This window comes from Pedobacter sp. MC2016-05 (genome assembly GCF_026239735.1).
Taxonomy (GTDB): Bacteria; Bacteroidota; Bacteroidia; order Sphingobacteriales; family Sphingobacteriaceae; genus Pedobacter.
In genome coordinates, this window is the sequence record NZ_JAPIVT010000006.1 from 115,343 (window position 1) to 173,013 (window position 57,671).

Here is a 57,671-nt window from a genome sequence, read left to right on the forward strand (position 1 = left end):
GGTTTTCATCATTGGTAATGGCTAATGCAAGGAAATCTCGGTTGGCCCAATAAAAACCGAACGACATGCCCATAATCAATCCTGCAATACCAATTCCGGTATTATCCAAAGTGGTTAACGACATCATCACCATCATCGAAACTCCACTTAACATCATACCCAGGGAATACAACGTTTTAATAGAAAATTTGCTCAGCAAATAGCCATTCAAGAAAAACGTAATTGGAATACCGGTATAAATGGTCAGTTGATAAATCACAACTTTAACCGGATCGTTGGAACTTCGCATTACATAAGCCGCCACAAAAATATCGATTACGGGAAGTACAATACTGTAAATTAAGTTGGTTAAAGTAAGTACCCTGAAATTGTACGACTGATTTTTGAAGTGCGCAATTTCTGATTTTAGTTTAGTTAGCATGGTTATATTTTAATTGCGATAAAATATCTTGAATAGAAAACCTGGCGCCGCATACAAATTCATCGGCAGCGCCGTAATAAATAGTGAGTTCATCACCATTGATGGTATGGCCGTTTGTAAAAACCACCTGACCGAAAAAGCCACACATTTCATACTCGGCAGTTGGACGCATAATCGGTTCATCCGTTTGTGCCAATACTTTCGAAGGATCGTTCAAATCCATCAAAAAAGCGCCTAAACAATATTGATGTTCGGCATTTGCACCGTGGTAAATTTCCAACCAACCTTTATCAGTTTTAATTGGAGCCGCACCTGCACCAACCCGTTTACTATCCCAATTATTTTTGCGGGTTTTGATGATACATTTATGGTTTCCCCAGTGGATTCCATCAGGAGATTCGGCCAACCAGATGTAGTTACCCCCTAAGTCTACACTGCTAGGGCGATGAAGGGTATAAAATTTACCATTGATTTTTTCTTCGAAAACCGCACAATCCTTATTATGGGGAGGAATAATCATCCCATGTTTTTCAAAGGTTTTCCAATCTTTTGTGGTTCGCATCCCCACACCCACGCCATGTTCGGAAACGGCGGTGAAAGTTAAATAGTAAGTACCATCAATTAATGCTACGCGACAGTCCTCGATACCAAAAGCTTCATCAGGGCCTTCACCTTGTAACAAAGGGTAGCCTTCTGGCTGATAAAAATTAATGCCATCATCGCTACAAACCAAACGCAAATGTGACAGCGTGGTTAAATAATCGGCACCTTTATAATTGATTACCCGAGGATCATCAGCTACCAAATCGGGGTCATTTTCTTTTATTGCAATAATCTCAATACCATCTCCTTTTAAAACCGGAAATGATATAATTCCATTTTTTTGCTCGGGCCTTTCCGCTACGCGAATGAGTAACCAGGTTTTATTTTGGAACGTAAAAACTCCGGGATTAAGCAAACAAGCAATCTCTAATCCTGGTATACTTGGAACTAAATCCTTTGGAGATAAAATAGGGTTCTGCGGAAATCTTTTAGCACTATCTGTCATAATATTTAGGGAATAGTTATCCATTAGCCGATAAAAATCGACTTGAATAGCGTTTGAAAAAATTAATTATTGCCTGCCAAATCAATAACAAACAACAATTAATTAACGGTTAGTAACCTGGGTTTTGTTTTAGTGTACCTGCAGAAGCATCTACTTCAGCCTGTGGTAGCGGATATAGATAATGCTTATCCTGGAAATTTTTTCCTTTACCAGTCATTACCGTTTTAGCTAATTTCCAGCGTTTAAGATCCAACATTCTTTGCGATTCGAAACCCAATTCGACTCTGCGTTCAGAGACTATCCAGTTTTTGATAGTTGCCTTGTCGCTTGAAGCAGCACGATCTGGCAATGTACCTGCTGGAGGCATTACACCTAAAGCACTTACACTTGTTCTTGCTCTTGCCCTAATTTGATTAATAATGGTTACTGCATCAGCATATTGACCCAATTCGTTTTGAGCCTCAGCTTTCCATAGCAATACATCAGCATATCTGATGTAAATTTTGTTGTTGGCAGCATCATCGTTTCCTTTGTTCGATCCATTTGTACTACCTAATAATTTATTTACGTTTTGATTTGGCACATCAACCGTATAAAGTTTTCTTGGATCGTTGGCCTCAAAAGCATTTAGAAAATCGGTACTAGGAGCGAAGAAACCCCAACCTAAAGGCGCACAAATACCATTGCCTTTTAGTGGATTTTGATTTGACTGATGATCGTAAACAAATATATTTTCATTTTCGGCGAACTCTTTCGTTTGATTAAAGCTATCGAAATAATTTGCGTTTAAGCTATAAAAACCTAATCCTTGAAGTTCATTTACACTCGTTACTACATCGGCCCATTTTTCGGTATATAACGCTGATTTAGTCAACAGTGCAATAGCCGACCCTTTATTTGCTCTCCATTTTTCAGTTGCCGAGCTGTATTTTGCATTTGGCAATAAACCTTTTGCTAAATTTAAATCAGCTTTAATTCTATCCCAAACCAGGTTTTTATCTGCTCTAACAGCAACTTCAAATGCTTCCTGGTATGTACTTACTGGTTTCAAAATTAATGGCACATCGCCAAAGTTGGTAACCAATGAGAAGTAGTAATACGATCTTAAGAAATAAGCTTCTCCAAGGAGCTGGTTTTTACGAGCTGTGGTTATTCCCGTAATTGCTTCGATATCGGTTTTAGTTAATAATTCGATGGCGATATTTAATCTTTTTATCCCTTCATAATCATATTTCCATAAACCATTAGGTCCGCCGTTGGTAGATGTAAAGGTAAAATTGTTTACATCATCCATCCAAGGCTGATCACCATCTGGATTCCACTTCTTCTCCATATCATCTGAGGCAATATCCTGCATCACCAAATCGTTTTGAAAAACTAAGCCTCCTGCCCAATCCCATTGTGCCAAAATATTTAAGCGGTTAGATAATAACTGATAGGCAGAGTTAACGGAGTTTTCTACTGTTCCAAGTGTTGGGGTGGTATTTACCTGTTCTAAGGTAGTTAAACCTATCGCTTCGGTAGTAAGTTGCTTTTTGCAACCCGCAAATGTTAATACACTAAACACTGCGCTTATAAATAATATTCTTTTCATAATACTTGTGCAAAAAAGGTTTATAAACTAATTTTTAAACCAACAATAAATGCTTTCGATTGTGGGTAAGTGCCTTGATCAATTAATGAGGTCGACTCTGGGTCTAAACCTGTATAATCTGTTACTGTTAATAAATTCTGCCCTGATGCATACAAACGCACATTTCTAACGCCAATCTTCTTCACATCGAAGGTATAGCCTACTTCGATGTTTTTCAGTCTTAAGTACGATGCATCTTCTACAAATACGCTGGAAACGTTACCGCCACCATTGTTATTGAAGGTTACTCGAGGTAAAGTATTACTCGTACCAGGTCCGTTCCAGCTATCCAAAACCGATGTCATCGAATTAAACGGACGGCTGTCGAAGTTGATAATCTGTTTTAAATCGTTATAGCGATCTACACCTTGCACCCCTTGTAATAAGAATGAGAAATCGAACTTTTTAAATGATGATGAAAAAGCGAATCCGTAAGTTAATTTTGGAACCGGATTTCCGATAAATGTTCTGTCATCAGCATTGATCTGACCATCGCCATTCAAATCTTTAAATTTGATGTCGCCTGGCAAAGCACCATTCGCATTCGAATATAAATAGCTGCTTACTTCTGCTGGTGTTTGATAAATACCATCGAATACTAAACCAAAATATGAATTAATTGGCTGTCCAGTTTCTGTTCTGGTATGTGTTCTATCATCGTTGATGTTTTTTACAAACTCTTGCAGTTTATTAACTCGGTTTGTTAAAGTAGCAATGTTTGCATTCACGTTGTATTTAAAAGCATGTTCCTGGTTTCTAAAATTTAAACCAAACTCAAAACCTTTATTGGTCACTTCGCCTGCGTTCACGTAGGTACGATCGATAACACCTACAGATACCGCTGGCAAACCAACCGTTAATAAGATATCATCCGTTTTTTTTACGAAATAATCTGCAGTAAATGATAGTCTATTTTTAAGCACTCCAAAATCGATACCGAAGTTGGTTTGTGTAGTGGTTTCCCATTTAACATCCGGATTACCGTAACGTACTACATTCACGATGCCTCCAGATTCTGAAACCAAAGTTTGATAAGTGTTATTTGGAATTTCTTGGTTACCAGCCTGGCCCCAGCTTCCTCTCAGTTTTAATTCAGAAATCCATTGCGCATCTTTCATAAACTCCTCGTTGGAGATAATCCATCCGGCAGATGCCGATGGGAAATAGCCCCACTTGTTTGTTGGACCAAAACGGGATGAACCATCAGCCCTTAAAGTGGCCGTAGCAAAATATTTATTATCGAAATTGTAAGTTCCGCTACCGAAAAACGATACCAAATTAAACTCACTTGCTGAACCCGAATTGTAAATATTAGTTAAGCTTCCATAATCCAAATACTGAAAACCTGATGTACTTTTATCAAAATTCTGTCTGCTGCCACCAATTGCAGACGACTTGCTGGAAATATTTTCAGCACCTAGCAAGAAATTCACATTATGCTTTTGAGCAAAGGTTTTTACATAATTTAAGGTGTTTGTAAAAGTAAAGTTCATTACTTCACCTCTGTTTTCATCTAAATTATTAGGCTTATTGTTTCTGCCCTTACCAGGGTAAAGCTCATCAGGATTGTTGTCGTTATCATCTCCATAATTTTGAGCGAAGTTTTTATTATGCGTAAAACTGATATCTACACCTACACTTGACCTGAATGTTAAAGATTTATCGCTTAAGAACGCATATTCGGCATAGAGATTTCCAAAAGTTTGGAAGGTTTTACGCTTATCGTTGGTAAAATTCACGATAGCGATAGGATTTGAACTGAATTCGAAATTTTTATCCCAACCATTATTGTTGCCCGTATAAAAAGGTAAATCGGTGTAGGGATTCGCTGCCGAATAAGTAGGGTCAGTTACACGTTTATATACCCCCAAAACTGGGGGACGCAATAATGCATGGCGGATAACCCCCGGTACATCACCACTTGAAGACAATTTATCCTGCTTAGCAAAGCTTAATTGCAGGTTTGTGCCCACTTTAAAACGATCTGTGATATTGGCATTTACATTTGATCTGAAATTAAAACGTTCGTAACCATCATGATCCTGAACCACAATACCATCTTGTTTGTAATAGCCAGTCGAAATTAAATACTGAACCTGATCGGAGCCGCCATTTACAGAAGCCTGAAGATTTTTCGATTTTCCAGTTTCGAATAATTCCCCTAACCAATCTGTATCGGATAAATCATTCCTGCTTCTGGCAGCCTGATATGGACTTACGGCATTTGCTGCATTGCCTAAAGTATTATGCCATGCCCTGTCTTTTATTGTTAAGTATTGATCGGCGTCAAGCATTTTTGGCAAGTTTGTGGCTTGATGAAAGCCTGCAAAGTACTCTACATTGATGTTTGCCTTTCCTTTACTGCCACTAATAGTCGTAATTACAACCACACCATTAGCCGCACGAGATCCATAAATAGCACCTGCAGCAGCATCTTTTAAAACCGTCATCGATTTTACATCGCTCTGGTTTAGAAAAGAAATGTCGCGGGTAGGTACCCCATCAATTACATAAAGTACATCGTTGTTACCCAAAGTGCCCTCGCCCCTAATTCTAAGTTTTATACCATCACCTGGAGCACCTGTATTTGCAGCTACAAATACACCTGCAACCTGACCTTGAAGTGCCTGAGCAACATCAACAATTCTGGTTTTCTGCAAATCGTTCATATCAACCGTTGCAACTGAACCTGTAATTGCCGCTTTCTTTTGAGAGGTATAGCCAACTACCACTACATCGTTTAATGATTGTGATGAGGGCTTTAAAGAGATGTTCAAACTCCCGCCTGTCGGTGATAAAGTAGTGGCATTGTAGCCTATGTAAGTAAAAGTTAATGTTTGAGCTGAACCCGGCTGAAGGGTTAAAACATATACTCCATTTCCATCGGTAGAAGTTTTGTTTTGTGTGTTGGTTTGCATCACCACAACACCAGGCAAAGGCTGATTAGTTTCATCTGTAACCTTACCTGTTATTTTAGTTTGCGCATAACTTGTAAAACCCGTAACGGCTAAGAACAAGAAAACCAACGATGCATAGATACGTCTGTTTTTTTTCATAAAGATTTATATTTGATTGAGAGCAAATATAGCCTGGAAGCTGTGCAACAATAGTGTACTATAATAACATTTTAGTTCACTATTATTGCAAAAGAGCGTTTTGAAGGCGTTTTGCTTAAAAAATTTCTGTTGGGCTTGTTCCCTCGTGCTGTTTCTGACGGTATTCATTTGGGGCCAGATGATAAATCTTTTTAAACTCCCTAAAGAAGTAAGATTTATTGTTGAAGCCTGTTAAGTAGAAAATTTCGGATACATTTAATTTCGAATTTTGGAGTAAAACCGCAGCATGTTTCAACCTAATTCTTTTGATGAATTCAGAGGGAGTCATCCCGGCTAGAGTTTTTAATTTTCGATACAATTGCATTTTGCTAATGCATAAAATATCTTCCAGTTTCGAGGCATCTAAATCTGGTTCTGCTAAATTATCCTCCACCGCTTTTACCAACGCATTTAGAAATTCTTTATCACCCTGCTCCAAATCAACATCCACAAATTGGTTGTTTATATTTCGGTCTTTAATTAAATGATTCATGCGGTTTCGGTAGTCTAAGAGTTTCCGCACCCGCATTTGTAAATAGTTTACATGGAAAGGCTTTGAAATATAGGCATCAGCCCCTGTTTCATAACCTTCAATTTTGCTTTCTTCCGTACCTTTGGCCGATAACATAATAAAAGGGATGTGGCAGGTTGAAGGTGCTGTTTTAACGTGTTTGCAAAGTTCAAGTCCATCCATGTCCGTCATCATTACGTCGCTAATGATGATATCCGGCGTATTGTTTTTTAGAAATTCCAAGGCCGACCTACCGTTCTCGGCTTCGTAAACAATGTATAAATCTTTCAAGATGTTTCTAATCAAGAATCGCAAGGAAGCATCATCTTCAACAACTAAAATACTCGATGGGGCATAGCCTTTTAAATCATCAATTAGAGCAATTTTATTATTTTCTTCGGCAGTTTCTTCGTTGTAGGGCTTCAGTATCGATTCAAATAAATAAGATGGAGCCGAGGCTACAACCTCATTTTCTTTACCTTCTATAGTTTGCTGAAGTTTAAGTTTGAAGTTGAAATAGATCCAATCGTCTTCTAAATAGACCTGAATGTTCCCGTCCATAATCGAGATTAGTTCTTTTGTGAAGGCTAAGCCAATCCCTGTGCTTTGTTTTTCAAACTGATTGCCACCACCGATGTAGAATTCTTTAAAAATATGCTTTAAATCTGCCTCTTGAAGTTGGCAGCCAGAATTGCCTACAACGATTTCCAAATCCTGGGTTTCGGAATCAAAATTTGCTTTAAAAACAATTTCCTGCTCCTTACCTGAATGTTTAAATGCGTTCGAAAGCAAATTAAAAAGCACTTTTTCAAACTTATCTTTATCTATAAACCCAGCAATTCCTTGTTGAATATCGCGGGCAAATTTTTGTCGGTTTTTTTCTGCAGCAGGCACAAAAAGTTGAGTTAAGCTATTCAGTAACTTGCTAATATCGAAATAATCGTCGCTACGTGTTAAATAGCCAGCTTCAGCTTTTCTAAATTCTAATAATTGCTGCACCAAATAAGTTAAGCGGGCGGTGTGTTGATGCACAATCGAGAGAAAATAATTCTTATCAATTGATTTATCTAGCGTATTACGCTTTTGCATAAAATGCTCTACAGAGCCTAAAATGAGCGTTAAAGGCGTTTGAATTTCGTGTGCAATATTGGTAAAGAAATTAATTCGTTGCAAATGCACTTCTTCATCTTTTTGCCTGAACAGATACTCCCGCTCCAGCTTAAATTTCATTTCCAACCTGTTTTTTCGGTATACATGAAAGGCATATCCACCAATAATTAACAGGAACAGATAAAATGCATAAGCTGGATAGGTAAGCCAGAAATACTGTTTTACATCTAGCCTAAGCGCAACAACGTCCTTGGTCCAGATTCCTTCGCCATTACTCCAACGCACCAACAATTCATATTTACCCGGAGGGATATTGTAGTAGGCGATTTTCCCATCCGTACCGGTATAACGCCAGTTTTGATCAAGGCCTTGAAGTTTATAGGCGAACTCATTTTTGGATGCACTAAAATAGTTGAGCGCATTGAAAGAAAATTGGAAAAAATTGCTTCTACGCTCCAACTCGAATGTTGGAGCGCTTTTCTGTGTACCCTTAACAATAAGGTACTGATTATTCTGGAATTCCTTTCCACCAAGTTGCAAATCGGAAATCAACAAGTTGGGCTGTTTGGTATTTTCGACAATATTTTTAGGCAAGAAATAATTAAATCCATAAATCCCCCCAAAAAGCAGGTTATTATTTGCTGTTTTAAAAGCTGCGCCATCACTAAACTCATTGCTTTGTAAACCATCGCTTTCCTGATAGTTGGCTATGCTGTTGTTGGCTGGATTTATTTTTGCCAAACCTTTATTGGTACTTAGCCAAATATTTCCCATCACATCTTCCTGAATGGCATGTATCGTGTTATTTGGTAATCCTTTATCAGTTGTTATTTTTATAAATTTCGGTTTATCCTTTAAAGATTCTTCGTATGACAAGTAATTTAGACCATAACTGGTACCAATCCATAGCCGGTTTTTACTATCATAAAACAGTGATAAAACGTCACTATGCGATAAGCTACCTTCGTAGCCGAAAGCCTTATAAGTTTTAAACTTTCCGGTTTTTGTGTTTAATACGCTTAATCCCCCGTATCTACAAGCAATCCACAAACGATTATCCTTTCCTTGAGCCAAGGCATAAATAATATCATTTACGGGTCCATTTTTTTCCACTGATGAAGACGAGTATTGCTTAAAATGCTGAATGGAAATCGATTGATCCGGATTTCGAACAAGCTTGAGGTGAACCAAACCATAACCACTGGTTCCCATCCAAATAGAACCATCAGGATCTTGAATAATAGCATAAACCGACTTAAACTCAGGAAGCTTGTTAGTATTGCGAATATCTTTCCAATTGAATAGTTTATTCAACTTTAAATCAAACACAGAAAGTCCTTTACCATCGGTACCTATATAAATAAATTGGTTTGCGCCTTTTTGAATTGCAAAAACGGAGTTGTTTTCTAACCCGGAGCTCACATCAATTTTTTTCGGCTTGGTAGTTGCCCTATTCTCCGACCAAAAATTGTTAAAAATAAAAACACCGTTTCCTTTGGTCCCTACCCATAAATTTCCACCTTCTTCTGCAAAAGCTCTTATAGGTTTATTGATATTGGTGCCGTTTACTTTGGTTAATAAGCCGAAAAAATTTTCTTTTGGGTAAATCTGAACCAAACCGTTTCCGTCTGTACCTAACCATAATATCTGATCAGCACCTACATTTAAAGCAGTTATTTTAAGGTTTTCGACGGCAGCAACTTCATTTTTTAGAAAACTCGATGCTTTAAAGTCTGAATCAAAAACACTCAAGCCTTGGTTTTCCCATGCAACTATATAATGAGATTTATAAAACGAAACTGCTTTGATCTTTTTTTTTGGCCAGTCAATGGGCACTTCAGCAAAGTTTTGATCGACTAGAAATTGGCTTTCGGTAGTAGTTGTGAAAATAATTTTACCATTGATGACAAAGAAATTGCTTATTCCCTTAGGATCGGTGAACTTTTTTTCAATTTGTAAAGTCTTCTGCCCAACTTTGGCCAACTTAAGTTCTCCAGATTTATTAAGATAACAAAGTTGATTGCCCACAAAATTCATTTTAACAATGACTTCATGGCTCTTGAATTGTTGAAAGGCTATGAATTGGTCTTTTTCAAAATCGTATCTGCTTAAAACTCCATTTGCTGAAAAACAAAAAACCATCCCATCATTGCTTATAATAAGGTCGTATTCATTCTCCCGTATTTTTTGTGGTGAAGTATTTTTATAAAAATAACGGCTAAACTTCCCTGAAACTTTATTGTAGCGAGAAATACCACCGATGGTATTTATCCAGATATTATTTTTTTGATCTTCTTTAATGGATAAAATTACATTGCTCCCTATGCTGTTCTCTATTTTATCAATATTATGGTTGTATACAGTAAAATTAGCTCCGTCATACCGGTTTAAACCATCCCAGGTGCCAATCCATAAAAGCTGGTCTTTATCTTGAAATATTGAATTAATTGAGCTGTTTGATAATCCATTTCGATTATCGAGCTGGCGATAATAGAAAGAAACTTTCGGCTTCACATCTTCCGCATAAATATGCTCTAACGAGATAAATCCCATCAAAAACAAAAAGACAACAAACGCTTTACTCATAGTAGGCTTGCAATTAAAAACTTGTTGGTTGGCTATAAACTTGGGATGATTAAAACTACTTAAAAAAATTGAATTAGCCGGACAGAAATATGCTTAAACGAAAACAGGCGGTCAAATTTGACCGCCTGTTTTTCATCATCATAACAAATGATTATAAGGAATTAATCCACTTTACCAGTTCGTCTCTTCCTTTACCTGTTTTTTGCTGAAGTCTCCCTAATAACTCATCATCTTGCCCCTCATCGTGCTTCAGATCATCATCAGTTAAATCGGCATAAGCTTGTTTAACTTTTCCTTTTATTTCGTTCCACTTTCCTTTAATTTCTAACTTATCCATTTCGAGTTTTTTTTTAAGTAAATCAAATTTTAATCTATTTTATCAACAACCATCTCCAATTTTTGTTTCGAAATGCGCTTTTGAAACGATATTAAATGTTAAAACCAATCATTCTTAAATGTTTTAAATAAAAATTTTGTTACATTGATTTATCATTCCTCTAACTATAAACCATTATTAACTAAAACTAAAATTTGATGAAAAAACTACTATTAAGTATGATTTTATCTTTCGGTTTGATTTCGCTTGCTTTCGCACAAGATAAAGTCATAACCGGGAAAGTTACCTCTAACAGTTCAGGGCCTTTACCTGGTGTTAGTGTGTACGTAAAAGGAGCCGCTTCAAATGGTACTCAAACCGATGCAACTGGTTCATACAAACTAAGCGTACCGGCAAACGCAAAAACGTTGGTTTTCACTTTTATCGGATTTAAAACCAAGGAAATAGCTATAACAGGCAGTACAGTCAATGCCAGTTTAGACGAAGAAAATACCACCTTATCTGATGTAGTGGTAGTGGGTTACGGTACGCAGAATAAACGTGATGTGACGGGGTCGGTAGCTTCAGTTAAGTCAAAAGATTTGGAGAACCTTCCAGTTACCAGCTTCGAACAAGCACTACAAGGCAAAGCAGCTGGTGTACAGATATCAGCTCAAAATGGAAAGCTTGGACAAGGAATTACCGTTAGGGTTCGTGGAGCAGCATCGGTTACCGCTGGTAGTGAACCTCTTTATATTGTTGATGGAATCCCGATAACTTCGGGAGATTTCTCGAGCACAACGGCTCCGACAAGTGCATTGGCCGATTTAAACACGAATGATATCGAATCTATAGAGGTTTTGAAAGATGCATCAGCTTCTGCAATTTATGGAGCAAGAGCATCGAATGGCGTGGTAATAATCACAACCAAACAAGGTAAAGTAGGTAAAACACTTATTCAATTTAATGCTTTGGGTGGAATTAGTACACCATCTAATCATAGAGAATTTATGAATGCTGAACAATATGTTCAGATTTTAAGAAGAGCAGGCGCTGGTGCTGCAAATCAGGATTTTCTTAATGGAGATTATGCCACGCTACAAGAGGCGCTTGATGACTATACTTCAATTATTGAGGGAAGGCTAACCCGCTATTCAGCAGGAAATACCGACTACCAGACTTATAAGGTAAACACAAATTGGGAACGAGAATCATTCCAAAAGAATCCCGTTACACAACAGTATGATTTAAACTTAACTGGAGGTAACGAAAAAACTAAGTTTTATATAGGCGGCCAAGCATTAGATCAGCAAGGTATCATTGTTGGTAATAGCTACAAGCGCTATAGCGGAAGATTAAACCTAACCAATAAGGTTACAGATTTTTTAGAGGTTGGTGTGAATTTGAATTTTTCGAACAGTATAAATAATCGTTTATCAAATGATAATGCATTCTCTAGCCCTTTACAATCAGTAGCCCTATCGCCAATTACGCCTTTCATCGATCCAAGATCAGGGTTAATTAGCGGGACTTTACCAGGTGCTGCTTCGAACTACCCTGTTTATTACAACCCTTTTATCGGAATTGAAAATGCAGCCTATAAAGCAACTGTTTACCGCACAATTGGCAAAGCATTTGCAAATGTTAACATTGCGAAAGGCTTAAAATTCAGCACAGATTTCTCGATTGATAACTTGAACCAAAACGAAGAGAGCTACTATGGTTCCTTAACTTTTAGAAATACTGGAACAGCTAATGGGGATGGACAAAACATCTCAACATTCGTTATCAATGCTAATACAAACAACTTTTTTAGCTATAATACCACCTTCGGTAAAAGTGCATTTGATGCCATCTTAGGAACAAGCTATCAAAAATCTACTTCGAAATACAGCACACTAGAAGGTCAAGATTTTCCGAGTGATGCATACATCAAATTAGGATCAGCTGCTACTAAGGTAATAGCAACAAGTAATGAAAGTGCCTTTAGCTTTTTGTCTTATTTTTTTAGAGCAAATTACAAATACAACGATCGTTACTTGGTAGGTTTTAGTGTAAGAGCAGATGGTTCATCTAGGTTTGGAGAAAATCATAGGTATGGTTATTTCCCTGCAGGATCAGTTGCCTGGATTGCATCAGAAGAAGATTTCTTAAAAAGTAGCGAAACCATTAGCTTACTGAAACTAAGAGCGAGTTATGGTTTAACCGGTAATGCAGAAATTGGGAATTACTCTGCAAGAGGTTTATTTAGTGGTACAGGTGCTTATGGTGGTGTTGCAGGTCAAATTCCTTCTAGAATTGCCAATCCAGATTTAACATGGGAAAAAACCAAACAGCTTGATATAGGATTAGATTTTGGAATCTTAAAAAATAGAATAACGGGAACCTTTGATTTTTACCAAAAAAATACAACGGATTTATTATTGGATGTTCCTATTCCCCAAACAACTGGTTTTTCTACAAAAACACAAAATTTAGGTAAGTTAAAAAATACTGGTTTCGAGTTGGGAATTAACTCAGAAAATTTTGTGGGTGAGTTTAAATGGTCGACAGCAATTACAGCTGCAATAAACAATAATAAAATTACCGATTTAGGTGGTCAGGTATTAAACAGCAATGAAATAAACGCTGCAATTGCAGGGCAACCAATTGGTGTTTTTTACTTGCCAGAATATGCGGGAGTTGATCCATCTAACGGTGATGCTTTGTATTATAAAAACACAACCGATGCTTCTGGTAATGTGAACAGAGAAACTACAACCGACATAAATGAAGCTCAACGCATTTTTGCTGGGAATCCAAATCCTAAATATACTTTTGGCATCAATAATACATTTTCTTATAAAAACTTTGATTTAGGAATATTCTTTCAAGGAGTAGCTGGTAATAAAATCTTTAATGCAGGTGGTCAATATATGAGTGCAAACGGATCAAATGGATACGATAATCAAACTGCAGATCAAGCATCATACTGGGATAAACCTGGAGATCTTACTTCCGTTCCGGAACCAAGGTTATTTTATGGGAATGGTGTTGGAAATTCAACCAGATATATTTCAAGTGGTAATTTTATCCGTTTAAAAACCTTAACGCTGGGTTACACTTTTCCAACTTCAGTACTGACTAAAATCAAATTAAGTAAGTTAAGATTATATGCTACTGCACAAAACTTGGCAACTATAACAGGCTACAAGGGTTGGGATCCAGAGGTAAATGCTGATTATCAATCAACCAACATCAACCAGGGTGTCGATTTCTATTCAGCACCTCAGCCTCGCGTAATTTCATTCGGTATCAATATTGGCTTATAATTAAACGACGAATAGACATGAAAAAGACATATATATATAAATTGATAATGGCATCGATGTTACTATCGGTAACATCATCTTGTAAAAAAGCACTTGAAATTTCCCCTGTAGATACAATTGAGCAAAGTAAAGCGCTACTTACTTCTAAGGATGTAGAAGTTGCTTTAGTTGGAGCTTATTCTGAATTGGGAAGCAGAAATCTTTATGGTGGGAGGCCCTTTTTGATGGCCGATTTTCTAGCGAACACGAATGCTATCGAGTGGTATGGAACCTATGAAGAGCTTACACAAACCATAAATAAATCAATATTAAAAACAAATACTTTCGTAAATAACGTTTGGGCAGCGGGTTATACAGCTATAAACGATGCAAATAATGTATTGTCTGCGATAAGCAAAGTTGATGCGGCGAAAAAAAATAAAGTAGAAGGTGAAGCGAAATTTATAAGAGGGGCTGTTTATTTTGATTTAGTGAGGCTATATGGAAAAGCATATAATGATGGATCTCCTGCGACAAATTTAGGCGTACCAATAGTGCTTACGCCAACAACAGCAGTCACAGATGAAAGCTATGTAACAAGAGCTACGGTTGCGGCAGTTTATGCACAAGCAATTGCTGATTTAACAGACGCTGAAGCAAAATTACCAGCAACAAATGGATTTTTTGCTACAAAATCATCTGCAGCCGGAATGCTTGCAAGACTATATTTACAGATGGGAAATTATGCTGCTGCTGGCGCTGCTGCAAACAGAGTTATTACTTCTGGAAACTACTCATTAACATCATCATACACTGCAGCTTTCCCTACAATGGGATCAAGCCCAGGCTTAAATACAACTGAAGATGTATTTTCTATTCAGGTTACGACCCTAACCGGATTTAATGGATATAATGAGTTTTATGGATCGTCGACCTACGGCGGTCGTGGAGATGCAGTTATTTCCCAAAGCTGGATTGATGTTAACTATGTAGGCGCAGATGATAGGGTGAATGCTTTCTACGATGATGGCGATATGTTCACTTCAAAATATGCAAATCCTTATGGTAATGTTTCTATTATCAGGTTAGCTGAGATGTACTTAATTAGAGCGGAATGTAATGTGCGTTTGGCTCCAGCGGCACCCATTGGCGGGCGCACACCTCTTCAAGATCTATCTGTTGTAAGAGGAAGAGCGGGATTAACGACAACAAGTGCAACATTAGCAAATATTTTAAATGAACGTAAGCTAGAATTAGCCTTCGAAGGCTTTGCATTACACGACGCCAAAAGAACGCAAACCAATATTGGGTCGATTGCTTGGAATGCAAACAATTTAGTTTTTCCGATTCCTCAAATAGAAATGGATGCAAACAAAAATCTGGTTCAAAATCCAGGATATAACTAATTTAAGAATAAACACTAAAAAAAATGCCGATCAAATGATCGGTATTTTTTGTTACTTTGAATGTTTAAATCTATTTCAGCGCTTTAGAAGCCGCTATAATTTCTTCTACCACGCCTGGATCCAACAAAGTTGAAGTATCGCCTAAATTAGCGGTATCACCCTCAGCAATTTTTCTTAAAATTCTACGCATAATTTTACCCGAACGTGTTTTTGGCAAGCCAAACACGAAAAGGATTTTATCTGGTTTGGCAATAGCACCAATTACCCGGGTAACCGTTTGCAAAATATCTTTTTTAGTCAGTTCTGCTTCACCATGCATTTCCGGATTAATTACGAAAGCATAAATTCCTTGTCCTTTTACATCATGCGGATAGCCTACCACTGCACTTTCAACCACGCCAGCATGCATATTGATGGCGTTTTCTACTTCCGCAGTACCAATTCTATGACCAGAAACATTCAAAACATCATCAACCCTACCAGTGATTCTATAGTATCCATCCTCATCGCGTAAGCAGCCATCTCCAGTAAAATATAAATTCTCATAAGTGGAAAAATAGGTTTGCTTGCATCTCTCATGATCGCCATAGGTGGTACGTAACATTCCAGGCCATGGAAACTTAATACAAAGATTTCCACTTACGCCATTGCCTTCAATTTCTTTACCATTTTCATCTACCAAAATAGGCTGAATACCTGGCAGAGGCAAAGTGGCGTAACTTGGTTTTGTCGGCGTTACCGTGGCGATTGGCGAGATCATAATTCCTCCGGTTTCGGTTTGCCACCAGGTATCAACAATTGGTGCTTTACCATGTCCAATTTTTTCGTCAAACCAATGCCAGGCCTCTTCGTTTATAGGTTCTCCTACAGAGCCGAGCACACGAATAGAACTTAAATCTTTTCCTTGTAACGGTTCCTCGCCAAAGCTCATTAATGAACGTATAGCAGTTGGTGCGGTGTATAATGTATTTACTTTATGTTTTTCTACAATATCCCAAAAGCGAGAAGCATTAGGGTAAGTTGGAATCCCTTCAAATAATACAGATGTTGCCCCTTGAGAAAGCGGTCCGTAAACGATGTACGAGTGCCCTGTAATCCAACCGATATCAGCGGTACAGAAATAAACTTCTCCTGGTTGATAATTGAATACATTTGTGAAGGTATAACCAGCATAAACCATGTATCCGCCGCAAGTATGTACCACGCCTTTTGGTTTACCTGTAGAGCCCGAAGTGTACAAAATGAACAACATATCTTCTGCATCCATCTCTTCGGCTTCGCAGATATCATTAACATGTTTAACTTCATCCTCCCACCATACATCTCTACCTTTCAACATGGAAACAGGCGTACGCACATGCGTAAGCACAATACATTTTTCTACGGTAGGGCAGCCGATGAGCGCATCGTCAATTACATCTTTCAACGGAATTTGTTTATTTCCACGATACGCACCATCTGCAGTAATTACCAATTTACATTGCGAATCGTTAATCCGATCGGCAATGGATTTAGCAGAGAAACCACCAAAAATTACCGAGTGAACGGCTCCTATTCTGGCACAGGCCAGCACTGCAATTGCCAACTCAGGAACCATGGGCATATAAATGCAAATCCGGTCGCCTTTTTTTGCTCCATTACGTTTTAAAACATTGGCAAAACGGCAAACCCGTTCGTGCAACATCTTATACGTTAGGGTAACACTTTCTTCTTCAGGATTATTGGGCTCCCAAATGATGGCAGGTTTATCACCGTTCTTTTCTAAGTGACGATCAAGGCAGTTTTCGGTGATGTTTAGTTTGGCACCTTCAAACCATTTAATGTCAGGCTCGTTAAAATTCCATGATAAAACTTTAAACCAAGGTTTTCTCCACTGAAAGTTCTGTGCAACCTCGCCCCAAAATTGTTCAGGGTTTTCGATACTTTTTTTATAATCTTCTTCGTATTGATTAAAAGATGTAATTTGCATGGTACTTGTTATATATTTGGGATTACTAGCGGCTAATTTAAATAAATAATGACGAAATTAATATTCAAATTGCATCAAAAAAAATAGGCTCAAATACCCATTAATTTGTTTTCTGCGTTTATTATTCTATTTTTATGATATGAAAATTTGTTAATTAATTCACCACTTCACCTTCTTTGTTTAAAAAGCAAAAATTTTTTAAATTAGTATCCAAGATCGATAGGCTAAGAAAACAGCTCTGTTTTAGTTTTCAATCATTACAAATCCGAAGATTATTTTAATACGGTAAGCTTCAAATTTTGAAGTTTCAATAATCTGGCGAGACAAACATTTATATTGATTTGAATAAGATATATTTTATCTTTTTGATGGCTCATTCAGAAATTAAGCCTGGCAAATTGATACAAAAATTATAAATTACTACTTATTTTAAAATTATGAAAAAACTGACTTTATTAATTGCCCTTCTTCTAATGTTCACTGGCTTCCACGTTTATTCCTCTGTCAAAACAACAATTGACAGAGATTCTAATTTCGTAGTTTTTAATAAATCTAAAAACATAGAGGAAGTGAAAATTAGAAAATCTAAAAAAAGTGGTGCCGTATTGTATATAACCGTCGGGGTACCACAAAAAACTGCGTCTAACAACAATGTTACTGCAATCGGAATAAGTGGCAAATCAGAATCTGAAGAATTAAGGAATAAAAAAGGTCCAATTTTCGATCACATTGAAGTTTTAAATGGCGGCTACGATGACATTAAGGTTGATAAATTAAATTCAAGTCAAAACGTTTATACAATTGAAAAAGTAAATTTTCCTCTTAGATTGAAGGTTAAGTCAGGTAACGAGCAAGTAGAATTTGAACTGAAAGAAGTTGGTAAGTGGAATGTAGAGATAAATTACAAAAAATAATTACACCCCCTCTTGTTGTTTACAATTATTATTCAGATATTTGCACACTCTTAAAAAAATTAAGCGACGATATTTTAACAACTATATTTACAAGTCATGTCAAGAGTTTGTGATTTAACAGGAAAAATGGCAATGAAAGGTAATAACGTATCACACTCGAACGTTAAAACCAAACGCAAATTTTATCCTAATTTGAAACTTCAGAAATTTTATATCCCTGAAGAAGACCGTTGGATTACGTTGAAAGTTTCTACTTCAGCGATTAAGACCATCAATAAAGTGGGTATTAGCGAAGCAATTAACCGTTTCGTAAAAAAAGGATTTTTGTAAAAAACTTTAACTGTTGAGATTAACAGTTTACAATTAATATTAAAATGGCAAAAAAAGGTAACAGAGTTCAGGTTATTTTAGAATGTACTGAGCACAAAGAAAGTGGCATGCCAGGTATGTCTAGATATATTTCTACGAAAAACCGTAAAAACACTACTGAGCGTTTAGAATTGAAAAAATTCAACCCGGTATTGAGAAAAGTAACCGTACACAAAGAAATTAAATAAGATTGGTGATTTATAATAGAAGGTTAGGGTGAGGAACCCCCATTCTATCAATCTATCATTCAATCATTAAAATTATAAAAACATGGCAAAGAAAGTAGTTGCAACCCTTAAAACAGGTACAGGTAAAGAATATTCGAAAGTGATCACAATGGTTAAATCACCAAAAACTGGTGCTTACTCATTCAAAGAACTTATCGTTCATAACGACCACGTAAAAGATGCTATTGCATCTAAATAAGGTTAATATTTTTTAATCAGAAAATATTAAAGGCCGTTCCGTTTTAACCGGGAGGGCTTTTTTTGTTATAGCAAATTTAGATATGGGCTTATTTGATTTTTTCAAAAAGAAAGAAACTGCTCCAGAGGCTCAAGAGGCGTTGGATAAAGGTTTAGAAAAAACTAAAGATGGTTTCTTTAATAAAATTACCAAAGCTGTTGCCGGAAAATCAACAGTTGATGACGAAGTACTCGATAATCTCGAAGAAGTTTTGGTTACTTCTGATGTTGGAGTAAGCACCACGTTAAAAATCATCAAACGGATTGAAGAACGCGTTTCTAAAGACAAATACCTTAATACGTCTGAATTAAATTTCATTTTAAGAGATGAAATTCAGCTACTACTTTCTGAAAATAACAGCAACGATTTCCGTCAATTTGAATATGGCGATCACAAACCCTATGTAATTATGGTGGTTGGTGTAAATGGCGTTGGTAAAACAACTACTATAGGCAAACTGGCGCATAAATTAAAAGAATCTGGTTTAAAGGTTGTTTTGGGTGCTGCAGATACTTTCAGAGCTGCTGCTGTAGATCAAATTAAACTTTGGGGTGAACGTGTCGGGGTAAGAGTTGTTGCCCAACCGATGGGATCTGATCCTGCCTCTGTTGCTTTTGATACGTTACAATCGGCTGTTGCCAATGGCGAAGATGTAGTAATTATTGATACTGCCGGACGTTTACACAATAAAGTTGGCTTAATGAATGAGTTGGGCAAAATTAAGCAGGTGATGCAAAAGGTTGTTCCAGGTGCGCCACATGAAATTTTGCTTGTATTAGATGCTTCAACCGGGCAAAATGCTTTTGAGCAATGCAAACAATTTACTGAAGCCACAGATGTAAATGCTTTGGCCATCACAAAATTAGATGGAACAGCCAAAGGTGGTGTTGTAATTGGCATTTCCGACCAGTTTAAAATTCCAGTAAAATATATTGGCGTAGGAGAAAAGATAGGCGATTTGCAGCTTTTTGATAAGAAAGAGTTTGTGAATAGTTTGTTTAAATAAGAAAGAAAATCGTCATTGCGAGGTACGAAGCAATGACGGACGATGACAAAATACCGGTTCTTAATCAAACCAGTATTGATTGGTTCTATCAAAATAATATTATGAATACCAAAATAGTAAAAAGTAAAACCGCAATTAAACAACCCAAAATAAATGTAATTACTTTGGGTTGCTCTAAAAATATCTACGATTCAGAAGTATTGATGGGGCAGCTACGTGGAAATAACTTAAACGTTGTTCACGAGTCTGATAAGATGGGGAAAGATGATATTGTAGTAATCAATACCTGCGGTTTTATTGATAATGCTAAACAAGAATCTATCGATACCATTCTCCAGTTCAGCGAACTAAAGGAAGCAGGCAAAATTGGCAAAGTGGTAGTAACAGGATGTTTATCTGAACGTTACAAGCCAGAACTAGAATCGGAAATTACCAACGTGGATGCTTTTTTTGGCACCAACGATTTACAAAATATACTTCACGAGTTAGGTGCAAACTACAAACATGAACTTATTGGCGAACGTTTATTAACTACGCCATCTCACTTTGCCTATTTCAAAATAGCCGAAGGTTGTAACCGTCCTTGTTCATTTTGCGCTATCCCGCTGATGCGTGGAAAACACATGAGTAAACCGATCGAAGAGTTGGTTAACGAAGCCAAAATTCTAGCTAAAAATGGCACCAAAGAGCTAATTCTAATTGCACAGGATTTAACTTACTATGGTTTAGACTTGTATGGCGTTAGAAAGTTAGATGAGCTCATGCGCCGTTTATCTGATGTTCCTGGTATAGAATGGATTCGTTTACAGTACGCCTACCCTTCTGGTTTCCCGATGGAAATTTTGGATGCCATGAACGAGCGTGATAATATTTGCAAATATCTGGATATGCCGCTTCAGCACATTACAGATAATATGTTGAAATCAATGCGTCGTGGTACAACGAAACAAAAAACAATTGATTTGGTGAACCAAATTAGAGATAAAGTGCCTAATATTGCGATGAGAACTACTTTAATTTGTGGTTATCCGGGCGAAACAGAACAAGATTTTGAGGAAATGAAACAGTGGGTTGAAGAAACCAAGTTTGATCGTTTAGGTTGTTTTACCTATTCTCATGAAGAGAAAACTCATGCACACACCCTAGTTGATGATGTTGCCGATGAAATTAAACAACAACGTGTAGATGAGATCATGGAAATACAGCAAGGCATTTCATTTGATATCAACCAGGAAAAGGTGGGGCATACTTTTAAAGTTTTGGTTGATAAAAAGGAGGGCGATTTCTTTGTTGGAAGAACAGAATTCGATTCACCAGAAGTGGATAATGAAGTTTTAATCGATGCTGCAACAGGTTATGCTTCAAATGGCAGTTTTGTAAATGTTAAAATAGACAGAGCTGAAGATTTCGATTTATACGGAACAATAATCTAAAAAAATCAGAAAAATAAAAAAGCCTCGGTTTGAAAATTTTCAACCGAGGCTTTTTGCTGTTCATTATTTTAGTTCTTTTTTTCTACTCTGGTTTTGATTTGACTTGGTTTTAACCAAATTTTCGCGCCTTTTGAGTTTACGTAATACTTTTCGTTTTTAGCATTGATGTAAACATCAGAACCATCTGGTGCCATTTTGCCCTTCCAGGTTTTGTCTGCTACTTTCGAACCGCCTTTCACCGCAACTTCGGCAGTTTTATTACCAACCGATTTTGCACCTTTTCCAATGGCTTTTCCTGTTTTATCTAGTGCTTTACCAACATCTGTTTTTTTCTCTTGTGCATTAACACTTAAGCTTACACCGCCAAATAATGCGAGTGTTAACAATCCTATTGCAAATTTCTTTTTCATGACAGTTATTTTTATTTAGTGTAGAACGCGATAACAGCCAATTTGTTTTAAATAGGATTACCACAAAATGTTAAATTAACCTTATTGAAGTGATATCCTTTTCGAAGCAAAAATTTTAACCCTAGCAGTACCACAAACAAAAAGATTAAACGAAAAGAAGGACTGTAGTAACCGATTAGAAGTTCATTGCATTACAGCTATTAATTTATTCTCTCGGCAAGTAACTTCATCTCCATTTGAGGCGATCGGTTTTCATACAAAATATTGTGAACAGCTTTACTAATTGGCATATCCACATTAAATTCAAGGTTTTTAATGTGCATACATTTGGCCGCATAATAGCCCTCAGCAATCATATTCATTTCTAGCTGCGCTGATTTTACGGTATAACCCTTGCCAACCATGTTGCCAAAAGTACGGTTGCGGCTAAATTGAGAATAAGCCGTCACCAATAAATCGCCTAAATAGGCAGATTCCATAATGTCCCGGTTGATGGGGTGAACGGCATCAACGAAACGTTTTATCTCTCTAATGGCATTGCTAATTAATACGGCCTGGAAGTTATCGCCGTAACCTATACCGTGACAAATTCCACTTGCTACAGCATAAATATTTTTTAAAACAGCTGCATATTCCGTCCCGAAAATATCATCAGAAACGTTGGTTTTGATGTAGTGGGTATTTAATAATGATGCAAAACCTGAAGCTTTTTCAATATCTGTACAGGCAATAGTGAGGTAAGATAGTTTTTCAAAAGCAACCTCTTCGGCATGGCAAGGGCCGCTTACCACCAAAATATCATGATATGGAATGGCGTAACGCTCATGTAAAAATTCTCCAATAATCAGGTTATCTTCTGGTACAATACCTTTAATTGCGGAAACAATTTTTTTGCCTTTTAGATCATCACTAGTAATTGATGAAAGCGTTTCCTTTATAAAAGCGGCAGGTACGTTTAGGATCACGAAATCAGCAGCACTAATAATTTCTTTTACGTTTGAAGATAAGTGGTCATCTGCCAATTTTATCTCAACGGAACTTAAGTAGTGTGGGTTATGCTTAAACTTTTTAATGTGATCGATAGCCACTTCATTGCGCATCCACCAATAAATTTCTTTTTCGGATAAATTATCAGAAAGCATTTTAACAATGGCAGTCGCCCAGCTCCCGCCCCCTATCATCGCTATTTTAGGTACCATGTTTATAAAAAAGGTTTTAAGGTAAAAGGTGTTCCAAAAAAGGTGTAAGGTAAAAGGTGTAAGACTTAAGGTATAGACTTGATGTCTCTAAACCTTAAACCTTACACCCCTAACCTTGGTTTACACCCTAAACCGTTGTGCAAGTTACTATTTCTTGCGATGAATTATAAACTACTTCTTGCCGTCTTTGTTAAACAACTGGTCTTTAGCCGTTTTTTCTACAACCATACCGTCTTTTAACTTATTTTGGATTGCTGAATAAGGGCCTGTTACAATTTCCTGACCAGCTTTTACACCCGATTTAACGATGATAAATTGATCATTCTGGATCCCTGTATTCACTTCAACTTTTTTTACCTTCTTAGTTTTGGAATCAAAAGTATATACGAATTGTTTTATTTTTTTATCGGTTAATTTCGACTTCTGCTTATCAGTATTTTCCTGGCTTCCGCTATTTTTGTCGCCTTCGCCAGCTTTACCACTTTCAGTAAATACGGCCTGAATTGGAACAGCTAAACCATTAACAGTTTCACTTTCAATATCAACAGTGGCCGACATTCCTGGACGGAAAATAGATTGTTGTTTGCCCTCCATCACTTCTGTAATTCTGATTTTTACAGAGAAGTTTGTTACCTGATCTACTGAAGTTGAAGTAGTTGTTCCAACTGCTGTTGATGAACTTGCGATCTCTGTTACTACACCTCTAAATTTTTTATCAGCAAAAGCATCAACCTCAATAGAAGCTTTATCGCCTACTTTAACGCGGGTAATGTCGTTTTCATTTACATCTACGTTTACTTCCATTGATGAAAGATTGGAAATACGCATAATTTCGGTACCGGCCATTTGTGAGGTTCCTAAAATACGATCTCCCAATTCGATTGATAGCTTTGAAACTACCCCATCGGCAGGAGCATAAATAGTCGTTCTGGCTAAATTGGCACCTGCTTCTTTTACATTTGCACCTGTTTGCTCTAAAGTAAATTTAGCACCAGTTACATTTTCTTTTGCACTGGCTAAGGTTGCTTTAGCTGTTAAATAGGCAGCTTTGGCGGCATCAAATTCTGATGCTGATATCACTTTTTTATTAAACAATTCTACATTACGTTTATACGTAGCTTCGGCATTAACAAAATTAGCTTGATTTTGAGCCAATTGTTGTTGTGCGGCAGCAACACTCGCTTTCTGAGCGTTATATGAAGCCACTGTACGCTCATAACCTGATTGCAAAATATCTGGACGAACCTTACAAAGTAATTGTCCGGCTTTAACAATGTCGCCTTCTTTAACTTTCAGTTCTACCACTTCTCCCGATACCTCAGAACTTAATTTAACTTCGGTTTCTGGTTGAATTTTACCACTAGCAGTTACTGTTTCTACCACAGTTTTATCTGATGCTTTATCTACGGTAACTTTTTCAATTTTTTCGCCACCTATAACGCCAGTTACAGCCAACACGGCTAAAATGGCAAGAATGACACCAATGGTAATTAATATGTGCTTCAGTTTCATAATAGTTTAATGTATTTCGTTTGTTTTATTTTTCGCTTCGCAGATGATAACACTGATTTAGTGATTCCACAGATTCTTATGTTTCTTTACACTAGTGTTTGATCTTTATTCCTTGATCCTTACTCCTAGCTCTTATCTAAAATGTAATTTGTTTGCCCAAGTAATAATCAATCACTTTTGCTCTAAATATTAAATCGTATTTCGCTAAGATAAAATCAATTTCTGCTTTGTTTCTATTAGTTTGTGCTGTGCTGTAATCTAATGAGTTCACCAAGCCTACATTATAACGTTGATCGATTACATAAAAAGCATCTTTTTGAGCTTGAAATGCATTTTGAGTGGAGCTGTAACGACTTTTAGCGGCATTTAAATCGGCAACTGCCTGATTGATAACCTTAATTAAATTATTTTTGGCCAAAGTTTCATCAGTTCTACGCTGCTGTAAAGTAATTTTTGCCCGGCGAACATTGGAACGTGTAGAGAATCCATTAAAAATAGGAATCTGAATTCCCATGCTTACAAATTGGCCAAAGTTATCAGATAATTGATCTGCAAATCTGGAATTCGGAAACAATGGATTGGCATTAAACTGATAGTAATACGCAGAACCTAAACCACCACCTAAAGTAATTTGCGGAAAGAAACTACCTCTTGCCACGTCAACTGCTTTTTCAGCTGCTTTCGAATAGTTTAAAGCCAATTTTATGTCAGGAAAGGTTTCCATTGCCTGTTTGTAAATATCGCTTGGAACATAGGCCGTTTTAACATTTTCTATTTCATTAACCATTGGCGGTTGAACTTTAAAAGTCATTGGTGGCTGAATTTCCATCAACTGACCTAAAGTTAAATAAGATATCGTAAGTTGATTCTCAGCATTGGTTAGATTCAATTCTGCTGTTGCAGCTTGTGATTTTGCCTGAGAAATATCGGCGAGGGTTTTGTTACCTACATCCAATAAAGCCTGCTCACGTTTTAAAGTCGAATTAGCAACCTCTAGTTGTTGTTGAGTGGCTTTCACCTGATCCTGATTATTTAAAACCTGAAGATATGCGGTAACCACCTGCAAAATCAAATCGTTTTTTACTTTATCTACATTGGTTTTTCCAGCATCTAACAAAAATTTATTTTGCTTGATCTGGTTAATTTTTGTTCCCCCACCAAACAAAGTAACGTTCGCATTTAAGTTGGGATTCAAATTATAGTTCTGCGTGTTTTCGAATAAACCCGAAACCTGCTGACTCCTACCCCATTGCATAGATTGATTCACACTTCCATTTAAAGTTGGCAACAATGCATTTTTAGATTGGAGCAAGTTTTCTTCACTCAGCGCCGCACTAAAAGCAGCTTGTTTAATGTTTAAGTTATTTTTCAGCGTATTTTCAACCGCTTGTTCAATGGTAATTACTTCTTGCGCCTTAACATTTTGACCAAAGTTTAGTGCTAATAACAATGCAGATCCGGTAAGTAACTTATTCTTGGTAAACATTTTCATAATTTGTTTCAAATCTATATAAACAACTTTAATAATTTCAATCTGTACAGGCATTTACTAACTTTGGTTATAAAATGTACCTGATCAAATCGCCGCTTCTGCTAAAATGGTATTATCCATCATTGTTATGGAATAAATCCCGCACCGAAAAAGTTATTTATTTGACCTTTGACGATGGACCTATACCCAATGTTACAGATTTTGTTTTAAAAACTTTGAAAGCTTTTAACGCAAAGGCCACTTTTTTCTGTATTGGCGATAATATTCTAAAACATCCTGAAGTTTATGCTCGTGTAATAAACGAAGGACATGCCATCGGGAACCATACCTTTAACCATTTAAAAGGATGGAAAACCGATAATGAAACCTATATTGAAAACATCCTTAAGTGCCAGGAGCTCACCCAAACCAATCTTTTCAGACCTCCTTATGGAAGGATAAAGAAAAGCCAGATTCGTAGCTTGCAGTTTAGAGCTCGGAGCTGGGAGTTTAAGGCGTCTAACCACTCCAAACTCCCAACTGAAAACTCCAAACTCCAAATTATAATGTGGGATGTACTCAGTGGCGACTTTGACATTAATCTCTCGCCCGAAAAATGCTTCCAAAACGTGATCAAACACACCGAAAATGGTTCGATAGTGGTATTTCATGATAGTTTGAAAGCTTTCGATCGTTTGGAGTTCACATTGCCAAGGGTGTTAAAATATTTTTCGGATAAAGGTTTCACTTTTTCAACGTTGTAGCCTTTAGCCAAACGTGTGCCATAGAAAATTAGCATCGTCAGTCCCCCGCATAAGGTTATAATAGCATGAGCGCATTTTAAGATACGTTCGTAAATGAACATTCATGTTCGTTTACGAACAGTTATATAAGCTATACTAAAAGGTATAAATGAAGGGTTATTTAAATTTATCTATTAAGCTAAATGAACAAATAATTACTACGTTTTCGTGACTTCATTTTCAATCATTTACATTAATTTAGAACAATTCCAAATTACTCAATAGCCGGCCCGAATTATATTTAAGGGTTGAATTTTGCTATTTTTGTTTTGACCAAAATATTGAGCTTAATTGGCTCAATAACACAAATTAATTTACAACAATATATTCTTTTTCACACGACAGGAATTAAACATTTTAGCTACCTGAACCTACAAGAAAGAGAATAAAATATCTAAGATGAGTATTTATAACGATTATATCCAGGAGATTGAAGACAGAAAAGCTCAAGGTCTTCACCCTAAACCTATTGATGGCGCTGAGCTGCTGAGTGAAATCATCACTCAAATTAAAAATGTAAATAATTTTAACAGAGAAGAAGCTGTTAATTTTTTCATCTACAATACTTTGCCCGGAACCACTGGCGCAGCAGTTGTAAAAGCACAGTTTTTAAAAGAAATAATTTTAGGTGAAGCGGTAGTTGCCGAAATTACTCCAGATTTTGCTTTCGAACTGCTATCGCACATGAAGGGCGGACCTTCTATCAAAGTTTTATTAGATATCGCCCTGGCGGATAATGGCGATAAAGCCCATAAAGCTGCTAATGTGCTTAAAACACAGGTTTTCTTATACGATGCAGATACAGATCGATTAAAAGAGGCTTATCATAATGGAAATGAAATCGCTAAAGAGATATTGGAAAGCTATGCACAAGCTGAGTTTTTCACAAAACTCCCTGAGGTAGCGGAAGAAATTAAAGTAGTAACGTTTATTGCTGGTATTGGCGACATTTCTACAGATTTATTGTCTCCAGGAAACCAGGCGCACTCCCGATCTGATCGTGAGCTGCATGGAAAATGCATGATTACGCCAGAAGCTCAGGAAGAGATTCAAGCTTTACAGGCACAGCATCCAAATAAAAGTGTAATGTTGGTTGCTGAAAAAGGCACGATGGGTGTGGGTTCTTCTCGCATGTCGGGAGTAAACAATGTAGCACTTTGGACAGGTAAAAAATCTAGTCCTTACATTCCATTTGTAAACATTGCACCTATTGTTGGTGGCACAAACGGGATCTCCCCAATTTTCCTTACCACAGTTGATGTAACAGGTGGTATCGGTATCGATCTCAAAAACTGGGTAAAAAAGATTGATGAAAATGGCAACGTGATCCGCAATGAAAATGATGAACCTATCTTAGAACAGGTTTATTCCATTGAAACAGGCACTGTACTGACCATCAATACCAGAACAAAAAAATTATATAACGGCGAGTTTGAATTAATTGATATTTCAAAAGCGCTAACTCCGCAAAAAATGGAGTTTATCAAAGCTGGTGGTTCATACGCTATTGTATTTGGTAAAAAAATCCAAACCTTCGCAGCTAAAACTTTGGGTATTGAAGCTCCAATTGTTTTTGCCCCAGCTAAAGAAGTTTCTATTGCAGGCCAAGGTTTAACTGCTGTAGAAAAAATCTTCAACAGAAATGCAGTTGGCTTAACTCAAGGTAAAATTTTACACGCTGGCTCTGATGTTCGTGTGGAAGTAAACATCGTTGGTTCTCAGGATACCACCGGTTTGATGACCGCCCAGGAGTTGGAGGCAATGGCTGCGACTGTTATATCACCAATTGTTGATGGCGCTTACCAATCTGGTTGCCACACCGCATCTGTGTGGGATAAAAAAGCGCAAGCAAACATTCCTAAATTGATGAAATTTATGAATGAGTTTGGTGTAATCACCGCCCGCGACCCGAAAGGTGAATATCATGCAATGACTGATGTGATTCATAAAGTACTGAATGACATTACCATTGATGAATGGGCAATCATTATCGGTGGCGATTCGCACACCCGTATGTCTAAAGGCGTGGCTTTCGGTGCCGATTCTGGCACTGTGGCATTAGCCCTGGCAACTGGTGAGGCTTCAATGCCAATTCCTGAATCGGTTAAGGTAACTTTCAAAGGTGCCATGAAAGCGCACATGGATTTCCGTGATGTGGTGCACGCCACTCAATTACAAATGTTGCAGCAATTTGATGGTGAAAATGTATTCCAGGGTCGTATTATTGAAGTTCACATTGGCACTTTATTAGCCGATCAGGCTTTTACTTTTACCGATTGGACAGCAGAGATGAAAGCAAAAGCATCTATCTGTATTTCACAGGATGATACTTTAATTCAATCTTTAGATATTGCCAAAAATCGGATTCAGATCATGATAGACAAAGGTATGGACAACCATAACCAGGTGCTACAGGGTTTAATCAACAAAGCAAACAAACGTATTGAGGAAATAAAAACAGGCATCAAACCGGCTTTAATGCCAGATGATAATGCGAAATATTATGCAGAGGTAATCATTGATTTGGATTTGATTGAAGAGCCAATGATTGCCGATCCGGATGTGAATAATGTAGACGTTTCTAAACGCTACACCCATGATACTATCAGAGATTTAACTTTCTATGGAGGCGATAAAAAGGTAGACCTTGGCTTTGTTGGGTCTTGTATGGTTCATAAAGACGATTTGAAAATCGTATCCCAAATGTTAAGAAATGTAGAGCAAAAAACAGGAACAGTTTCCTTCAAAGCTCCGTTAGTGGTTGCTGCACCTACTTATAATATCATTGATGAACTAAAAGCGGAAGGCGATTGGGAATACCTGCAAAAGTATTCTGGATTTGAATTTAGCGATGCATTACCAAAAAGTTCAGCCCGTACAGAATATGAAAACATCATGTACTTAGAGCGTCCAGGCTGTAACTTATGTATGGGTAACCAGGAAAAAGCAGCAAAAGGAGATACCGTAATGGCAACTTCAACCCGCTTGTTCCAGGGCCGTGTGGTAGAAGATAGAGATGGCAAAAAAGGTGAATCTTTATTGGCCTCTACCCCTGTAGTCGTTCTTTCTGCAATTTTAGGTCGTATTCCAAGCATTGAAGAATATAAAACTGCAGTTGAAGGTATTAACTTAACTAAGTTTACCCCTGTTTCTACCAAATTATAAGAAACAAAAATCTGCATTTATTGTTATTAAATTAGAGGCTGTCTGACTTATCAGATAGCCTCTTTAATTATGCAAAAACAGCATAGAATGTTTTTAAATTAGATTTTTTGACAAATCATAAAAATAAGTCTGTCAAAAATTGTTTAATTTAGTTTGTATTGAAATTGATAATAATTTTTAAAAAATAAAGTATGGCTTTCGACATAGACATGATTAAGAAGGTTTACGCAAATTTCGGCCCGCGTGTAGATGCGGCCCGCAAAATTGTAGGCAGACCTTTAACATTATCAGAAAAAATATTATACGCCCACCTTTGGGATGGCGATCCTAAAAAATCATTTTCTCGTGGAACTGATTATGTAGATTTCGCTCCAGACCGGGTTGCAATGCAAGATGCTACTGCACAAATGGCCCTTCTGCAATTTATGCAAGCTGGTCGTCCACAAGTTGCTGTTCCTTCGACGGTTCACTGCGATCACTTAATTACTGCTAAAGAGGGTGCAGCGATAGATCTTCCTCATGCAAGAACAGAAAGTGCAGAAGTTTTTGATTTCTTATCTTCTGTATCCAATAAATATGGTATCGGTTTCTGGAAACCAGGTGCAGGTATTATTCACCAGGTAGTTTTAGAAAATTATGCTTTCCCTGGCGGAATGATGATTGGAACCGACTCACATACCGTTAATGCTGGTGGTTTGGGCATGGTTGCAATTGGTGTTGGCGGTGCCGATGCTTGCGATGTGATGGCTGGTTTACCATGGGAACTTAAATTCCCCAAATTAATCGGTGTTAAGTTAACCGGTAAATTAAATGGTTGGACCGCAGCAAAAGATGTGATTTTAAAAGTTGCAGGTATCTTAACCGTAAAAGGTGGTACTGGCGCAATTGTAGAATATTTTGGCGATGGTGCAATCAACTTAAGCTGTACAGGTAAAGGTACCATTTGCAATATGGGTGCTGAAATCGGTGCAACCACATCTACTTTCGGTTACGATGAAAGCATGGAACGTTACTTACGCTCAACTGATCGCAATGAAGTAGCTGACGAAGCCAATAAGATAAAAGAATATTTAACAGGTGATGCTGAAGTGTATGCTGACCCTGAAAACTATTTCGATCAGGTAATCGAAATTGATTTAGATACATTAGAACCCTACTTAAACGGTCCGTTTACGCCAGATTTGGCTACTCCGGTTTCGCAGATGAAAGTAGAGGCAGAGAAAAACGGATGGCCTTTAAAAGTGGAATGGGGCTTAATTGGTTCTTGTACCAATTCTTCCTACGAAGATTTGTCAAGAGCTGCATCCATCGCTAACCAGGCTATTTCAAAAGGTTTGGTAACGAAAGCTGATTTTGGCATCAATCCGGGTTCTGAGCAAGTACGTTACACGGCCGATCGTGATGGTTATTTAAAAACCTTCGAGGATTTGGACGCTACAATTTTCACCAACGCCTGCGGCCCATGTATTGGGATGTGGGATAGAACCGGTGCAGAAAAGGCAGAGAAAAACACGATCGTCCACTCGTTTAACAGAAACTTTGCAAAACGTGCCGATGGTAACCCGAACACTTACGCCTTTGTTGCATCGCCCGAAATGGTTGCGGCCATTGCAATTGCAGGTGATTTAGGTTTCAACCCATTAACAGATACGCTGACAAATGATAAAGGTGAACAAGTCAAGCTAGACCCTCCTACCGGCTTTGAGTTGCCTACTAAAGGCTTTGCTGTTGAAGATGCGGGTTACCAGGCGCCGGCAGAAGATGGTTCAAAGGTAGAAGTTTTAGTCTCTCCAACCTCTCACCGCTTGCAATTGCTTGATCCATTTACACCTTGGGAAGGCACAGATTTAAAAGGATTGAAACTTTTAATCAAGGCGAAAGGCAAATGTACAACAGATCATATTTCAATGGCTGGTCCGTGGTTAAAATTCCGCGGTCACTTAGATAACATTTCGAATAACATGTTAATCGGTGCAGTGAATTACTTCAACGATAAAACAGACAGTGTTAAAAATGAATTAACAGGAGAATACGGTCCTGTTCCGGCAACGCAACGTGATTATAAAGCAGCAGGTTTCGGATCGATCGTTATTGGTGATGAAAATTATGGTGAAGGCTCTTCACGTGAGCATGCCGCGATGGAACCTCGTCATCTTGGAGTTCGTGCAGTTTTGGTAAAATCTTTTGCCCGTATCCACGAAACCAACCTGAAAAAGCAAGGAATGTTAGGCTTAACGTTTGCTGATAAAGATGATTATGACAAAATTTTAGAAGGCGATACGGTTGATATTTTAGGGTTGACAGAGTTTGCTCCAGATAAGCCGCTCACTTTGGTTTTACACCATGCAGATGGAAGCGAGGAATCTTTCCCGGTTAACCACAGTTATAATGCACAGCAAATCGACTGGTTTAAAGCGGGTGGTGCGTTAAATATCATTAGAGCTGAAGCCGCAGCGAAAGCTGGACTTTAGAAAGAACAATGATAAAGGAGCAAAGAAAAAAGAACAAATATAGGTTCTGTAACTATAGATCTTTGCTCCTTCATCTTTACTCCTTCATCTTTGAAAAGCAATTGCAGTAAATCTTAGGTTTAGCTTAGGTCCCGCTAATGCTACAAGCCCCGAAGAAAATTGGGAGCTTTTCGCGAATATCGGGTTTAGGTACTTAGACTGCTGCGAGAAGACCTACTCAAATTCATGACCACAATCAAGGCATCGGATCACTTCTATTTTCGGTAACCGATAATTAAATATTCCGAATAGGTTAAATTTGTTATGCCTTTTTTCAAATCGGTGAAGATTTTTAGATCTGCATTTTGGACAAATGACTGGCTCTTCAGCCATAGTTTTTTCTTCAACTTGTTTATCAAGATCATCAAGCTGGTGATCTTCTACCAACAGCTTATTAATCGCTTCAACGTCCCTTTCAAAAACGATAAGCTTAATACCTCCTATGGCCTGATTGTAGAGTGGGTTGATCGTGGCCACATTTTCATCGGCAAGGAAACACGCAAAACCCGAATCTTCTAATCTAGCCCTGATAATATTGGCTTCCATCGGATCGTAGTAAGTACTATAAACTATGGTCTTGTCGTTCATATGTCCAATATAACCATATTTCTAGCAGATTTAAAAAGGAAAAACTAGCAGATTCTCTCCGATCTTTTAAATCAGCGTTTCTTATCTGCGAAGCTCTGCGGGAAAACAGCCTTAGTTTTTCAAAAATTCCTGCCACCAATAACCCGAGTACTTGATGGTGCGTTTCAATGTTTTAAAATCAGTGTGAACAAGTCCAAACCTGGCGTTGAAGCCTTCAGCCCATTCAAAATTATCCATCAATGTCCAGGCCATATAACCCGTAATGTTAATTCCATCTCTTTTTGTCTTAAGTAAAGCCTCCAGATAAATCTTAAAATATTCAATCCGCTCCGCATCTACAATGTTGCCATTATCTACCTTATCATGGTAGGCGGCTCCGTTTTCGGTAATCATCAAATTCTTAATGTTTGGATAAGCAGCAAATTGCTTAATAATATTGTAAAAACTGTTGGCATTAATTTCCCAGCCCATTGCGGTATGTGGTTTTTTACGGCTTTTGGCTTTTACCTCCCAGGCTTGAATTACCGGGATAAATGCATTGTATTTAATTGTAAGCGGAAAATAATTCTGCAAACCAATAAAATCAAAGTCAAATCTCATCCTATCCTGCAAACGCCAGGTTCCATATTCCATTTGAAATTTCTCCAAAACTTCCCAATCTCCAGTTGGAAAGCCCAAACCTTGTGCCGGCTCTACAAAAAGTCGATTCATCAAACAATCTACACGCTTAGCAGCCAATAAATCGTTATCGCTTTGCGTGTGAGGAATAATCTCTGAGCAAGAATAAGTAGTACCAATATTAGCATTGCTAATTTCTGCCCGAAGAATTTTTCCACCCTCAGCCTGTGCTATAGCGGTATGTAACACAGCAGGAAAAAAATTGCTTAATCCGGTTTTTCCTGGCGCATGGATACCTAACATGTATCCCAGTGAAGTGTAACCAAACGGCTCATTCAATACGATCCAATTTTTGACTTTGTCGCCATATTCGAGCGCACAAATACTTACAAATGCATTGAAGGCTGCATTGATACTGAAACTGGTCCATCCACCCTCATCTTCCAATGCCTGAGGCAAATCCCAGTGATAGAGCGTAATATAAGGCGTAATTCCATGAGTTAAACATTCATCTATTACACGATGGTAAAAGCGTAATCCCTCTTGATTAACCTCTCCTCTGCCAGCAGGTAAAATCCTCGACCATGCAATGGAAAACCTGAATATCTTAAACCCTAATAACTTCACTAAGGCAATGTCTTCCTGATAACGATGATAAAAATCGCAGGCAACATTCATCTTATGACCATTTTTAATTTTCCCATTTCGATTGGAAAAGTTATCCCAAATGGACGGCCCCTTACCATAAGAACTGGTAGCGCCTTCAATTTGTGGTGCCGCTGTAGCTACTCCCCATAAAAAGTCCGATCCAAAATCACTTGCTTTAATCATAGTCTTATCTTACTGCCTCAAGTTGCAACTTTAATATTAACAAAACATTAACTTACATTACAGCACAAAAAGAAAACATTTTTTAATAGTTTTACTAATGCGCTTTTCATTAATTCTCTTTTTATTCTTAATATTTTGCTCGAAACTTTGGGCAAATTTTGCTCCGCCCATAAATGATGAATTAGTAAATGCGATAAACATCCCAAACACTACCGGATTTTGTAGCGTTGATGCGGCCTATAGTAATGTTGAAGCCACCACATCGACTATGTACAATAAACCCACAAGTTGGATAGCAACCGGAAAAGATGTTTGGTTTAAGTTTACCGCTACAAAATACGATGTCAATATTTCAATAAGTGGCCTGGTTAATTCGAGCAGTACCAATACTTTGATAAGTCCCTTAATTGCATTGTATGCTTTTGATTCATCTACGACAGGAATTAGTGAGATGATTGGTACTTCTACTACTTCTGCCAATGTTACTACCTATTATAAGGGAGCATTGGAGCTCGGACAAATTTATTATGTACGTGTTAGTGCAGAAAATGATCAGGTGGGAACTTTCAAACTGTGTTTAGACAATTATTTTCCTCCTTTGAAACCGGGGCAAGATTGCGGTACAGTTTCGATTTTATGTTCAAAAGAAACTTTTACACAATTAAATGTTACAGGCACAGGTTCAAATAGAAATGAATCTGCAGGTACATGCTTAGGCACAGAATCGAATTCAGCCTGGTATATGTTTAAGGCTTCCAAAGCGGGATCTTTTACTTTTGTAATTACGCCAACTGTAACTACCAACGATATTGATTGGATATTTTACGATCTAGGGGTAAATGGAGATTGTAGCATGGTAAATGCATCAAATGCCATTCGTTGCGCTGCCGGCAGCGGCGTTCAATGTACGCCTACATACTATAAAACTGGGCTAAGTATGACTGAAACCGACTTATCGGAAGCTTCTGGTTGTCCGGCTGGACAAAACGGCTTTGTTAAATATGTCGATTTAGTTGAAGGGCATACCTATGCTATTTTGATTGATAATTTTTCTAGCGGAAACAATGGCTTCACTTTAGAATTTGGGGGTGATGCAGATTTGGCAGGACCAAGTGCTGAAATAGCTGTACAGAAGTTAAACCCGTGTACAGACAGCCAGGCATATGTATTTGAAAGTATTGCCGCTAATTATGCAGAATTAAAATGGTCATTTGGTGAAGGCGCAAGTTTATCAACAGCGGATGGCATTGGCCCCTACACCATCACCTACAACACGCCGGGAGAAAAAGTAGTTGTGCTCGAAGCCAAAGGGAGCAATGGTTGTAGTGTGATAACCACAAAGAACTTTATCGTCGCTAAAACGCCCGACAAACCCACTATCACTGCATCTGATGTGACCTTATGCCAAGGCGATGTGCTGCAACTTTCAACGCCATTTCTGAACCTTGCTACTTATCACTGGAGCGGACCGAATGGCTTCACTTCTACCGAACAAAACCCGGCGATACCGAACGTGGGTCTTGAACATATTGGAATTTATAAACTATTTGTACAAGTTGGCGACTGCATTAGTGAAGAAAATTCATTGGAAATTCTTTCCGTTGATTTGAAACCGGAGGCGGCCTTCTCTATAGTAGTAAATAACAAATGTGAATCGAATCAGAGTTTTTCGTTTGTTAATGCATCTAAAAATTATACCAAGCTTAAATGGGATTTCGGTTTATCAGTGCGAACAAATGCTGATGCGGCAAACAACAGTAAAATAATCACTTTTGATTCACCAGGACCAAAGACTATTACCTTAACAATTGAAACTGATAATGGCTGTATATCTATCGCTAGCCAAGACATCTTGGTGGAATTGAAGCCTGAGATTCCAGAAATTTCGATCAACAAGCCTGCTTTCTGCATAAACGATTTGATAAGACTTTCCGTTCCCCAACAGGAAAACATGAGTTACCTGTGGACAGGACCAGACAATTTTACCGCAGCCACCAGTAGCGTGGAAATACCGGTAAATAATTTCAGCAAAGCCGGAGAATACAAAATTGTACTTACTTCAGGAACTTGCAGCTCTGATCCTACAAGTATAATTATTCCTCCAATTGCCAGAATCCCGATAGCGGGTTTCTATACCGAATCTTCTTTTAATGTCAAGTTTTCAGTGCCTGCCCCAATTGTTTTTACAAATACGTCTCAATTTGGAGATTATTTTGAGTGGCATTTTGGTGATGGAACCTTTTCGTCTGAAAAAAGCCCTACACATACCTTTCAAACGGATGGAACTTTTAGGATTACTTTGACAGCATTTTCAAATAATGGTTGTTGGAATTCGATCACTCAAGGCGATTTGATTGTAAGGAAAGAAGCGTCGATATTTACACCAAATGCATTTTCGCCAAACGGTGATGGTGTAAACGATGAGTTTGTAGTAGGCATTACTAATCTAAAAAGGTATAGAATTCAAATTTATAACCGATATGGCAATCAGGTATTTTTTACCGATAATATCTTCGACAATTGGAAAGGAACCTTTAAAAATACCGAACTACCAACAGGTGTTTATTATTATGTGATTCTCGGAACTCATTTAAACAATTCAACCGTTAAATATACAGGATCGGTTACGCTATTGCGATAAATTAATCTAAGCTTAAGCCTATTTGTTTCAATAAAATTGCCGCATTAAAGGTAGAACAAGGACCTTGTTTCAATTTATAATCGAATTCCATTTCTCCGTTTATGATTTGAATATCAAAATGGAAGTTTCTCAAAGTAGTAGGATGATCCTCTTTCAAATCGGCCAACTGCAAATCGTGTGTGGCAAATAAACCTGGCGTTTTTTCTGCAATCAGCTTTTCTACAAAAACCTTCGACCCTAAATATTTGTCCTTGCTATTGGTTCCCCGTAACATTTCATCGATGAGTACAAACGTATTTTTGTCTTGTTCGATATTCTTTAAAATCATTTTCAAACGATCTAGCTCAGCTTTAAAAGTGGAGGTACTTTCATTTAAAGAATCTTTAATTCTCATATAGCTGTTAATGGAAAAAACAGACAACTGTAATGACCTGGCGCAAACAGGACCGCCTGCATAAGCTAAAACCATATTGATGCCGAGCGTTCTTAAAAAAGTACTCTTCCCTGCCATATTTGATCCTGTTACAATGTCGACTGTCGGCTTTGCTTCAAGGTAGAAGTCATTATTAACCCTTCGCTCAACAGCAATTAGCGGGTGTCCAATTTCATTCCCGCTTAATTGAAAACCCTCATCGATTGAAGGAAAAACCCAGTCTGGCTGGTTATATGCTAAAGTGGCCAACGAAATAATTTCTTCGAAATCGCCCAAATGGTTGAGTGCCGAAATAACATCTTTTGAAGAGCTTTGGTACCATTTATCCAGACTAATACAACATTGCAAATCCCACAGAAATAATCCATTTAAAAAGCCTCCAACAATAAGATTTAGCCTCGCATCGAACTTCTGAATTACTTTTGATAATGTTTTTATTTCTTTACTTACCGGGGTTTTTGAGGTAAATAACTGCAGAATATAGCTGCTTTTCCATGGCTGATTTTCGGCCCACTTTATAGCCTCGGCGTAACTGTTTAATAATCCCGAACCGCCACCAAAACTGTAAAAAACCAGATTAATTTTTGAATTTAAAAAGATATTTATACCTAAGTGAATAAAAACAAAAAGCCCTAAAATATTTCCAGATAAACCACCAATAAAAATGGAGGATAAAACTAAGCCAAAGGTAATATATGGAGCAACGGCAACATAAATACGCAGCAATTTTTTACGTACAAAGGCAAGCTGCAGACCCAAATCTCCTGCTAATTGCGTTTTGATCTGTTCAATTTTCTCAATATTATGGCCGTGCAAGTTGGCTCTGAAATCAAATGTTTCTTCAATTTTTCCTTGCACTTCTTTAATGGCTTCTTGTCTGGCCAAAATTTCAGCTTTTGTTGATTTAGTAGCTAAACGCCCCGCTAGCAAATCCTTTCCGGTTTTAGTATAACATCTGTTTACCAAAGAAAATAGCGAGGCACGGCCAAAAATATCTAAGTCTGATGAATATGGATGAGATTCAGATTCAAACACACTCCCATCCTCATAACCATTTGGTTTGCCATTCAGTTGGTTCCATTCGTTTTGGTAAACCCACAATAATTGCTTTTGATAGTCAATTTCACGGTCTAATCTTGCTTGTTTCCTTACCACAAATACAAATCCTACTACCGGAAGCAGCAACGCAAACTGGATCAATGTTCTGCTGTTATCATCGGCAGAATTTAACAGTAAAACAAAGAATAGTATCTCAGCTAAAAATAAACCTATTCGTACCAGCGAAAGCTGATCGATAAGCTTTTTTGTTGCTTCAATCTTAGTTGTAACCTCATTAATTTTTTGGCTATAGCCAGATATAATTTGTGCTTGTGTTTTTAACATTATCTTTGAATGGCAGAAAATTCTAAAGATAGCAAAATATTAAATGAAGATTACTTTAATCGCCATTGGCAAAACGGAGGATAAGTATTTAATTGAGGGGATTGAAAAATACATCAATAGATTAAAGCACTATATAAACTTTACATTTTTGCCTTTGCCTGATGTGAAAAATGTTAAGAATTTAAGCGAGGCGCAGCAGAAAGCAAAAGAGGCTGAATTGCTGCACAAACAAATTAATAATGGCGATGTTGTTATTTTATTGGATGAGAAAGGTAAAAAATATTCTTCGATCGAGTTTTCCAATTACCTGAATAAGCAAATGATTGGCAGTGTTCAACATTTAATTTTTATTATTGGAGGGCCATACGGATTTGACGAAACCATTTACAAGCGGGCAAATGGACTGATTTCTTTATCTGATATGACTTTTTCACATCAAATGATCCGCTTGTTTTTTGTAGAGCAGTTGTATCGGGGATTTAGCATTTTGAAAGGTGAACCCTATCATCACGCCTAACTTGCAAAAGAGAGAAACGAGAGGTAAATATGGAATTTGCATTCCAAAAACATCATAAAATAAAACGATATGTTAGATAAATATAAACGCAATTACCGATATAGAAGTAACCAGAGTGGCAACAATAAAATGCTTTGGATCAGTATTATCATTTCATTAATTATTGTGGTAATCCTCTATTATTTCTTTTAAGGCAAAAAAACACCAAGCTTTTGCCTGGTGTTTTAGACAACATTTAGAAAAAACTAAACGCCTTTTTTACTTGTCATGCTTGCTTTTTTAGCAGGAGCAGATGTTTTTGTAGTTGCTTTGGCACTTCCAGATGCTTTTGTAGCAGTGGATTTTGTTTTCTTATCAGCAGCAACTTTTTCTTCAGCTAATTTCACCTCAGCCGGAGAACCTGGAGTATCAGGGGTATCTTCGGTAAACAAAGGTAAATCTTTCAATAAGTTATACCAGGTGATGATTTTCTTCATATCAGAAGCGTATACTTTTTCCTGATCGTGACCTGGAGCCACTTCCAAAAAGTACGAACGTAAATCACCTTTTAAATCTGGAGTAGATCCTTTTTCAGAAATTTTAGCAAAAATATCAGCCAATTTAATTTCTTCTTCCTCACCATAAACCGTAATATCTTCTAACGAAGCTAACTTAGTATTGGTAATATTAGCTACAACTTTAGTCTTTTGGGCATCTAAACCCTCCAAAATGTAGCCTACTTTATTTTGTCCAACCAGCTTAAATAAACCTGGTCTGCCAGATACGGCAACAATTCCTCTTAAATTCATATTCTATTTTGTTAAGCGGTTAGCGGTTGGGGGTTAGCGGTTTAAACGCTTATCGCCAAACGCTCAACGCAATTTAATCTTCAATAATTTCGATTCCTAAAATTTTATCTCCCTGGCGGATATCGTCCACAAGGTCAACATTTTCGACTGCTTTACCAAAAACAGTGTGGTTGCGATCTAAGTGTGCGGTATTTGTTCTGCTGTGGCAGATAAAGAATTGAGAACCCCCAGTGTTACGGCCAGCGTGTGCCATCGATAACACACCACGATCGTGGTATTGGTTTTCGCCAGTTAACTCACAATCTATTTTATAACCCGGACCACCTGTACCTGGCATTCCTGTTGCACCATCTTTAGAATTTGGGCAACCTGTTTGAACCATGAAATCAGGAATTACGCGGTGGAAAGTTACACCATCATAGAAACCTTCGTTTGCTAATTTTTTAAAGTTTGCAACTGCTTTCGGAGCATCTTGTTCAAAGAACTCAACAGTCATATTTCCTTTTTCAGTTTTTATTATTGCTTTACTCATATCAATTGTGTGTACTGGTTTTAAATTTTGATCACTTTAAAAACTCCGTGTTTTTAAAAGTAGAGGGCAAAAATAGCAAATTTGTAGAACTCATACAGCATTAAATTTTTCTAAACAATTTAAATGAGGTATTTTAGTGTTTTACACTCCATCGATTTGAAAAATAAATATTATATCTTACTCATTTGCCTGTTAAGCAGTTTTGTTGCTCATGCCTCATCGTTATTGGTTTATATGGATGAAGATCAAAAAAACCACCTCAAAGCTTACGGCATTGCCTACTGGACCATCAGCAAACAGGTGGAAGTAGATTGGCTTTTGAACTATCGTGGCGGAAGTTTTCTAATCAAGTATAATAAAACAGTTGAAGACGAGCTTAAAATCAGAGGCGTTTCTTACGAAGTAATGTCTGATGCCAAAGTGGTTAATCTTCTAAACGAAATCAGCGATCCATCAGTTAATATGGAGATGGTGAAACTGGAGAAAACACCTAAAATCGCCGTCTATTCCCCTAAAAGTAAATTACCCTGGGATGATGCCGTGACGCTGGTATTAACTTATGCGGAGATACCATACGATGTGATTTACGACGATGATATTCTACAGGATAAACTGACCAAATACGATTGGCTCCACTTGCATCACGAAGATTTCACTGGACAATATGGTCGCTTTTGGTCTTCATTTCGATATGCCACCTGGTACCAGGAGGATGTTAAAAACCAGGAAGCGTTAGCTAAAAAATTAGGTTTCAAAAAAGTTTCAGAAATGAAACTTTCGGTAGCCAAACACATTAAAGAATACTGTGCCGGCGGTGGCTTTATGTTTGCCATGTGTTCTGGAACGGATAGTTTTGACATTGCCCTAGCTGCAGATGGGGTTGATATTTGCGCCCAAATGTTTGATGGAGATGCCGTTGACCCAAATGCACAATCGAAATTAGACTTTAATAAAAGCCTGGCTTTTCAAAATTTCAAATTGGATAACAACCCGATGAATTACGAATTTTCGGATATTGATGTTACCCAAAACCGATCGCTTAACCAGAGCAATGACTACTTTACTTTATTTGAATTCTCTGCTAAGTGGGATTTGGTTCCAACCATGCTTACCCAAAACCACGATAAGGTAATCAAGGGTTTCATGGGACAAACGACAGCATTTAAAAAATCTGTGGTTAAACCAAGCGTAACTGTTTTAGGGGAAAACAAAGGTGCCGCAGAAGTACGTTATCTTCATGGAGAAATAGGCAAAGGGCAATTTACCTTTTATGGAGGCCATGATCCTGAAGATTACCAGCATGCCGTTGGCGACCCACCTACGGATTTAAATTTACATCCAAATTCTGCAGGTTATCGGTTAATATTAAATAATGTTTTGTTTCCCGCGGCAAAAAAGAAACCGCAAAAAACGTAATCTGACAGCTAAATTTGTATCCTGTTAGCGAATATTCCTTTTCTGTATACAAAATAAAACATTGAACAGTCAGTCATTACTATACAACTTCAAGTGATAAAAATCAAATAAAAACCACTGTTAACCAATTATTTATACTGATTGAGCGATCAGCAATATATAGTTTGGCACAGCTTTTGGAAAGTGGCAGGTAATTAACATTGAAAACAAAAATTCTTTTACCTAAAGAAAAAATATCATGAAAAAGTTATTACTAAGCGCTTCTGTAGTTTTATTAGCAACAGGTGCATTTGCCCAATCAACAATGACAGGATCTGACGCAAGATTTGGAATAAAAGCGGGTGTCAATTTATCAAAATTCCGTGCAAGCGATTTTAATGGCAGCACAGAATTTAACGATAATGTACAAAACAATGTAGGATTTAACGTTACAGCTTTCGCCGATTTTGGTGTAGGAAACAACTTCTTTATCCAACCTGGAGTATCACTTCAAAATAAAGGTGCTAAGTTTGAGCAGACTAATACTATTGCTGGTGTTACCAATACTACGTCAAACAAAGTAAATTTAATGGCTATTGAAGTGCCTATCAATGCAGTATTCAGAATCCCTACAGGTGATGCTGGAGCTATCCAGATTTCAGCTGGTCCTTACGTTGGTTTTAATATCTCTGGAAAAAACAAGTTTGAAACAGTAACTACTGGTGGTAATGCTGCAGGAACAGTTTCTGATGAGAATGATTTAGAATTTGGTAGCAGCACAGATAAAGACTACGCCTCAACAGATTTCGGTGCTAACTTTGGTTTAGCATATCGTACTAATTCTGGCTTCTTGGTAGGTGCAAATTATGGTTTAGGTTTATCAAACCTTGTTCCAAAAGATTCAAGATCTGGTGATGGCAAATTAACTAACCGCGTATTAGGTTTCTCAGTGGGATATTCTTTCTAGGCCTAAGCAATTTATAAAAGCTTAAAGAAAATGGCATTTTGGTTTCTCCAGAATGCCATTTTTTTATGCGAATAAATCTTTTTTAATCATAGAAATTCCAGCTCACGCCAAACTTCAATAAAGCATCTTGCATAGGATATCGATTAACGGTATAATAACCCGGAGAGAATAATCCCTGGTTAACATAATCGTATTTAATAAACAGATTCGCCCGTTTTAAATTCGCTTTGATGTATACGTCTATAACAGGTTCTGATTTGAATACGCGATCGCTGCCCACATAAAATTGGGCGGTGGCTGGAGAATAAGAGTAATTAGCATATTCAGAATTGTACCGCACATCAAAACCGATATTCGCTTTTAATACTTTGAAAAAGGTTTGATCCAAATAAAAACTATTGTAGGTATAAAATTCTGGTGTTCTCAAAATTGCATTTTTATCCGTTTTTTGGTAAGCGATATAATTTTCTAAAACAAACTTCCCAAAACGCCATTTTTTAGATATATCGAATCTGATTAAACTAATATCTTCCCCTTCCTGCACCGGCTTAATTGCGGTTGTTCCGTAAGCATTATCTGCAGCGAAATACAAATAATTACTGGTTAAAAAATATTTGGCACTAGCTGTGAGACCATATTTATCATTAATAAAATTGAAAGAAGCATTGGCAACTTTTGTATTTTTAAAGTTCTGATTATCCCATCTGTAGTGGTTTCCGTGATAATAATTAAATATTGCAGCCGGCGATTGGTTTTGCGCATAAGCACCTAACTCAATTCTCCCAACAGATTTACTGAGCAATATTCTACTCTTAGCTTCATATAAATAGTCGCCTGCATTTTCACCCTGCAATATTTGTTGCACATCTAAATTTAAATCGATATTCGATGTAAAACGATAACCTGCGGCTCCTAAAATAGTGATATTTTGATAAGCAAACTGACTTTGTTCATATGCTGACCCATCTTCTTTATTTCCTAAATATTTATGTTGATAATAATCGTGGCGTATACCTGCATCCACTTTTAGTTCATTTTTAATTACAGTTGAATTTTTCGGACGAAGAAAAAAACTGTAAAGAAATTCATTTTTTACATGTTGAACATGGGTGGAATCGTTGGTAAAAATCGGACTTGCAAATCCTTCCGGCAATACGCCGTAACTGTCAGTTTCATTTTTAGCAAAATCGTAACTGTCGTTATTGTATTCAACCGTGTAGGTTACTTTGTTGGTGGGTAAAACAGCACTGTTGAAATTTGCAGAGGTATCTATCCGGCCAACGTAATACGTTTGTTTTAAAAACACCGTATTCTTTCGATACAAATTTCTCGCTGTGGTTAACTTAACGGTTTCTGCATCTCTGCTGATTTTATTATAGCCCGGATTGAAGATAGTCGAATCTAATGTTGATCCGTTTTCGTAAGCCCGCATGGTGTTAAAAATTGCCGAAGCCCACATATTATAGCGTTTGCTTGGCGATTGATACCAAGAAAAAACGGCAACATTCAAGTTATCTCCCCGCTGTCTGCTGTAAAATCCCCTCGAATCTCCCCTATTAAAGTTAACGCCGGCATTCCAGTTTTTCTTAATGTTCTGGCTGTGAATGGCTTTAAACAGCTGCTCCTTTTGTCCGGCACTAACTAAGTATAAGCTGGTATATGGGGAGCGTGCCTGATAGTAAATAATATCCTCGGGGGTTAGTGCATAGTAATCCAATGAATGAAAACCAGCATCGAAACCAATGCGTTTGCTGGGTTCGTAAAGCAAAGGGCGGGCTGCCAAACCCATGTTCCCATTATTTATGGTTGGATTTTGCGGCTGTAACAGTGGGCTATAGTTCTGAATATTCCTCGTCGAGGTATCTAGCGGCAATAATACAATACTATCCCTACTTAAACCGAGTTTAGTAAAGCGAATAAATTTAGCTGTAAAAACGACAGAATCCTTTGCATCAAGTTTTTTTCTAATAGAATCGGCTTCTGATTTATCGTTGATATTTGTTTTTAAATCTTGTGCAAAAGATTTTTGAAAACCCGAAAGCAACAAAATAATAAAGCAGAATTGAACAACTTTAAGCATCTTATAGTTCAGCAATTAAGCGGGTTAAAATTTCGGTCATTTTAGGTTCAGCTTTAGCCGCAGCCTCTAAAATTTCATCCAGGTTAAAAGGCTGCAAATCTTCAGGAAAACCTTCATCAGTTAAAACCGAAATAGCAAAAACCGGCAAACCGGCGTGGTTGGCTACAATAACTTCTGGCACAGTACTCATTCCAACGGCATCACCACCAATCAAACGCAAATATTTATATTCAGCCTTGGTCTCCAAATTCGGACCAGAAACGGCAACATATACCCCTTTGTGGCATTTAATGCCTAAAGTTTTTGCAATGTTTAAAGCTTTCGAAGTTATGGAACGGTTATACGGCTCACTCATATCAGGAAAACGAGGGCCCAAAGAGCTTTCAATTAAACCCCTTAATGGATTATCAGGCTGAAGATTAATGTGATCTTCGATAATCATTAAATCGCCCTTTTTAAACTCAGGGTTTAAAGAGCCCGCAGCGTTTGAAACAATTAGGTTTTCTATGCCTAAACCTTTCATTACCCTAACAGGGAAAGTGATTTGCTGCATACTGTAACCTTCGTAGTAGTGCAGACGACCCTGCATGGCCACAATTTTTTTCCCGTTTAGAGAGCCGAAGATGAGTTTGCCACTATGAAATTCTAAGGTAGAGATAGGAAAATTTGGAATGTTTGAATACATCAACTGATGTTCTACTTCTATCTCTTTTACTAAACCGCCTAATCCGGTTCCTAAAATAATGCCTATTTCTGGCGCAAAGTTTTCAGTTTTACGTTTGATATACTCAACGGTTTCTTCTATTGCTCTTAACATAGTTTAAAATAAGTTCATCAAAGGTAATCTTATCTTCTTCAAATAATTCAACCTCGATGGGTAAAAAATATACTGGTAAATTTATCAGTAAATTTTCAAATCCCGCAGCTTTTAAACGTTTGCTATCCTTTTCTGTTGTGATGATAATTTTTTCTTTTTTCTCCTCAGATCCAAAAGCCGCCTTGAAATTCTTGATATCATCTGTTTTGAAAGCATAATGATCTGGAAATTCTTCATGTTTAATCGTTTTGGAATACTTTTCAAGCTCTTCGATTAGCGGGGCAGGATTTGCGATTCCAGTGAGTAAGAAAATTTGAAAATCTTTTATATCATCCAACGAACGACTGTCATCGTTATATAAATGTTCTAGCTTGCCGTATTTTAAATAAGAATGCAACACTTTTTGAGTGGAGTTAGGTTGTAACTCGTTGATAGATGCCTGCTGCGCAACATGTAACAAAGGCACCGGGGCTTTGGTAACTAATAGAACATCTGCTCGTTTACGAGAGGCAAAAACATCTCTTAAATTTCCTGCCGGAAGAAGAAACTGAAGGGTGCCCAATTTCCTGAATTCGAACAATAAGATATTAAAACCAGCCCTTACTGCCCGATGTTGGTAAGCATCATCCAAAATAATTAAATCGTGATTTTCTTTTAACTTTTCTATTCCAGCTACCCTATCTTCGCAAACGGCTACAGTAACGTTTTCTAGCTTTTGATAATACTGTAAAGGTTCATCCCCAATAATTTCGGCAGTTGCACTTGCATCCGCTAAAAAAAAACCTTTCGTTTTGCGGCCATATCCCCTACTCAAAATTGCAATTTTATAGTCGACCAAAAGCCTTACCAAATATTCTGTAGTTGGGGTTTTCCCTGATCCCCCAACGGCTAAATTACCTACGCAAATAACAGGAAGATCGAATTTGATAGCACGCATAATACCCCAATCGTACAACTTTTTACGAAGCGTAATTGCTATTCCATAAATCAGTGAAAAAGGAAGAAGTAAAAGACGTAGATATTTTAGTAACATAGTTGTGCTTTCAAAAGTAGGGAATATTTAAAAATATGAGGCATTGTTGTTAAACATGCCCAATAAAGCAACCTCTAAAACACAAAAAGGTTTGTTGGATTTTGATAAGAAATTTTAAACCTGGAAACCAATACCTGCATTTCAATTTTGGTTAGTCGGGCTTTTTCCTAAATCTTTTTATTAATAAAAAGATACAGCTGCAATCCCGTTTGTCGATAATATCGCCCATTTAGTGTAAAAGATAATACACTGCTTTACCTATAAAATAACCTGAAAACCAAATTACACCTATTGCGATTACTGAAATAAAAATTAGCAAGATTAACTTTTTACTATCTACCATAAATTAAAGATAGCTATTTCCCTGGCAAAAGAAATGCTTCAATTACCCATTAATTAAGGTAGTGGCGTTAGCTAAAAATTCATTTACTTTAACGTCTATTTAAAACAAAATCTCAATTCAGTTTCTGATAAACACTTAAAATTCAGTATAATTGTTGATTAACAACATATATTTTAATGTCTCCAAATAAGCGTTTAGTAGTCGGTCAAGGCCAAATCAGTGGCTATACTTCTATTTTTTTAGCAGTTTTAGCATTATTAGGGATTTTGTGTTTCCACTACCCTGAAAAACTGACTACTCCAGAATTTCGTGAAATTTACACCAAAAATAGCATGGAAGCGCTGATGCTTGGCGGCGTTATAGCTTCATTCTTTTTTGCTGCTTTAAGTATCATTCTAAGCAAAAAACTTAAATATGGCTGGCCTGGTTTTGCTTTGGCAGCACTGGCGGTAATATTGGGTGCCTTAAGCGTTGAAGGTAGAGATGTAGCTAAATCCAGCTGGCATTTTGGCTTAGATTGGATGATCTTGGATCTCCTATTGATGGTCGCCATTTTTGTTCCTTTAGAATTGTTTTTTCCTAAAAATAATGATCAAACCAAATTCCATGAGGAATGGCGCACCGATTTAACCTACTTTGTAATCAGCCATTTATTTATCCAGTTTTTCGGCATCGTCACTCAAAAACCCGCTGTATTATTCTTTGGCTGGATGGGGCTGGATAGATTACATACCTGGATTCAAGGCTTGCCTTTCATTGCGGCACTTTTCTTAGCCTTTTTTACCACAGATTTATTCCAATATTGGGCACATCGTTTTTTCCATACACGTGTTTCTTTGTGGCGTTTCCACTCTATTCATCATTCTACCCAGAACATGGATTGGCTGGCAGGAAGCAGAACTCATTTTATTGATATTTTCTTTACCCGGGCCATGACTTTCATCCCGTTATACATTTTGGGTTTTTCTTCTACAGTTTTTAACGTCTATATCATCTTCATAGCCATTCACGCTGTTCTTATTCATGCCAATACAAGAATAAATTTCGGTCCGCTGAAGTACATTTTCACCACACCCCAATACCATCACTGGCACCACTGTGAAGATCCTAAATATTATGGCCATAACTTCGCATCAATATTTCCATTTATTGATATGATATTCGGAACCTATTATTTACCAGGCAAAGAGTGGCCTGCGGGAACTGGGGTGCACGAGGCAGAATACCCGAAAGGTTTTGTAAAACAAACGATTTATCCATTTACAAAAAGTCCTTTTGATACCGACCTGAAAATGGAAGAAAGAAGTGACCGATAGGTTTACATAAAGATGCCCTAACAAATTTTGAACAAAGGACAGATATAAAGTGTTACCTTGTATATCTGTAATCCTTTATGCCACTTAAAACAGAAATCTTAATTATTGGAGGTGGCTTAGCTGGCTTAACAGCGTCGCTCCACCTTAATAAATTAGGTTTTGAAGTTACCTTAATCGAGAAATCTGCTTATCCTCACCACAAAGTTTGCGGAGAGTACATTTCAAACGAGGTTTTGCCCTATTTTAATTGGCTTGGTATTAATATCAACAACTTCTTCCCACCTCAAATTACCCACTTACAGTTTACCTCTATCTCCGGGAAAGAGATTAATACAGCGCTGCCTCTTGGTGGTTTTGGCTTGAGCCGCTATACGCTTGATTATCATTTGTACAGGTTAGCTATCAAAAGAGGGATAAATGTGATCGAAAATACCGTATCAAATGTGCTTTACCTTAAAGATGAATTTCTGGTAGAAACAATGTCTGGAGAAAATTACAGTGCTGCATACTTGATAGGTGCTTATGGAAAACGTTCGTCAATCGATGTAAAACTAAATCGAAATTTCATCAACAAAAAATCTCCTTATTTAGCAGTTAAAGCACATTACAAATGCGATTTTCCGAGCAATACGGTTAGCTTAAATAATTTTGACGGGGGCTATTGTGGCGTTTCAAAAGTCGAAAATGATCATGTAAACGTTTGTTATTTGGCAAATTACGAAAGCTTTAAACGACAAAAAAATATACTGGCTTTTCAAGAAAATGTATTGTATAAAAACAACAATCTAAAAAAAATTCTTCAAGGCGCAGAGATGCTTTTCGATGCACCGCTAACGATCAGTCAGATATCTTTCGCAGCCAAAGAACCAATATTAAACCATATTCTGATGATTGGCGATACTGCCGGTTTAATTCATCCACTTTGTGGAAACGGCATGGCAATGGCAATCCATAGCGCTAAAATAGCGAGCGAATTAATCGCAAAGCTAACTGCAAATCACTCTTCAAGAGCCATTCTGGAAAAAGAATATAGGGCAGCATGGCAAAACCTTTTTAAAAATAGATTAAAGTTTGGGAGAATTTTAAGCCATATTTTAAAAACCAATACTTATGAAAATATAGCCATGATTTCTTTACATGCTATGCCATTTATACTGAACAAGATAATTAAACATACCCATGGACAACCAATTACAATAAACAACTAATGTCGATAAATACAAAGTTTAGAAGTACTGCACCAGAATTAATGGATGACTTTGAAATGAAAGGAGACATTCTGCGTGATGCATTAGACAAAATCGCCAGTATTAACAAGTTATTAGGAGGCAATAAAGTTACGCTCGATGGCATAAAAACATTACTAAAAAACAAACCGAAAACCCAATTGCTGCGTATTACTGATATAGGTTGCGGCAATGGCGACATGCTGAGGACGCTGGCAGATTATGCGGATAAAAATAACTTGAATTTTAGTTTAACCGGAATAGATGCGAATCAGTTCACCATCGATCACGCAGAAAGTTTATCAGAAAACTATTCCAATATCACTTATCAGTGTAGAGATATTTTTGATGATTCGGTTACAGAAGAACACTGTGACATTTTTATTTGCACACTAACCTTGCACCATTTCAAAGATGAAGAGATAATTGACCTTCTAAATCGGTTTAAATCTTCTGCTAAAGTTGGCATTGTGATCAATGATTTGGAAAGAAGCGCTTTAGCTTACCGGCTTTTTCAAGCCTTATGTTTTGTATTCGGCTTAAATCACATGTCAAGAGAAGATGGCTTAGTCTCCATTCTCCGTGGATTTAAGCGGGAAGATTTAGAAAAATATACTAAAGAATTGAATTTTAATTACAGCTCAATCAAGTGGAAGTGGGCTTTTCGATATCAATGGATTATTAAGACAATATGAGCGTAGTTGTAAAAGCAGTAGCCAAAGCCTTACCCGGCTTTTGGCGAGAAACAGCAGATATTATTCCATTTTTAGATGGCTGGCTAAAAGATCATGATGAACGCTTTGTTAGAAAAGTGAAGAAGATTTTCGAAGGCGCTGCCGTTGATAGACGTTATTCGTTTATGTCGCCGGAGGAGGTTTTTAGCGATTTAAGTTTTGAGGAGCGAAATGACATTTATGTAAGAGAGGGTATAAAACTTGGAAGCCAGTGTATAAAAAACGCACTTGAAAAAGCAGCTTGGCAACCAGAGGATTTAGATTATATCATCACAGTAAGCTGCACAGGCATTATGATCCCATCTCTTGATGCCTACCTGATCAACAACTTAAAACTCCGACAGGATATTGTGCGCCTGCCTGTAACCGAGATGGGTTGCGCCGCAGGAGTTTCAGGAATGATTTATGCCAAAAATTTTTTAAAATCCAATCCTGGCAAACGGGCAGCAGTTGTTGCGGTTGAATCGCCAACATCGACGTTTTTGCTGAACGATTTTTCGATGGCCAACATTGTGAGTGCAGCCATTTTTGGTGATGGCGCCGCTTGTGTATTGTTAAGCTCAAACGAAAATGACGAAGGACCAAAAATTTTAGCTGAAGAAATGTATCACTTTTACGATGCTGAAGAAATGATGGGATTCAAATTGACCAATTCAGGGCTTCAAATGGTTTTGGATATTGAAGTTCCGGAAACAATTGCTGCTCATTTCCCAGAGATTATCCATCCCTTCTTAGCAAAAAACAATCTTGAGATTAAGGATATCGACCACCTCATATTTCATCCCGGAGGTAAAAAAATAATTCAGGTGGTGGAAGCTTTGTTTAGCGAACTAGGGAAAAACATCAATGAAACCAAAGAAGTATTAAGGCTTTACGGAAATATGAGTAGCGCCACAGTTTTATATGTTTTGGAGCGATATCTTGATAAACAACCTGCAGCAGGAGAAAACGGAATAATGTTAAGTTTCGGACCAGGATTTTCTGCGCAACGAATCCTCCTACAATGGTGATATGACCGCTACTGAAATACTTGCAAAAATGCCCTATGGGAAAGATTTCCTTTTCGTTGATGAAATATTAAAATTCGACGAAAATGGAATTACTGGCACCTATTCATTCAGAAGGGATTTAGTTTTTTATGAGAGCCACTTCAAGAATAATCCAGTTACGCCAGGGGTAATATTAACGGAAACAATGGCACAGATTGGTTTGGTTTGTTTTGGAATTTATTTATTAAAAGATCAGGATGATGATGCTAAACCTGCTTTTGCTATGACTTCTAACTCAATAGAATTTCTGAAACCTGTTTATCCCGGAGATAAAGTTTGGGTAACCAGTGAAAAAATATACTTCAGGTTTAGTAAATTAAGCTGCAAGGTTGTGATGAAAAATTCGATCGGCGAAATGTTGTGTAAAGGAACTATTGCAGGTATGCTAATTCAACAGGGCAATGGATAACAACAGAGTAGTGATAACAGGTTTAGGTGTTTGCGGGCCGAATGCTACCAACGTCCCCGATTTTGTGCATGCGCTTAAAAATGGCATCTCGGGAATTACGCATCAAAGCGATTTAGAAGCCTTAGGATTTTCATGCCAAATAGCCGGCAAACCTCCACTTACAGAAGATAGAATTGCACAATATTTCAGCTCACTAGAACTAAAAAACCTTAACAGTACAGGCATAGTTTACGGTGTAATTGCCGCTTTAGATGCATGGGAAAATGCCGGCCTGAAGCTTAGCGACATCAATGAACCAGATTGGGATAGTGGAACCATTTTCGGCACAGGCACCTCTGGGATAGATAAATTTCGATGGGCTATTAACAAAATCGATGATATGGAAATACGAAAGCTAGGTAGTTCAGTAGTGGTGCAAACGATGGCTAGTGGCGTAAGTGCATTTATTGCAGGCAAAATTGGCCTGGGTAACCAGGTAAGCACCAATTCATCTGCCTGTGCAACTGGTGTGGAAAGTATTTTGCTGGCTTATGATCGAATTAAATCGGGTAGAGCAAAACGGATGCTTGCCGGAAGCACCAGCGATAGCGGCCCGTACATTTGGGGCGGCTTTGATGCCATGAAGGTTTGCAATTATAAACACAATGATGCGCCCGAAAAAGGTAGCCGGCCAATGAGTGCAACCGCCAGCGGATTTGTGCCAGGCAGTGGCGCTGGTGCACTCGTACTGGAGTCCCTTGAAAGCGCATTGTTACGTAGCGCACCCATTTACGCAGAAGTTTTAGGAGGCGATTTAAACTCTGGCGGCCAACGCGGCCTAGGCACCATGACTGCGCCAAACCCGGTGGCCGTACAAAGATGCATCAAAAAAGCCATCGATAATGCTGGCATCCGGGCCAATGAAATAGAGGTGATAAACGGGCATTTAACTGCTACCACTAAAGATGCGCTGGAGATTGAAAATTGGAAGACTGCGCTGGATACATCGAAACAAAAATTTCCCTATATTAATTCAATTAAAGGTTTGATAGGTCATTGTATTAGCGCAGCCGGAAGCATAGAAACCGTAGCTTCTGTGCTACAATTAGCCGAAGGCTTTATCTTTCCAAACGTTAACTGCGAAGATTTAAATCCGGCCATAGCCGATTTAATCAACGAATCGCGAATTCCACAGCAGTTGATCAACAAACAATTTAATTACCTGGCCAAGGCAAGTTTCGGTTTTGGCGATGTAAATGCATGTATCATCCTTAAGAAATACAATTATGAGTAAAGAAGAAATTATTGCAGAACTTAAAAATATCATTACCCCATACAGCGAAGAAACCATCGCTTTGCAAAGCATTGATGATGACACTGATTTTTTAAAAGATCTAAAAATAAATTCTGCCAACCTGGTTGATATCGTGCTCGATATCGAAGATCGATTTAACATCGAAATAGATAACGATTCGATGGCAAAAATGTTGACAGTTAAAGCTACAGTGGATATTATTGAGAACAAACGTCAGGGAAATGCTGGGTAATGATATTGTAGATTTGAAGTTTGCAAAGCTTCACTACAATTGGCGGAGAAAAGGTTACCTCAATAAAATTTTTTCCGCAAGAGAACTAGAACTTATAAATAGTTCCAAAAGCGAAGATACAATGGTGTGGGTGTTGTGGAGCATGAAAGAAGCAGCCTATAAGTGTTATAACCGGTTAACTTCCGAAAGGCTTTTTAATCCACAGGCTTTCGAATGTGCACTTTTCGGTTCTTGCAACAATAGTGCGAGTGGCGTGGTAAAACGGAGTGGTCAATCTTTTTTTACAAAAACCGAAATAAGCAAAAATTATGTTCATACACTCGCTTATTCCTGCACGTTGATGCTGGATCATTTATCTGTCCATCATCATAAAAACAATGCAGAATATTCAGTTGCTTTTACACACTCCACCAACTGTTCATTACAAAAAGACAGAAACCATCTCCCTGAGGTAATAGATAAAAAAACACAGCACAAACACATGGCTTCAATTAGCCACGATGGAAGATATTTATGTATCGCTTTTTTAAAAGTTTGACTGTCTAAAACAGGAATAGTCCCTATTTTCTTTACAGAATAATAGAATTGCATCCCTCAAAAAGCCTTATCTTTGTGTAAATCATAAAAAATAAAATATGCTTAAAGGATTTTTTAACGTACCCACTCCGGTAAACGAACCTATATTAAATTATGGCCCAGGCAGCAAAGAACGCGTACTTTTAAAAGAAGCGCTTGCCGAGGCTCGCTCACACCAACAAGACATTCCGATGTACATTGGCGGCAAACAAGTTCACACCGATAAGAAAGGTAAAGTTGTTCCACCACATGATCATCAACATATTTTAGCCCAATTTAGCATTGGCGATAAAACACACATAACACAAGCAATTGATGCAGCTTTGGCTGCAAAACAAGATTGGGAAAACCTTTCGTGGGAACATAGAGCAGCAATATTTTTAAAAGCTGCTGATTTAATTGCGGGCAAATATCGTTATAAGCTAAATGCTGCGACAATGTTAGGTCAAAGCAAAAATGCTTATCAGGCAGAAATTGATGCCGCTTGTGAGCTGATTGATTTCTTACGTTTTAACGTAAGCTACATGGCCGATATTTACAAACAACAACCTCCGGTTTCACCTCGTGGAAGCTGGAATAGAGTGGAACAACGCCCACTTGAAGGTTTCGTTTTTGCTTTAACACCTTTCAACTTCACCGCCATCGCGGCAAATTTACCTGCCTCGGCAGCGATGATGGGAAATGTTGTGGTTTGGAAACCTGCCGATACACAAGTTTATGCGGCTAACCTTTTAATGGAAATTTTCCGTGAGGCGGGCTTACCCGATGGTGTTGTGAATTTGGTTTACGCCGACGGACCAGAAACAGGCGAGGTGATTTTTAATCATCCTGATTTTGCTGGTATTCACTTTACTGGGTCTACAAAAGTGTTCCAGGAAATCTGGAAAACGATTGGAACAAACATCCATAAATACAAATCTTATCCTCGTATTGTGGGGGAAACTGGCGGAAAGGATTTCATTTTGGTGCATCCTTCTGCACAAACTGACATCGCAAGCACAGCAATTGTTCGTGGTGCATTCGAATATCAAGGGCAGAAATGTTCGGCTGCAAGTCGTGTTTACATTGCTGAAAGTCTTTGGCCAGAAATTAAAGAACAAATGCTTCGCGATATCGCATCGTTTAAAATGGGGGGAACCGAAGATTTTACCAACTTTATTAACGCGGTTATTGATGAACGCTCTTTTGATAAGCTGGCTAAATACATCGACCAAGCTAAAAAAGATACGGGCGTAGAAGTTATTGCCGGTGGCAATTATGATAAGAGCAAAGGTTATTTTGTTGAGCCAACCGTTTTAGTGGTCGACGACCCGAAATACACCACCATGTGTGAAGAATTGTTCGGTCCTGTTTTAACGGTTTACGTGTATGCTGACAAAGATTTTGATTCAATTTTGGAAGTGATTGATACAACCTCGCCATACGCTTTAACAGGTGCATTAATTGCACAAGATCGCTATGCGATTGATAAGGCAAGCCATGCTTTACGAAATTCGGCTGGTAACTTTTACATCAACGATAAATGTACCGGAGCTGTTGTTGGTCAGCAGCCATTTGGCGGCGCCAGAGGTTCGGGTACTAATGATAAAGCCGGTTCGATGATTAATTTATTACGTTGGGTTTCTCCACGTACCATTAAGGAAGTTTTCGAATCGCCAACTGATTATCGTTACCCGTTCTTAGCTGAAGATTAATATTTTTCACCTAAGCTGTCGAAGCATCAATATATTTTGAAACCCTTGAGCAATCAGGGGTTTTTCTCTTTAAAAGGATTTAGAAAGCAATGAAAGTAGTAATGCTTTTGTTAGTCGGGCTTTACGATATATTTTTTTCCCTCTGCTGCGTTTTTAAATTACCGTCTTTGCGAAATCGATATTTTATCGATAGAAGTTCCACAAGAATGCCTTTGGCACAATCTCATTTGTGGTGTTATTTGTGAAATGAGATTGCTTCGTACCTCGCAATGACAACCGTTCTTGCCGTCATCGATATTGATTTTTATGCAATAAATTATCTTTCAGGATGACAACAAAAAAAATGTCGCTACAATCCCATTTAATTGCTCAACCTTTCGCAACTATTTAGGTCTGCAGTGTGTAAAAGGCACTTTTTTTAATTTTTAAACCCGACAATAGGGAAAATCCTTTTTTTTGCAGCTTAAAATTACTAACGCTAACGGGCATATGCATATTCAGCGTAAGTAAAACGTTGAAAACAAAAAGATTGGAACGAATGGCAGGGCTACAGTATCCACAAAGGGCGAAACATTCATTTCCAAATCCAACAAAACTATAACAAGGTTTAACTGTTCTATAGAGAAATAAAAACATCATGGAAAACCAGGAAGAAAAAAACTCGAATTTACGAGATGAAAATATTAATAATTCGGCCGAGAGATCTAATATGCCCGAACAACAAGTGCCACGCCACCGTAGTGATGAGCAGAGCGATAAAAACAAGGTAAAATCTGATGCAGGACACTTGGGGAGAGATTTCGGAGGCGGTGATTTTGGATCGGAAGAAGCACGTGCAGATGCGGAAAAAGGCAATAAAGGAGAAGCTGGCAACATGCCAAATAGCGAAGAAAAATAAAGCCCCGACTTTAACGGGGCTTTTAACACTAATTATACGATCGGGATGTGTTTTAACCCACCTTAAACGCAGGCGCAACATCATCGAGGCAGTTACAAGTAACTTTCATATCTTTAATGATGCCTGTTTTAAGGCTGTAAACACATGCATGAACTGCTAAATCCTGACCGTTGGCCCAGGCAGCCTGTACAATGGAAGTATTCATAATATTTGATGCTCCTTCAATGGTGTTCAGTTCTACTAACCGATCAAAGCGTTGATCGGAATCTTTGATGGTTGCCATTTCACGCTCGTGGGTACGATATACATCGCGAATGTTTCGCAACCAGTTATCAATAATCCCTACTTGTTTATTACCAAGGGCGGCTTTTACCCCACCGCAGCCGTAATGACCACAAACAATTACGTGTTTTACTTTTAAAACATTTACTGAATAATCCAGTACCGAAAGCATATTCATATCGGTATGTACCACTACATTGGCAATGTTCCTATGTACAAAAATGTCGCCTGGTTTAGTATTTGTAATCTGGTTTGCCGGAACCCGGCTGTCTGAACAACCAATCCACAAAACGGGTGGATTTTGACCTTCAGATAATTTATTAAAAAAATTCGGATCATTATCAATCGTATCC

At 37.7% G+C, this 57,671-nt stretch carries 45 protein-coding genes (2 of these 45 running past the window's edge); 25 read left to right on the forward strand and 20 right to left on the reverse strand.

Features of this window, described 5'->3' with window-relative positions:
* The 6 genes from OQZ33_RS10285 to OQZ33_RS10310 form a co-directional block, all read right to left on the reverse strand.
* Nucleotides 1–421: the 5' portion of an MFS transporter gene (locus OQZ33_RS10285; protein ID WP_265798959.1), read on the reverse strand. 866 nt of this gene lie to the left of the window's left edge; 421 of the gene's 1,287 nt are visible here — the first part of the coding sequence; it begins with the start codon at nucleotides 419–421; its stop codon lies off the left edge, out of view.
* Nucleotides 411–1,469, reverse strand: a complete 1,059-nt coding sequence (locus OQZ33_RS10290; RefSeq protein WP_265798960.1) for a glycoside hydrolase family 130 protein — start codon at nucleotides 1,467–1,469, stop codon at nucleotides 411–413. Before OQZ33_RS10290 ends, OQZ33_RS10285 begins: the two co-directional genes overlap by 11 nt.
* Nucleotides 1,470–1,578: 109 nt before the next feature.
* Complete coding sequence (locus tag OQZ33_RS10295) at nucleotides 1,579–3,063, reverse strand: RagB/SusD family nutrient uptake outer membrane protein (protein WP_265798962.1); 1,485 nt, start codon at nucleotides 3,061–3,063, stop codon at nucleotides 1,579–1,581.
* Nucleotides 3,064–3,083: 20 nt separating this feature from the next.
* On the reverse strand, nucleotides 3,084–6,158 hold the full coding sequence (locus OQZ33_RS10300; protein WP_265798963.1) for a SusC/RagA family TonB-linked outer membrane protein: 3,075 nt from the start codon (nucleotides 6,156–6,158) through the stop codon (nucleotides 3,084–3,086).
* Nucleotides 6,159–6,273: 115 nt separating this feature from the next.
* On the reverse strand, nucleotides 6,274–10,404 hold the full coding sequence (locus OQZ33_RS10305) for a hybrid sensor histidine kinase/response regulator transcription factor (protein WP_265798964.1): 4,131 nt from the start codon (nucleotides 10,402–10,404) through the stop codon (nucleotides 6,274–6,276).
* Nucleotides 10,405–10,555: 151 nt separating this feature from the next.
* Complete coding sequence (locus OQZ33_RS10310; protein ID WP_056848604.1) at nucleotides 10,556–10,741, reverse strand: CsbD family protein; 186 nt, start codon at nucleotides 10,739–10,741, stop codon at nucleotides 10,556–10,558.
* Nucleotides 10,742–10,938: 197 nt separating this feature from the next.
* Here OQZ33_RS10310 and OQZ33_RS10315 point away from each other — a divergent pair, with 197 nt between their 5' ends.
* Nucleotides 10,939–14,031, forward strand: a complete 3,093-nt coding sequence (locus tag OQZ33_RS10315; protein WP_265798965.1) for a SusC/RagA family TonB-linked outer membrane protein — start codon at nucleotides 10,939–10,941, stop codon at nucleotides 14,029–14,031.
* Between the two features lie 17 nt (nucleotides 14,032–14,048).
* On the forward strand, nucleotides 14,049–15,416 hold the full coding sequence (locus OQZ33_RS10320) for a RagB/SusD family nutrient uptake outer membrane protein (protein WP_265798966.1): 1,368 nt from the start codon (nucleotides 14,049–14,051) through the stop codon (nucleotides 15,414–15,416).
* A 70-nt stretch (nucleotides 15,417–15,486) separates the two neighbouring features.
* Here OQZ33_RS10320 and acs read toward each other — a convergent pair whose 3' ends face one another.
* Nucleotides 15,487–17,397, reverse strand: coding sequence for an acetate--CoA ligase (acs, locus tag OQZ33_RS10325; RefSeq protein WP_265799089.1), 1,911 nt, complete (start codon nucleotides 17,395–17,397; stop codon nucleotides 15,487–15,489).
* A gap of 425 nt (nucleotides 17,398–17,822) precedes the next feature.
* Between acs and OQZ33_RS10330 the strand changes: the two genes are divergently transcribed.
* From OQZ33_RS10330 to rimO, 6 genes are all read left to right on the forward strand, one after another.
* Nucleotides 17,823–18,299, forward strand: a complete 477-nt coding sequence (locus OQZ33_RS10330; protein ID WP_265798967.1) for a hypothetical protein — start codon at nucleotides 17,823–17,825, stop codon at nucleotides 18,297–18,299.
* A gap of 96 nt (nucleotides 18,300–18,395) precedes the next feature.
* Entirely contained in the window at nucleotides 18,396–18,629 is a 234-nt protein-coding gene (rpmB, locus tag OQZ33_RS10335) for a 50S ribosomal protein L28 (RefSeq protein ID WP_010599806.1), read from the forward strand.
* A 44-nt stretch (nucleotides 18,630–18,673) separates the two neighbouring features.
* Nucleotides 18,674–18,856, forward strand: coding sequence for a 50S ribosomal protein L33 (gene rpmG, locus OQZ33_RS10340; protein WP_010599807.1), 183 nt, complete (start codon nucleotides 18,674–18,676; stop codon nucleotides 18,854–18,856).
* 82 nt (nucleotides 18,857–18,938) lie between these two features.
* The gene (locus tag OQZ33_RS10345) at nucleotides 18,939–19,094 is read left to right on the forward strand and encodes a DUF4295 domain-containing protein (RefSeq protein ID WP_010599808.1); all 156 of its coding nucleotides are present in this window, start codon (nucleotides 18,939–18,941) and stop codon (nucleotides 19,092–19,094) included.
* Between the two features lie 82 nt (nucleotides 19,095–19,176).
* Entirely contained in the window at nucleotides 19,177–20,139 is a 963-nt protein-coding gene (gene ftsY, locus OQZ33_RS10350) for a signal recognition particle-docking protein FtsY (protein WP_265798970.1), read from the forward strand.
* A 101-nt stretch (nucleotides 20,140–20,240) separates the two neighbouring features.
* Nucleotides 20,241–21,572, forward strand: a complete 1,332-nt coding sequence (rimO, locus tag OQZ33_RS10355; RefSeq protein ID WP_265798971.1) for a 30S ribosomal protein S12 methylthiotransferase RimO — start codon at nucleotides 20,241–20,243, stop codon at nucleotides 21,570–21,572.
* A gap of 68 nt (nucleotides 21,573–21,640) precedes the next feature.
* Here rimO and OQZ33_RS10360 read toward each other — a convergent pair whose 3' ends face one another.
* The 4 genes from OQZ33_RS10360 to OQZ33_RS10375 form a co-directional block, all read right to left on the reverse strand.
* Complete coding sequence (locus OQZ33_RS10360) at nucleotides 21,641–21,982, reverse strand: hypothetical protein (protein ID WP_056848597.1); 342 nt, start codon at nucleotides 21,980–21,982, stop codon at nucleotides 21,641–21,643.
* A gap of 200 nt (nucleotides 21,983–22,182) precedes the next feature.
* On the reverse strand, nucleotides 22,183–23,181 hold the full coding sequence (locus OQZ33_RS10365; RefSeq protein ID WP_265798973.1) for an NAD(P)H-dependent glycerol-3-phosphate dehydrogenase: 999 nt from the start codon (nucleotides 23,179–23,181) through the stop codon (nucleotides 22,183–22,185).
* A 171-nt stretch (nucleotides 23,182–23,352) separates the two neighbouring features.
* A complete protein-coding gene (locus tag OQZ33_RS10370; RefSeq protein WP_265798974.1) occupies nucleotides 23,353–24,693 on the reverse strand; it encodes an efflux RND transporter periplasmic adaptor subunit in 1,341 nt (446 codons plus the stop codon).
* Between the two features lie 136 nt (nucleotides 24,694–24,829).
* Nucleotides 24,830–26,239: a TolC family protein gene (locus OQZ33_RS10375; protein WP_265798975.1), complete on the reverse strand. Its 1,410-nt coding sequence runs from the start codon at nucleotides 26,237–26,239 to the stop codon at nucleotides 24,830–24,832.
* Nucleotides 26,240–26,259: 20 nt separating this feature from the next.
* On the opposite strand from OQZ33_RS10375, the gene OQZ33_RS10380 reads away from it, so the two are divergent.
* From OQZ33_RS10380 to OQZ33_RS10390, 3 genes are all read left to right on the forward strand, one after another.
* The gene (locus OQZ33_RS10380; protein WP_265798976.1) at nucleotides 26,260–26,928 is read left to right on the forward strand and encodes a polysaccharide deacetylase family protein; all 669 of its coding nucleotides are present in this window, start codon (nucleotides 26,260–26,262) and stop codon (nucleotides 26,926–26,928) included.
* A gap of 438 nt (nucleotides 26,929–27,366) precedes the next feature.
* Complete coding sequence (locus OQZ33_RS10385) at nucleotides 27,367–30,132, forward strand: bifunctional aconitate hydratase 2/2-methylisocitrate dehydratase (RefSeq protein ID WP_265798977.1); 2,766 nt, start codon at nucleotides 27,367–27,369, stop codon at nucleotides 30,130–30,132.
* A gap of 191 nt (nucleotides 30,133–30,323) precedes the next feature.
* Nucleotides 30,324–32,603 carry an aconitate hydratase gene (locus OQZ33_RS10390; RefSeq protein ID WP_265798978.1) on the forward strand — a complete coding sequence of 760 codons (2,280 nt, stop codon included), beginning with the start codon at nucleotides 30,324–30,326 and terminating at the stop codon, nucleotides 32,601–32,603.
* A 213-nt stretch (nucleotides 32,604–32,816) separates the two neighbouring features.
* Here the strand turns inward: OQZ33_RS10390 and OQZ33_RS10395 are convergent, their stop codons facing one another.
* Together OQZ33_RS10395 and OQZ33_RS10400 are read right to left on the reverse strand one after the other, a co-directional pair.
* On the reverse strand, nucleotides 32,817–33,230 hold the full coding sequence (locus OQZ33_RS10395; protein ID WP_265798979.1) for a putative signal transducing protein: 414 nt from the start codon (nucleotides 33,228–33,230) through the stop codon (nucleotides 32,817–32,819).
* Between the two features lie 111 nt (nucleotides 33,231–33,341).
* A complete protein-coding gene (locus tag OQZ33_RS10400) occupies nucleotides 33,342–34,679 on the reverse strand; it encodes a GH1 family beta-glucosidase (RefSeq protein WP_265798980.1) in 1,338 nt (445 codons plus the stop codon).
* Between the two features lie 97 nt (nucleotides 34,680–34,776).
* Here OQZ33_RS10400 and OQZ33_RS10405 point away from each other — a divergent pair, with 97 nt between their 5' ends.
* A complete protein-coding gene (locus tag OQZ33_RS10405; RefSeq protein ID WP_265798981.1) occupies nucleotides 34,777–37,320 on the forward strand; it encodes a PKD domain-containing protein in 2,544 nt (847 codons plus the stop codon).
* Between the two features lies 1 nt (nucleotide 37,321).
* Here the strand turns inward: OQZ33_RS10405 and OQZ33_RS10410 are convergent, their stop codons facing one another.
* Nucleotides 37,322–39,136: a MutS-related protein gene (locus OQZ33_RS10410; protein WP_265798982.1), complete on the reverse strand. Its 1,815-nt coding sequence runs from the start codon at nucleotides 39,134–39,136 to the stop codon at nucleotides 37,322–37,324.
* A gap of 43 nt (nucleotides 39,137–39,179) precedes the next feature.
* Between OQZ33_RS10410 and rlmH the strand changes: the two genes are divergently transcribed.
* Entirely contained in the window at nucleotides 39,180–39,653 is a 474-nt protein-coding gene (gene rlmH, locus OQZ33_RS10415) for a 23S rRNA (pseudouridine(1915)-N(3))-methyltransferase RlmH (RefSeq protein ID WP_265798984.1), read from the forward strand.
* Nucleotides 39,654–39,898: 245 nt separating this feature from the next.
* Here the strand turns inward: rlmH and OQZ33_RS10420 are convergent, their stop codons facing one another.
* Entirely contained in the window at nucleotides 39,899–40,441 is a 543-nt protein-coding gene (locus tag OQZ33_RS10420; RefSeq protein ID WP_265798985.1) for a DUF5606 domain-containing protein, read from the reverse strand.
* Nucleotides 40,442–40,514: 73 nt separating this feature from the next.
* A complete protein-coding gene (locus tag OQZ33_RS10425) occupies nucleotides 40,515–40,973 on the reverse strand; it encodes a peptidylprolyl isomerase (RefSeq protein ID WP_010601314.1) in 459 nt (152 codons plus the stop codon).
* 234 nt (nucleotides 40,974–41,207) lie between these two features.
* On the opposite strand from OQZ33_RS10425, the gene OQZ33_RS10430 reads away from it, so the two are divergent.
* The gene (locus tag OQZ33_RS10430; protein ID WP_265799090.1) at nucleotides 41,208–42,389 is read left to right on the forward strand and encodes an asparagine synthetase B; all 1,182 of its coding nucleotides are present in this window, start codon (nucleotides 41,208–41,210) and stop codon (nucleotides 42,387–42,389) included.
* A 238-nt stretch (nucleotides 42,390–42,627) separates the two neighbouring features.
* Nucleotides 42,628–43,335: a porin family protein gene (locus tag OQZ33_RS10435; protein WP_265798987.1), complete on the forward strand. Its 708-nt coding sequence runs from the start codon at nucleotides 42,628–42,630 to the stop codon at nucleotides 43,333–43,335.
* 82 nt (nucleotides 43,336–43,417) lie between these two features.
* Here OQZ33_RS10435 and OQZ33_RS10440 read toward each other — a convergent pair whose 3' ends face one another.
* Genes OQZ33_RS10440 through lpxK form a run of 3 tightly spaced genes read right to left on the reverse strand, consistent with a single transcriptional unit; the run spans nucleotide 43,418 to nucleotide 47,265 of the window.
* Complete coding sequence (locus OQZ33_RS10440) at nucleotides 43,418–45,430, reverse strand: putative porin (RefSeq protein WP_265798988.1); 2,013 nt, start codon at nucleotides 45,428–45,430, stop codon at nucleotides 43,418–43,420.
* Complete coding sequence (locus OQZ33_RS10445) at nucleotides 45,417–46,232, reverse strand: purine-nucleoside phosphorylase (protein ID WP_265798989.1); 816 nt, start codon at nucleotides 46,230–46,232, stop codon at nucleotides 45,417–45,419. The genes OQZ33_RS10440 and OQZ33_RS10445 overlap by 14 nt, the downstream gene beginning before the upstream one ends.
* On the reverse strand, nucleotides 46,204–47,265 hold the full coding sequence (lpxK, locus tag OQZ33_RS10450) for a tetraacyldisaccharide 4'-kinase (protein WP_265798990.1): 1,062 nt from the start codon (nucleotides 47,263–47,265) through the stop codon (nucleotides 46,204–46,206). Before lpxK ends, OQZ33_RS10445 begins: the two co-directional genes overlap by 29 nt.
* Before the next feature lie 519 nt (nucleotides 47,266–47,784).
* On the opposite strand from lpxK, the gene OQZ33_RS10455 reads away from it, so the two are divergent.
* From OQZ33_RS10455 to OQZ33_RS10500, 10 genes are all read left to right on the forward strand, one after another.
* On the forward strand, nucleotides 47,785–48,924 hold the full coding sequence (locus tag OQZ33_RS10455; RefSeq protein ID WP_265798991.1) for a sterol desaturase family protein: 1,140 nt from the start codon (nucleotides 47,785–47,787) through the stop codon (nucleotides 48,922–48,924).
* A gap of 77 nt (nucleotides 48,925–49,001) precedes the next feature.
* The gene (locus OQZ33_RS10460) at nucleotides 49,002–50,132 is read left to right on the forward strand and encodes an NAD(P)/FAD-dependent oxidoreductase (protein ID WP_265798992.1); all 1,131 of its coding nucleotides are present in this window, start codon (nucleotides 49,002–49,004) and stop codon (nucleotides 50,130–50,132) included.
* Entirely contained in the window at nucleotides 50,132–50,845 is a 714-nt protein-coding gene (locus tag OQZ33_RS10465; protein ID WP_265798993.1) for a methyltransferase domain-containing protein, read from the forward strand. The genes OQZ33_RS10460 and OQZ33_RS10465 overlap by 1 nt, the downstream gene beginning before the upstream one ends.
* Entirely contained in the window at nucleotides 50,842–51,894 is a 1,053-nt protein-coding gene (locus OQZ33_RS10470; protein WP_265798994.1) for a type III polyketide synthase, read from the forward strand. Before OQZ33_RS10465 ends, OQZ33_RS10470 begins: the two co-directional genes overlap by 4 nt.
* Nucleotide 51,895: 1 nt before the next feature.
* Complete coding sequence (locus OQZ33_RS10475) at nucleotides 51,896–52,342, forward strand: 3-hydroxyacyl-ACP dehydratase FabZ family protein (RefSeq protein ID WP_265798995.1); 447 nt, start codon at nucleotides 51,896–51,898, stop codon at nucleotides 52,340–52,342.
* Nucleotides 52,335–53,615, forward strand: coding sequence for a beta-ketoacyl-[acyl-carrier-protein] synthase family protein (locus OQZ33_RS10480; protein ID WP_265798997.1), 1,281 nt, complete (start codon nucleotides 52,335–52,337; stop codon nucleotides 53,613–53,615). Before OQZ33_RS10475 ends, OQZ33_RS10480 begins: the two co-directional genes overlap by 8 nt.
* Nucleotides 53,608–53,868, forward strand: coding sequence for an acyl carrier protein (locus OQZ33_RS10485; protein ID WP_265798998.1), 261 nt, complete (start codon nucleotides 53,608–53,610; stop codon nucleotides 53,866–53,868). Before OQZ33_RS10480 ends, OQZ33_RS10485 begins: the two co-directional genes overlap by 8 nt.
* Complete coding sequence (locus OQZ33_RS10490; protein ID WP_265798999.1) at nucleotides 53,858–54,406, forward strand: 4'-phosphopantetheinyl transferase superfamily protein; 549 nt, start codon at nucleotides 53,858–53,860, stop codon at nucleotides 54,404–54,406. The genes OQZ33_RS10485 and OQZ33_RS10490 overlap by 11 nt, the downstream gene beginning before the upstream one ends.
* Before the next feature lie 97 nt (nucleotides 54,407–54,503).
* Complete coding sequence (pruA, locus tag OQZ33_RS10495) at nucleotides 54,504–56,138, forward strand: L-glutamate gamma-semialdehyde dehydrogenase (RefSeq protein WP_265799001.1); 1,635 nt, start codon at nucleotides 54,504–54,506, stop codon at nucleotides 56,136–56,138.
* A gap of 637 nt (nucleotides 56,139–56,775) precedes the next feature.
* Complete coding sequence (locus tag OQZ33_RS10500) at nucleotides 56,776–57,036, forward strand: hypothetical protein (protein ID WP_265799002.1); 261 nt, start codon at nucleotides 56,776–56,778, stop codon at nucleotides 57,034–57,036.
* A 52-nt stretch (nucleotides 57,037–57,088) separates the two neighbouring features.
* Here OQZ33_RS10500 and OQZ33_RS10505 read toward each other — a convergent pair whose 3' ends face one another.
* Nucleotides 57,089–57,671, reverse strand: partial view of a carbonic anhydrase gene (locus tag OQZ33_RS10505; RefSeq protein WP_265799003.1) — the 3' portion only. Its footprint extends 74 nt past the window's final position; only the last 583 of its 657 coding nucleotides appear in the window; its start codon lies beyond the right edge, outside the window; its stop codon occupies nucleotides 57,089–57,091.

Bases quoted from the DNA above. Each gene is read 5' to 3' on its own strand.
- OQZ33_RS10290 (WP_265798960.1), bottom strand. From the start codon at position 1,469: ATGACAGATAGTGCTAAAAGATTTCCGCAGAACCCTATTTTATCTCCA.
- OQZ33_RS10295 (WP_265798962.1), bottom strand. From the start codon at position 3,063: ATGAAAAGAATATTATTTATAAGCGCAGTGTTTAGTGTATTAACATTT.
- OQZ33_RS10300 (WP_265798963.1), bottom strand. From the start codon at position 6,158: ATGAAAAAAAACAGACGTATCTATGCATCGTTGGTTTTCTTGTTCTTA.
- OQZ33_RS10305 (WP_265798964.1), bottom strand. From the start codon at position 10,404: ATGAGTAAAGCGTTTGTTGTCTTTTTGTTTTTGATGGGATTTATCTCG.
- OQZ33_RS10310 (WP_056848604.1), bottom strand. From the start codon at position 10,741: ATGGATAAGTTAGAAATTAAAGGAAAGTGGAACGAAATAAAAGGAAAA.
- OQZ33_RS10315 (WP_265798965.1), top strand. From the start codon at position 10,939: ATGAAAAAACTACTATTAAGTATGATTTTATCTTTCGGTTTGATTTCG.
- OQZ33_RS10320 (WP_265798966.1), top strand. From the start codon at position 14,049: ATGAAAAAGACATATATATATAAATTGATAATGGCATCGATGTTACTA.
- OQZ33_RS10330 (WP_265798967.1), top strand. From the start codon at position 17,823: ATGAAAAAACTGACTTTATTAATTGCCCTTCTTCTAATGTTCACTGGC.
- rpmB (WP_010599806.1), top strand. From the start codon at position 18,396: ATGTCAAGAGTTTGTGATTTAACAGGAAAAATGGCAATGAAAGGTAAT.
- rpmG (WP_010599807.1), top strand. From the start codon at position 18,674: ATGGCAAAAAAAGGTAACAGAGTTCAGGTTATTTTAGAATGTACTGAG.
- OQZ33_RS10345 (WP_010599808.1), top strand. From the start codon at position 18,939: ATGGCAAAGAAAGTAGTTGCAACCCTTAAAACAGGTACAGGTAAAGAA.
- ftsY (WP_265798970.1), top strand. From the start codon at position 19,177: ATGGGCTTATTTGATTTTTTCAAAAAGAAAGAAACTGCTCCAGAGGCT.
- rimO (WP_265798971.1), top strand. From the start codon at position 20,241: ATGAATACCAAAATAGTAAAAAGTAAAACCGCAATTAAACAACCCAAA.
- OQZ33_RS10360 (WP_056848597.1), bottom strand. From the start codon at position 21,982: ATGAAAAAGAAATTTGCAATAGGATTGTTAACACTCGCATTATTTGGC.
- OQZ33_RS10365 (WP_265798973.1), bottom strand. From the start codon at position 23,181: ATGGTACCTAAAATAGCGATGATAGGGGGCGGGAGCTGGGCGACTGCC.
- OQZ33_RS10370 (WP_265798974.1), bottom strand. From the start codon at position 24,693: ATGAAACTGAAGCACATATTAATTACCATTGGTGTCATTCTTGCCATT.
- OQZ33_RS10375 (WP_265798975.1), bottom strand. From the start codon at position 26,239: ATGCCTGTACAGATTGAAATTATTAAAGTTGTTTATATAGATTTGAAA.
- OQZ33_RS10380 (WP_265798976.1), top strand. From the start codon at position 26,260: ATGTACCTGATCAAATCGCCGCTTCTGCTAAAATGGTATTATCCATCA.
- OQZ33_RS10385 (WP_265798977.1), top strand. From the start codon at position 27,367: ATGAGTATTTATAACGATTATATCCAGGAGATTGAAGACAGAAAAGCT.
- OQZ33_RS10390 (WP_265798978.1), top strand. From the start codon at position 30,324: ATGGCTTTCGACATAGACATGATTAAGAAGGTTTACGCAAATTTCGGC.
- OQZ33_RS10395 (WP_265798979.1), bottom strand. From the start codon at position 33,230: ATGAACGACAAGACCATAGTTTATAGTACTTACTACGATCCGATGGAA.
- OQZ33_RS10400 (WP_265798980.1), bottom strand. From the start codon at position 34,679: ATGATTAAAGCAAGTGATTTTGGATCGGACTTTTTATGGGGAGTAGCT.
- OQZ33_RS10405 (WP_265798981.1), top strand. From the start codon at position 34,777: ATGCGCTTTTCATTAATTCTCTTTTTATTCTTAATATTTTGCTCGAAA.
- OQZ33_RS10410 (WP_265798982.1), bottom strand. From the start codon at position 39,136: ATGTTAAAAACACAAGCACAAATTATATCTGGCTATAGCCAAAAAATT.
- rlmH (WP_265798984.1), top strand. From the start codon at position 39,180: ATGAAGATTACTTTAATCGCCATTGGCAAAACGGAGGATAAGTATTTA.
- OQZ33_RS10420 (WP_265798985.1), bottom strand. From the start codon at position 40,441: ATGAATTTAAGAGGAATTGTTGCCGTATCTGGCAGACCAGGTTTATTT.
- OQZ33_RS10425 (WP_010601314.1), bottom strand. From the start codon at position 40,973: ATGAGTAAAGCAATAATAAAAACTGAAAAAGGAAATATGACTGTTGAG.
- OQZ33_RS10430 (WP_265799090.1), top strand. From the start codon at position 41,208: ATGGATGAAGATCAAAAAAACCACCTCAAAGCTTACGGCATTGCCTAC.
- OQZ33_RS10435 (WP_265798987.1), top strand. From the start codon at position 42,628: ATGAAAAAGTTATTACTAAGCGCTTCTGTAGTTTTATTAGCAACAGGT.
- OQZ33_RS10445 (WP_265798989.1), bottom strand. From the start codon at position 46,232: ATGTTAAGAGCAATAGAAGAAACCGTTGAGTATATCAAACGTAAAACT.
- lpxK (WP_265798990.1), bottom strand. From the start codon at position 47,265: ATGTTACTAAAATATCTACGTCTTTTACTTCTTCCTTTTTCACTGATT.
- OQZ33_RS10455 (WP_265798991.1), top strand. From the start codon at position 47,785: ATGTCTCCAAATAAGCGTTTAGTAGTCGGTCAAGGCCAAATCAGTGGC.
- OQZ33_RS10460 (WP_265798992.1), top strand. From the start codon at position 49,002: ATGCCACTTAAAACAGAAATCTTAATTATTGGAGGTGGCTTAGCTGGC.
- OQZ33_RS10465 (WP_265798993.1), top strand. From the start codon at position 50,132: ATGTCGATAAATACAAAGTTTAGAAGTACTGCACCAGAATTAATGGAT.
- OQZ33_RS10470 (WP_265798994.1), top strand. From the start codon at position 50,842: ATGAGCGTAGTTGTAAAAGCAGTAGCCAAAGCCTTACCCGGCTTTTGG.
- OQZ33_RS10475 (WP_265798995.1), top strand. From the start codon at position 51,896: ATGACCGCTACTGAAATACTTGCAAAAATGCCCTATGGGAAAGATTTC.
- OQZ33_RS10480 (WP_265798997.1), top strand. From the start codon at position 52,335: ATGGATAACAACAGAGTAGTGATAACAGGTTTAGGTGTTTGCGGGCCG.
- OQZ33_RS10485 (WP_265798998.1), top strand. From the start codon at position 53,608: ATGAGTAAAGAAGAAATTATTGCAGAACTTAAAAATATCATTACCCCA.
- OQZ33_RS10490 (WP_265798999.1), top strand. From the start codon at position 53,858: ATGCTGGGTAATGATATTGTAGATTTGAAGTTTGCAAAGCTTCACTAC.
- pruA (WP_265799001.1), top strand. From the start codon at position 54,504: ATGCTTAAAGGATTTTTTAACGTACCCACTCCGGTAAACGAACCTATA.
- OQZ33_RS10500 (WP_265799002.1), top strand. From the start codon at position 56,776: ATGGAAAACCAGGAAGAAAAAAACTCGAATTTACGAGATGAAAATATT.